Raw genomic sequence first — 57,154 nt, forward strand, 5'->3', positions numbered from 1 at the left:
CATGGGCGCGTGGCGCTTGCCGGGCACGTGCGCGTCCGGGACGGTGCCGGCGCCGCTGTTGCCGACGGGCTTCCACTGGTGCGCGCCGGCCGGGCTCTTCGTCAGCTCCCACTCGTAGCCGAAGAGCGTCTCGAAGTAGCTCATGTCCCACTTCGTCGGCGTGGGCGTCCAGGCGCCCTCCAGGCCGCTGGTGGTGGCGTGCGCGCCGATGCCGGTCTCGTAGGCGTTCCTCCAGCCCAGGCCCAGCTCCTCGATGTTGGCGCCCTCCGGCTCGGAGCCCAGGTGGTGCGCCGGGCCAGCGCCGTGGCACTTGCCGAAGGTGTGGCCCCCCGCGACGAGCGCGACGGTCTCCTCGTCGTTCATCGCCATGCGCGCGAAGGTGTCGCGGATGTCGCGCGCGGAGCCCACCGGATCCGGGCGGCCGTTCGGGCCCTCGGGGTTGACGTAGATGAGGCCCATCTGCACGGCGGCCAGCGGGTGCGCCAGCTCGCGCTCACCGCTGTAGCGCTCGTCGCCCAGCCAGGTGGACTCCGGGCCCCAGTTGATGGGCTGCGGCTCCCATACGTCCTCGCGGCCGCCGCCGAAGCCGAAGGTCTTGAGGCCCATGGACTCCAGCGACACGTTGCCCGCGAGGATCATCAGGTCCGCCCACGACAGCTGGCGGCCGTACTTCTGCTTGATGGGCCACAGCAGGCGCCGCGCCTTGTCCAGGTTGCCGTTGTCGGGCCAGCTGTTGAGCGGCGCGAAGCGCTGTTCTCCGGAGCGAGCGCCGCCCCGGCCGTCGAAGATGCGGTAGGTGCCCGCCGCGTGCCACGCCATGCGGATGAAGAACGGGCCGTAGTGGCCGTAGTCCGCCGGCCACCAGTCCTGCGAGTCGGTCATCAGCGCGTGCAGGTCCTTCACCACCGCGGGGAGGTCCAGCTTCTGGAACTCCGCCGCGTAGTTGAAGTCCTCGACCATCGGGTCCGACAGCGCGTTGTGCTGGTGCAGCATCGCGAGGTTGAGCTGGTCCGGCCACCACTGCGTGTTCGTGCGGGCGCGGCGTGGGCCGTGCGCGACGGGGCACTTCGACTCGTCGTTCATGGGGTTCTCCTGGCGGGCTGCGGGATGCCGGATAGACCGGCACCGCGCGCGCGGGAACCCGGATGCGCGGACGGCCCCGGAGGCCGTTCGTTATCGAACCCCCCTCTCCTCCCGGGGGTTCGCGACAGCACAGCGCGTCAGCGACAGGACGGCTCGGGGCAACTCCGCTGAGTTTGCTATGAAGCCGCCATGTCCTCGGATTCCTCCGATTCCCGCCCTGTGCTGAGGGCGGTCCTCAACGTCCTGGTGGGCTTCCTCGAACTGCTGCGCGCCGTGCACCGGATTGTGTACGACGCGGCCCGCTGGTTGCGGCTGCGCTATGTGTGGCTCAAGCCCAGGCCGGGGGACATCTACATCTCCACGTACCCGAAGTCCGGGACGACGTGGATGCAGCAGATCGTCTACCAGCTCCTCACCCGGGGCCGGGGCGAGTACGAGCACATCCTCCAGGTGGCGCCGTTCCTGGAGGAGCTCATCCTCTCCCCCCGCGCGGAGCAGGTGCTGGATGGCCTGGAGCAGCCGCGCATCCTGAAGACCCACATGAAGTACGGGTTCCTCAGGCCGCCACCGGACAGCCGCATCATCTACGTGACGCGCGCCGCGCCGGACGCGCTCATCTCCCGCTACACGCACAACTGCGTGATGACCGGCCTGCGCCTGGACTTCGACAAGTTCGTCCAGAGGGTGCTGCGCAAGGACGAGTGGGGAGCGCACCTGGCCTCGTGGTGGCCGCACCGCACGGACGCGAACGTGCTGCACGTGCGCTATGCGGACCTCGTCGCGGACCGCGAGGGCTGTCTGCGCCGCATCGGCGCGTTCCTGGGCGTCCCCGTGGCGGACGAGGACCTGCCCCTGCTGATGGAGAAGACGAGCTTCGAGTACATGAAGCAGCACGACGCCCGGTTCGACCCGCGCACGGCGGTGTACGAGCCGAGGGAGCCGGGGACGGGCTTCATCAACAAGGGCGGCGTGGGCCGGGGCAAGCCGGCCCTCAAGCCGGAGCACCGCGCCCGGATGGACGCCCAGTTCCAGGCGGTCCGCCAGAAGCTGGGCATCACCGAGGACGCCATCTAGAAGCGGCGCCGGGTGCGCGGGCTTCAGTGCTTGCGGCGCTGGAGCTTGCGCAGGCCCGCGAGCAGCGCCTCGCCGTCCGGCGTGCCCAGGCCGGTGCACGCGTTCCAGAGCGTCTCGTGGCTCGCGAAGTAGGCGCCGTTGCCGCCCTGGGTGATGCGGCGGACGACGGGGGCGCCCTCGCTGACCAGCTTGTAGAGCTGGGGGTGCAGGAAGCCCACGCGCGCGCCCAGCGCCTCGTTGAGGCGGACGATGAGGCCGGCCCACATCGGCGCGGCGGCGCTCGTGCCCGCGGCGACGCCCTGCTGGCCCTTGAAGACGATTTGATAGCCGGTGTGCAGGTCCGCGTTCGCCGCGACGTCGGGCACGCCCCGGCCGGTGCCCCGGGAGACGGAGAAGGCGCCGTTCTTCCACGACGACGTCACGAGGTCGGGCACGCCGATGCCCTCCTGGTACAGCGGCAGCGCGTTCATGCTGCTGACACCGCCGCTGCTCGCGCCCGCGGCCGTGGAGGTGTTGCCCAGCGCGCCCATGGACATCGCCTCGCCCAGGCGGTTCCACACGCGCTCGTGGTGGAGGACCTCTCCCAGCGCCTCCAGCGTCGTGCCGCCGCAGCCCAGCACCAGCGCGCTCGCGGCCGGGTAGCTCGTCGCGGCCACGGTGATGGCGCCGGTGGGAGAGTGGCCATTCACCGGCACCTGCGAGCCCAGGTCGCCGGACGCCGCGCACACGGTGATGCCCAGGAGCGCGGCTTCGATGAAGAGGCGCTCGAAGGCCACCTCCTCGCCCTGCTGGATGAGCGACCCTTCATAGAAGGACCAGCTGGTGGTCAGCACCGACGGCAGGTTCTCCCGGTCGCTGATGGCCTCCGCCAGGACGCGGTGGTAGTCGCGCAGCGAGTAGTCCTTCGAGCCCGCGTTGTAGACGACGACGCGCGCGCCCGGACACACGGAGGCCACCAGCTCCACGTCCATGGTGACCTCCGCGTTGGAGGCGACATCGAGCCCCGCCTTGTTCGGCCCCACGTTCACCACCGGCGCCGTGCGCTCGACCCCGACCGACTTCAGGTACTGGGCCAGGTCCTCCGGCTTGTAGCCGCCCGCCAGCTCGATGATGCCGACGCACTGGCCCTCGCCCTGGTTGCGCGGGTAGCGGTAGAGGTTCGCCACCTGGGGCGCCGTGTACGAGCGCACGCCGGCCTGCTTCGCCACCTCCCGGGGCACGGGCAGCGCCGCGGCGTTGTGGGTGACGAGCGGCCGGGTGTCCAGCCCGAGCACCCACTCCGCCACGCCGTGCAGCGCGCGCGGCAGGGCCACCGGCTTCGTGTGGGTCAGGTAGGACGAGGGCCCGTGGGTGTAGCGCCGCAGGTCCACGCCGAAGGCCTTGCCCATCGCCGCCGGGGTCCCCTGGAGGACGACATAGCCGCGGGCGCGGTGCTCGGACACGACGCTCAGGCCTTGCTTCTTCGCGAAGGTGCGCACGGTCTTCAGGTGCTTCGGATCCGTGCCGTACTTCGCCTCGAACTCGTCGTGGGTGAGGGGGCGGCGCGGGGGATCCGCGCACAGCTGGGCCACGGTGGGCAGGGGCGACCCGTGGCGCAGCACCAGGGTCACCTCCACGGTGCCGGTGGCGGCGCGGCTCCGCAGAGGGGGATGCACGGACTCCGGGGACACACGCGCGCTCTGCGCCAGGGGGATGCGGACCATGCGCGGCTTTCTACCACGCGGAGTCCGGGCTCCCGGTAGCGGGGCCCCGTCATAGGCACGGGCGCGGGCCCCGGTTAGGCTCGCCCGCCTGCCCATGGACCGAGTCCTCCGCATCAAGCCCCACCTGCGCGCCGAGGTGCTCGACGCACGGCGCGTGTTCCTCGTCGGGGAGCGCGCCCAGTTCCTGCTGGAGGGCGAGCTGCACGCGAGCATCGTCCCCCTGCTGGATGGCCAGCGCACCGTGGCGAACGTCATCGCCGCGCTGGCGGGACGGGCCTCCGCGCCGGAGGTGCTCTACGCGCTGTCGCTCCTGGAGGAGCGCGGGCACGTGGAGGAGGCGCATGACGTCTTCGATGCCAGCGTCGCCGGCTTCTGGGAGTCCCTGGGCGTGGGCGCGGCGGTCGCGGCCGGGCGGCTCTTGGACATGTCCGTCGCGGTGCGGGCCGTCGAGGGCGAGGACGGAGAGCGGCTGGCGGAGGCGCTGCGCGACACCGGCCTGGACGTGCGCGAGGACTCGGACCGGCACGTGCTGCTGGTGGATGACTACCTGTCCTCGGAAGCGCTCGCCCTGGCCTGTGAAGCCCGGAGCGCGGGCGCCGCGTTCCTCCCGCTGAAGGTGTCCGGCACCGCGTGCCATGCGGGCCCGGTGGTGGGCACCGGCGAGCGTGCGTGCTGGACGTGCCTCACGGCGCGGCTGTTGGACAACCGCCCCATCGAGAAGTACCTCGCGCGCAAGAGCATCCCGCCGCAAGCCACGCGCCCGCCGCGCACGGGCCTGCCCACCACCGCGCAGGCGGGGCTGTCCTTCGCCGCGGCGCTCGTGGCCCGCTGGGTGGTGGACGGGCCCACCGGCGGAGGCCAGACGCGGCTGTGGACGCTGGACTTCGCCACCTGGAAGCTGGAGTCGCACGCGGTGACGCGGCGTCCGCAGTGCCCGGACTGCGGCGACCCGCACTGGCTGGAGGCGAGAGCGAAGGCGCCGCTGGAGCTGGCCTCGCGCCCCAAGCGCTTCACCGGCGACGGCGGCCACCGCATCCTCACGCCCGAGGAGACCTGGGAGCGCCACCGCCACCTGATCAGCCCGGTGACGGGCGTGGTGAGCGACCTGCGCGCGGTGCCGGGTGACGCGCCCCTGGGCCACATCCACTCCGCCGTCTTCCGCGTGTGCCCGTGGACGGACGCGCCGGCCTCCGACGACTTCCACCGCGTGGCCAGCGGCAAGGGCCGCACGGAGGCCCAGTCCCGCGCGGGCGCGTTGTGTGAAGCGCTGGAGCGCTACAGCGCGGTGTTCCAGGGCGACGAGCCCCGCGTCCACGCCACCGCGTCGCAACTGGGTGACAGGGCCGTGCCGCCGGACGCGCTCCAGCACTTCAGCGCCGCGCAGTTCCAGGCCCGGCTCGCCGAGCCCGGAGGCCCGGGCCGCCGCGACATGCGCACCGCGGTGCCCCTGCCCTACGCGGATCAACCCATGGACTGGAGCCCCGCGTGGTCGCTCACGCACGGGGTCCACAAGTACGTGCCCACGTCGTTCGCGTACCTCTTCACGCCCACGGCCTCGCGCGGAGACGGTCCGTTCTGCCTCTTCAACTCCAACGGCAACGCGGCGGGCAACTGCGTGGAGGAGGCCATCCTCCAGGGCTTCCTAGAGCTGGTGGAGCGCGATGCGGTGGCGCTCTGGTGGTACAACCGCCTGCGCCGTCCGCGCGTGGACCTGCGCTCCTTCGACGAGCCGTGGTTCGCGTCCGTGGAGGCGCACTACCAATCGCTCGGCGTCCAGCTGTCGGTGCTGGACCTCACGCACGACCTGGGCATCCCGGTGTTCGTCGCGCTCGCGTGGTCCCCGGAGCACGGGCGGGCCTGGGCCGGTTGCGGCTGCCACTTCGACGCGAAGCTCGCCGTGCAGCGCGCGCTCACGGAGGTGGCCCAGTGCTACGACCCGAAGGACACGGCCCCGTCGCCCTGGGACGCCCGCGCGCACGACGACGTCACCTGGCTCTTCCCGGACGACTCGGTCCCGGCGCGCGTCCGCGCCGACTTCCCGCGCGTGGGGCATGACGACCTGCGAGACGACGTGCGCGAGTGCGTGGCGCGGGCCGCGGGCGTGGGGCTGGAGACGCTGGTGGTGGAGCAATCACGGCCGGACGTGGGCGTATCCGCCGTGAAGGTCATCGTCCCGGGGCTGCGGCACTTCTGGCCCCGGCTGGGCCCCGGCCGGCTGTATGACGTCCCCGTGCGGATGGGGTGGCTGAAGGCCCCGAGGACCGAAGCGCAGCTCAACCCCGTGCCCTTCTACTTCTGAGCGATGGCGTCCGCCCTGCCCCCCAAACCCCGCATCCTCCTGGTCCAATGCGGCCCCGACCGGCGCCACGTGGACCGCGAGACCGAGGACTTCGACCCCGAGCGCGGGCTGGTGAAGCGCGCGACGATGACCCCGCTGGCCTGCGCGACGCTCGCGGCGCTCACGCCGGACACCTTCACCGTGGACATCTGGGACGAGGAGCTGCACGGGCAGGTGCGCGCGGACACGGAGCTGGGGGACTACGACGTCGTCGGCGTGTCGGTGATGTACTCCGCCCTCACCTACCAGGCGCGCTTCCTGGGCGGACTCTTCCGCGACCGGGGCGCCACGGTGGTCGCGGGCGGCCCCGCTGTCTCCGCCGCGCCGGAGGACTACCGGGGCTTCTTCGACGCCCTCTTCGTCAACGAGGCGGAGCGCACCTGGCCGCGCTTCCTCGCGGACTGGCTCGGCGGCGAGTACTCGCCGGAGTACCGGCAGCTCGAAAAGCCGTCGCTCAGCGAAAGCCCCCTGCCACGCTGGGACGCGGTCGCGGCGGACCTCCCGCGCTACGCGTGGGGCTCCGTGCAGACCACGCGCGGCTGTCCCTTCGACTGCTCCTTCTGCGACGTTATCTACCTGTACGGCCGCAAGCAGCGGCACAAGCCGGTGGAGCGCGTGCTGGACGAGGTGCGCGCCCACGCGGGTTTGGGGGCGGAAGGTGTCTTCTTCGCGGACGACGAGTTCATCGGCGACGCGGCCTACGCGAAGGAAGTGCTCGCGGGGCTGGTGCCGTTGAACCGCGCCCTGCCCCGCCCGCTGCGCTTCTTCACCCAGGTGACGATGAACCTGAGCCGTGACGCCGCGCTGCTGGAGGGCATGGCGGACGCGAACTTCTACACCGTCGTCCTGGGCATCGAGTCCTTCGACGCGGGCGCGCTCAAGGAGGCACAGAAGCACCAGAACGTGCGCGCGGACCTCGTGGGCGACCTCTTGCGCATCCAGGCGCACGGCATCGGTCCCCGGGGCAGCTTCATCGTCGGGTTCGACCACGACACGCCCACCGTCTTCGACTCGCTGCACGCGAACATCCAGCGCACGCACCTGCCCTGGGTGGTGGTGGCGCCGCTCCAGGCCCCGCGCGGCACGAAGCTGTGGACGCGGCTGCGTGCGGAGGGACGGCTCGCCACGCCACGCAAGGCGCACTCGCAGGACCGGGGCGCCATCGTGCTCAACGTGATGCCGCTGGGCATGACGCGGCCGCAGCTGCTCGAGGGCTTCCGAGACCTGGTGGAGCGGCTGTCCACCTGGGACGCCGCCTGCGAGCGCATCCGGGGCTTCATCGCCGGCATCCTGCGCCCGCCCCAGGTGACGGAGCGCGAGTGGCCGGAGGCCGTCACCGACCGCTTCCTGCGCGAGGCCTCCGCCGCCTGGGCCCTGACGCCCGCGGAGCGCCGGACGCTGGGGGACACGCTCGCGGAGGTGCGCCGCACCGCCCCCGCGATGCTGCCGCGCGCGGTGTTCTTCCTCGCGCGCAACCAGAACGAGCGCCGCCGGCACGAGCGCCTCTTCACGGACTTCGACGCGGTGCTGGCCGCCGAGCGCCAGGGCGACCTCGTCCCGGACACGCAGCCCGTCTACGTCCCGGCCACCTTCGCCACGGCGATGCGCGACGTGTTCCCGGACCTCTTCGTGCGGCTGAGCCGCGACCTGCCGGACCGCCGCGACGTGCCGGAGGCCTCGCGCGACGTGCTGGTGGACTTCGTCGCGCGCTGGGGCGAAGGCTTCCAGACGCTCCAGCCGCAGCACCACGAGTTCCTGCGCGAGCTGTGCGACCGCGCGGTGGAGGCCCGGGGCGGACGCGCGGGCACGCTGGAGGACGCGGAGGAGCAGTCCCTGCGCACCCAGGCCCGCCGCACCGGCCTGCTGGAAGCGCTGCTCAAGGACGTGCGCGACGAGCTCGCGAGCTGGGGACCCTGACGCATGCGCGACGGCCTTCACATCTTCGACGCGGACCGGCACGTCCTGGAGCCGCTGAGCCTCTGGGCGGAGCAGCTGGAGCCCGGCCTGCGCCGCCACGCGCCCCGGCCGGGACGGCTGCCGGACGAAACGCTGGAGGCGCGCGTGGAACGGCTGGGCCCCCAGGGACTGCTGCCCGTGCTGCCCCTGCCAGAGGTCGACGGCAAGCCGCTGTGGAACCACATGCCGGAGCGGGCCTGGGTGGAGTTCTCCGCGCGCTCGTACGCGCAATTGGGCCGTAATGAAATGCTTCAGCGGCCGGACGTGTACCTGGCCCAGATGGACCGGGACGGCGTGGACATGGCGGCCCTCTTCCCCACCTACGCGCTGCTGCTGGAGGGCTTCTCCCCCCTGAAGCCCCAGGTGGCCACCGCGTTCGCGTCCGTCTACAACACCTGGCTGCATGGCTTCTGCGCGCACCAGCCCGAGCGCCTGCGAGGCGTGGGGCTCATCAGCCGCCACGAGCCGGAGGCCATGGTCGCGGAAGCCCGCCGCGTCGCGGGCTTCGGCTGGCGCGCCGTCATGGTGCGCCCCAACCCCATCAACGGCCGGCTCCTGTCGGACGCCGCCTACGCGCCCTTCTGGGCGGAGTGCGAGGCGTTGTCACTCGCGGTGGTGCTGCACGGCAGCGGGCACGTCTATGTGCCCTCCGCCGGCGCGGACCGCTTCGACACCCGCTTCGCCAACCACGTCTGCGCCCACCCCATGGAGCTGATGATGGGACTGCTGGCGCTCCTCCAGGGCGGCGTGCTGGAGCGGCACCCGCGCCTGCGCATTGGCGCCATGGAGGCCGGCTGCGGCTGGTTGCCGTACTGGGCGTGGCGGCTGGACGAGGAATATCGCGCTGTAGGTGCAGAGGTCTCCGCCACCATCCGACAGCTCCCTTCCTCCTACCTGCGCCAGCACTGCTTCGTTTCCCTGGAGCCGGATGAACCGTACCTGTCTGACGTGGTGCGCCACCTCCCGGAGGACCGCGTGGTTTTCGGAACTGACTTCCCCCACCTGGACCACGGCGAGGATGTGCTGGGGTCGCTGCTGTCCTTGCGTGACGTGATGACCGAAAGTCGTCTACGAAAGGTTCTCTGGGAAAACCCGACTCGGTTCTACGGTGTGGAGCCGTGAGGCCGCACGAATGAGATTGTCGCTCGCCGAAGGTGTGGCGCTGCGTTGCCCCGACGCGGAGGACGCGCGCGTGGAGGGCCCTGGCCGCTCGCTGCGGTTGGGCCCGCTGGCCCCCGGTGTGCGCGCGGTGTTCGAGTCGCTCGCGGACGGAGGCATCCACGAAGCGGAGGTGCCGGCCGCCGCGGGCTCGGACGCGACGCTCGCGTGGTACTGGCTGGACCTGGCGGGCGACGGTGGCCTGCTGTCGTGGACGGTGGAGGAGCGGGGCAACCTGCTCCTGACGCTCACGCCCGCGTCCGCGTCCTTCCTGCGCCACCGCGCCACGTTCGACGCGACCCAGCCGCTGCAGCTGTCGCGCTTCGCGCACACGCGCATGGCGGAGGGCCGCGCGGTGCTGGACTGCCCCACGGTGCACGCCACCGCGGCGCTGCATGACCGGCGCGTGGTGTCGCTGCTCTTCGACATGGCCCGCCCCACGCTGCTGGCGCGGCTCAACCAGTTCAACACCGGCATCGAGTCCTTCACGCTGCGGGAGCTGGTGCGCCTGCTGGCGGAGACGGGCATCCTGGTCCCCAACGGCCTGGACGTGCCGGCGTCCGAGGAGACGCAGACGGCGCTGAAGCAGTGGGAGCCGCACGACCTGCTCTTCCACCTGCGCTCGCGCGGCTGGGGCCACCAGACGCGCGCCGGGGCCACCTACCGCTTCCGGGGCGAGCTGCCCAACCCGCCCGCCCTCAAGCCGTCGGTCATCCAGGAGACGGTGGAGCTGTACCGGCCGGACCTGGAGGCGCTGCGCGCGGGCGGCGACCGCTCCTTCACGGAGGTGGTGGAGGCCCGCCGCAGCCTGCGCGGCCGGGGCGCCACACCGCTCACCGTGCGGCAGTTGGGTGAACTGCTCTACCGCGCCGCGCGCGTGCGCGACGTGCGCAGCACCCAGGACGGTGAAATCACCGACCGGCCCTATCCCAGCGCGGGCGCGGTGTACGCGCTGGAGCTCTACCCCATGGTGGGCGAGTGCCAGGGCCTGGCCCCGGGCGCCTACCACTACGACCCGCTGGGCCACCGGCTGGAGAAGCTGAGCGGCCCCACGCCGGAGTTCCACGCGCTGCTGGACGAGGCCCGCGCGCCGGTGGAGCCCTACGAGCGGCCCGAGGTGTTGATGGTGGTGGCCGCGCGCGTGCCCCGGCTCGCGTGGAAGTACGAGACGCTGGCGTACTCGCTGGTGCTGCAGGACACCGGAGCGCTGGTGCAGACGCTCTACCTGGTGTCCACCGCGCTGGGGCTGCGGCCCTACGCGCTGGGCCGGAGCGACCCTGACTTCTTCCAGCGCGTGGCGGGCGTGGACGGCTTTGGCGAGGCCTCCGTCGGGGCCTTCGCGGTGTCGGGGGGCGATCCTCCGGAATCAGCCCCCTGAAAGGGCGACGGACGGCGCGGCGGCCTCAGCAGCAGGGGCTGCCGCAGCAGTGCGAACGGCCGTAGGTGTCGGTGAGGCTGGAGAGGGCCACGGCGTGGTCCGCCACGTCGGCCGGCTTCTTCGGCAGGTGCAGCTCCACCTCCGCGCTGTTCACCTTCCAGGTGCTGTCCGCCGCCGCGTCCTTCGCGGTGGAGGGGACGACCTTCAGGTGGATGCTGGCCGGCAGGTCGAAGTCGAAGCGCTTCTTGAGGGCCTGGCGCGGGTCCTTCTGGAGCGCCGCCTCGAACTCGGGCTCCTTCCACGCCAGCGCGACGGCGCGCATCCACACGGCCTGCCAGTCATTCACCGAGGCGGCCTGGCCCCCCGCGCTCCGCGTGGGCTTGCGAGCGACCGGGCGGGCCCGTGCGGGCGCGGGCGCGGCCTTCGACTCCGGCTTCTTCTTGCTCATGTCAGCGGTCTCCTCCCAGCGCATCCAACAACGCGCGGGCCTCCGAGATGGGCGGCGTTCCCCATCCTTCGGAGAAGGTACTGTAGACCGATTGCAGGCGTTGACGGGCTTCTTCCTGATGTCCGGAGGCCAGGAGCACCCGCGCCAGCGCCGTGACGGCCTGCAGCTCCCGCATCCGGGCCCCCTGGGCGTGCGCCACGTCCGCCGCCTGCCGGAAGCACGCCTCCGCGGAGGCTGCGGTATTTCCATCCCGTTGCAACAGCGCCAGCCCCTTGACGCGCAGCAGCTTGGACTCGTGGTACGCCTCGCCCAGGGCCTGGGCGCGCTGCCGGCCGTGCTCCACCGTGGCGAGCGCCGCGTCCACGTGGCCCAGCTCCAGCTCCAATTCCGCGAGCATGGCGTAGTAGCCCGGCTGGTCCATCTCCGTGCCGAACGCCTCGCGCATGGCCACGCCGCGCCGCATCGCCGCCAGGTCCTTCGCGGCCCACCCGCGCAGGATGCCCACGTAGGCGGACTGCTCCAGCAGGCCGTAGCGGTGGGACAGCTCCGCGTGCTGGGTGATGAGCTGGTGCGCCTCCGCCCGGTCGCCGTGCTCCTGCGCCATCAGCAGCAGGTAGATGAACGACAGGCCGATGCTGGTGCCGTGGTTCAGCTCGCGGCCCCACGCCACCGCTGCCTCGCCGTGGGCCTTCGCCTGGTCCGGGAAGCCCAGCAGCCACAGCCCCCGGCACAGCACGGACTCGCCGCCCACGCGCGTGTCCTGGCCGTAGAGGATGCGGTGGATGCGGTGCGCCTCCGGGTCGAACAGCGCCAGGCAGCGGTCCGCCTTCGCCTTCGCCTCGCCCAGCCGGCCTTCCAAGAGCTCGATGTTGGAGAGGATGGTGAGCGCCACCGCCTCCTGCCCCGCGTCCCCGTTGCGCTGCGCCAGCGCCACCAGCCGGTCCAGCAGCCCGCGTACCCGGCGCTGGTCACCTCCCAGGTGGTAGAAGATGGAGAGGACCCACAGCGTCGGGGCCGCGTAGGGGCTCTCGCCCACCGTGAAGAGCAGCTCCAGCGAGCGCTCCGCCACGGTGCGCAGCTCCTGTGAGCGCCAGCCCTGCGTGGACATCAGCGCCGGCGCGAGCACGCCGTTGAGGCTCAGCTCCAGTTGCGCGCGCTCCACCGGGTCGTCGATGGCGTCCAGCCACGACAGGCCCAGCCGGGCGAAGAGGATGGCCTCCAGGTACGCGGAGCGCACCAGCGCGGCGAACGCGGCCTTCTGCGCGTAGAGGATGGCCTTGCGCTTCAAGTTCGCGGAAGCCCAGTGGTGCGCGAGCAGGTCCGGCCGCGACTCCACCATCTCCGGGAAATGCGCCTCCAGCGCCTCCGCCGTCTTCGCGTGCACCTGCTGCCGGTACCGCTTGAGCATGGAGTCGTAGGCCGCGTCCCGCACCAGCGCGTGCTTGAAGAGGTACACGGGCCCCTTCGGCCGTCGCTTGCGGTGCAGGAGCCCCGAGCCCACCAGCCGCTCCAGGTCCGCCTCCAGCGCCTCCGGCGTCAGCGGGCTCACGTGGCGCAGGAGTTCGTGCGTCAGCTCCCGTCCCAGCACGGAGGCGATCTGCGCCGTCTCCTTGCCGCGGCCCAGCCGGTCCAGGCGCGCGACGAGCAGGTCCCGCAGCGTGCCCGGCACCGCCGCGCCCACCTTGCCTGCTTCCAGCGCGAAGCGGCCCTCTCGCTCCACCAGCGCGCCGGACTCACGCAGCGTGCGCACCAGCTCCTCCACGAACAGCGGGATGCCGTCCGTGCGCGAGAAGATCTCCTCCAGCGCCTCCGCGGACAGCGGGCCTCCCACGGCGGCGGTGGCCAGCCGCTCCACCTCCGCGCGGGCCAGGGCGCCCAGCTGCACCTGCGTCACGGACGAAGCGGCCCAGGGCGGCTCGAACTCCGGCCGCGCGCTGAACACCGCGAGCAGTCGCGACGAGGACACCTCCTCCACCAGCGCCTTGAGCAGCTCCAGCGTGGAGGGGTCCGCCCAGTGCAGGTCCTCCATCGCCAGCACCACGGGCTGGCGCTCCGCCATCGCGGCGAGGAGCGCGAGCAATGCGTTGCGCGTGAGCTCCCGGTGCTTCAGCGGGGAGACATCCAGCGGCGCCCAGCGCTCCGGCGGCAGCGGCAGGGACAGCAGCGACGCGAACAGCGGCAGCGTCTCCGGCAGATCGAAGCTGTAGCCGGAGAGCAGCGCCTCCAGGCCCGTCAGCCGGCCCTCGGGGGGCAGGTCGCGGTTCGGGTCCAGCATCCGCGTGAGCAGGTCCACCACGGGCATGTACGCCTGGCCCGAGCCGTCCTGCGTGCAGCGGGCCTCCAGCCACGTATGGGGTTCCGCGCCCAGCCGGTCCCCCAGCTCGCGCGTGAGGCGCGACTTGCCGATGCCCGGCTCGCCGGAAATCAGCACCGCCTGCCCCTGCCCCGCGCGCACCTGCTCCCAGCGCGACAGCACCAGGTCCAGCTCCCGCGCGCGGCCCACCAGCGTCAGCGCGTCGTCGGCGCCGCTCCACGTCGCGTCCGCGCCCTGGAGCACGAACGTCTCCAGGCCCGGAGGCAGCAGCTCGTTCGGGGACGCGGGCACGCGCTCCAGCGGGAAGTGCTTGCGCACCAGTTGCTGCGTGTCGCCCGTGACGAGGATGGCGCCCGAGGGCGCGGAGGTGGACAGCCGGAAGGCCAGTTTCGGCGTGGTGCCCACCACGAAGCCCAGGCCGGAGAGCGTGGGGTCCCGCTGCTCGCGCGACACCACGAGGCCCGTGTGCAGGCCCACGCGGATCTCCACCCACGTGCCGCGCTCGGCTTCAATCGCGCGGCCGCGCCGCCGGACCTCCGCCACCATGTCCAGCGCCGCCTGCGCCGCGCGCCGCGCGTCGTCCTCCCGCGCCGCCGGATAGCCGAAGTAGAAGAGGACGATGTCGCCCAGCGCGCTGGCGATGTGGCCGTTGTAGCGCCGGGCGATCTCGATGCAGACCTCCTGCTGGGCGCCCAGCACGTGGTCCAGCTCCTCGATGTCCACCGGCCCCGGCGACGTCTGCGTGGCGGACAGCGTGCAGCACACCACCGTCAACTGGCGGCGCTCGCCTTCCGCCCAGCGGCGCGCGCGCGTGGACAGCGCGTTGGGCGTGCGGCTGGACAGCTCCACCGTCGCCGTCTCCGCGTTGGGGGCCGCGGGCTGGATGCGCACGGGCGCGGGCCGGCGCGGCAGGTTGGACACGTCCACCGCCTCCAGCTGGCGCAGCAGCACCTCCGCGGACACGGTGCGCTGGGACGGGTCCTTCGCGGTGACGCGCTGGAGCAGCTTGCCCAGCGGGTGCGCGGCGATGGCCGGGGGGATGGGCACCGGCTCCGTGGAGAGCTGCTGGAAGATGACCTCCGCGACGGTGGCGCCCTCGAAGACGCGCCGGCCGGTGAGGCACTCCAGGAAGACGAGCCCCCACGCGTACAGGTCCGAGCGCGGCGTGGGCGCCTGCCCGCGAAGCTGCTCCGGCGCCGCGTACGACGGCGTGCCCAACGACTCGTTGGTGGACGTGATGCGCGGCTGCGGCTCCGCGCGCGTCAGCTCATCCGTCACGGACCCGATGCCGAAGTCCAGCACCAGCGCGTTGCGCCGGGCGCCGGTGGGCACGACCATGATGTTCGCGGGCTTCAGGTCGCGGTGCACCACGTTCTGCGCGTGCGCGCACGCCAGCGCGTCCAGCAACTGGAGCATCAGGTGGCGCGTCTCCACCGGATCCAGCACGCCCTCCTCCGCGAGCACCTGCGCCAGGTTCTTGCCCGGCACGAACTCGAAGATGGAGTAGACGGCGCCGCCCTGCGCCCTCCCTGAGTCGATGAGCCGCACGATGTTCGGGTGGTGCATCTGCGCGCACAGCTTCATCTCGCGCTCGAAGCGCGCGCTGCGGCGCTCCACGGACTCCGGCGTCGCGCCGTCCGTCAGGCGCAACAGCTTCACCGCCACGTTCTGGCCGGTGGTCACCTGGCGGGCCTTGTAGACGCGGCCGAAGCCGCCCTCGCCCAGTTCGGACAGGAGCTCGTAGCGGCCCTGGAAGGCTTCCAGCAGCTGGGGGTCCATGGGGTTCTTCATCGCGTTCCCGAGCCTCGCTCCATTGATGACCGTCCCCCCCGCCTGGGCAGGGTGATGACGAACTCCGTGAACTCACCCGGCACCGTCTCCATGCGGAAGGTGCCCTGGTGGCCCTGCACGATGATGTCATGGCTGAGCGACAGCCCCAGCCCCGTCCCCTGCCCCGGTGGCTTCGTGGTGAAGAACGGGTCGAAGATTCTCGCCGCGCTCTCCGCGGGGATGCCTGGCCCGTTGTCGCGCAGCCGGACCTCCACCTGCTCCTGACGCGCGAGGGTGCGAACCTTGAGCACCGGCGCGTACGTGGCGCCCTGGGCCTGGCGCTTCTGACGCATGGCGTAGAGCGCGTTGTCCACGACGTTGATGATGACGCGGCCCACTTCCGCGCGGCTGAGTTCCAGCCGGCCCACGGCCGGGTCGTACTCGGCCTCCAGGCGGACGGTCAGGGGCTCGCCGCGCATGCCGCCCTGTCCCAGCGCGACGCTCTCCGCGACCAGGGCGTTGAGCTCCACCGGCTCGCGCGGTCCGGGCGAGCGGCGCGCGTGCTGGAGCATGCCCTGGATGAGCGCGTCCGCGCGGCGGCCGTGCTCGTTGATCTTCTGCACGTTGGTGCGCAGGCACGCGAGCGCCTCGTCCACGTCGCGCACGGAGTCCGGCGTCAGCCGTTCGCGCTGCGGCTCCATCACCGCGGCCAGGTCCTCCGTGAGGCCCACGGAAAGGCCGGCGAAGTTGCTGATGAAGTTGAGCGGGTTGCGCAGCTCGTGCGCCATGCCGCCCACCATGGCCGCGAGCGAGGCCAGCTTCGCGTCCATGATGAGTTGCATGCGCTGCACCGTCTCCTGCTCGATGCGGCGGTAGAGCCGGGCGTTCTCCAGCGCGAGCGCCGCCTGCCCCGCGAACGCGACGAGGAAGTCCAGGTCGTCCTCGGAGAAGCTCTGGGGCGTGGAGACGTTGTCCACGTACAGCACGCCCAGCACCTCGTCGCGGGGCTTGAGCGGCACGCACATGGAGGCGCGGATGGAGCTGAAGATGACGGACTCCGAGGCGCCCAGGCGCGGGTCGTTCACCGCGTCGGAGAAGAGCGCCGCCACGCTCCTGCGCAGCACGAAGTCCACGATGTTCTGGCTGTAGATGGGTCCGCGCACGGCCGTGCCCTCGGCCGTCTTGGTCACGCGCGGCTCCAGCTTCCCGGTGGCGTCGTCCAGCAGCAGGATGACGCCCCGGTCCACGCGGAGGATTTGAAACGCCAGGTCCAGCACCTTGCCGGGCAGCGCCTCCAGGTCGTCCGTGACGGACAGCAGCTTCGCCACCTCCTGGAGGATGCGCATGCGCTCCCGGGCGCGAGTGGCCGTGCTGGCCGCCTCCGCCGCGGACCGCTCCGGGTCGGACACCGCCTGCACCAGCGTCTTCAGCGGCACGCGGGTGAGCGCGCGCGTGAGCTGGGGACGGGGCTCGTCGGACGCGCCGGCCGAAGCGCCGGCCTGGCCCGGGGCCGTGGAGGGCGGGGGTTCGTGGGTGAGCAGGAACACGAGCTCGCCCAGCGTCAGCGTGTCACCGGGGCGCAGCTCCTTGCGGCGGATCTGCACGCCGTTGACGAAGGTGCCGTTCTTGCTCTGCAGGTCGGTGACGAAGAAGCGCCCGTCGGCCGGCTCGATGCGGGCGTGCTGGCGCGACAGGCTGCGGTGGGGGATGCAGATGCCCTGGTCGTCCGCGCGGCCAATGGTGACGGGCGCGTCCCCCAGCGGGAAGGACAGCTCATCCGGCTGCCCTGGGTTGTAGACGAGCATCGGCACGGCCTGGGACCCCCTCCGGGGTGGCAGCCTAGCCGAAAAGCCCGGGCGCGGACGGCCCCGGCCGACTCAGAAGGTCCTGCGCCGCAGCACCGACGCGTCCAGCGACGCGAGCGAAGGCCGGCCCGAGAGCGCCAGGGCCAGCGCCAGCTCCTCACGCAGGAGCGACAGCAGGTGGCCCACGCCCTCCTCCCCACCCGCCGCCAGCCCCCAGTACACCGGGCGGCCCACGAGCACCGCCTTCGCGCCCAGCGCCAGGGCCTTGAGCACGTCCGTGCCCCGCCGGATGCCGCCGTCCACCAGCACCTCGCAGCGGCCCTTCGCGGTGGCCACCACCTCCGGCAGCGCCTCCAGCGGAGGGATGGCGCCGTCCAACTGCCGGCCGCCGTGGTTGGACACGATGACGCCGTCCACGCCCGCCGCCACCGCGCGCGCCGTGTCCTCCGCCGTCAGCACGCCCTTGAGGAGCACCGGCAGCTTCGACACCGAGCGCACCCACTCCACCGCCTCCCACGTGAGCGAGGGGTCGAAGTCCCGCGACGCATGCGACGCGATGCCGGACTCACCGGAGACGCGGGCCGCCAGCGCCGCGGTCACGCCCGCGTCGAAGTTGGCCGCGCGCACGTGGGCCGGCAGCCCGAAGCCGCTGCGCATGTCCCGCATCCGGCGGCCCAGCCGGGGCGTGTCCACCGTGAGCACCAGCGCCTTGTAGCCAGCGGCCTCCGCGCGGCGGATCAGCGCCGTCGTCACCGCGCGCTCGCGGAAGCAGTACACCTGGAACCAGAGCGGCCCCGTCGCGGCGGCGGCCACGTCCTCCAGCGTGCGGCTGGCCATGGTGCTCACCACCATGAGCCCGCCCAGCGCGCCGGCCGCCCTCGCGGTGGCCACCTCGCCGTCCGGATGCGCCAGGGCCTGGTACGCCATGGGCGCGACGCCCAGCGGGTGCGACAGGCGCGTGCCCAGCAGCTCCACGGTGGTGTCGCAGCGGGCCACGTCCACCAGCACGCTGGGGCGCAGCCACCACGCGTCGAAGGCCTTCCGGCTGTCACGCAGGGAGCACTCGTCGTCGCTCCCGCCGAACACGTAGTCGAAGACGTCCGCGGGCAGCCGCGCGCGGGCCTGGTGTTCGTACTCGTCCAGGCAGAGGGGGCGCGCGGCGGGGCCGGTCACGCCTGCGCCCGGGCGTAGTCGCGCTCCACCGCCTCGAAGAGGGCGCGGATGTTGGCGCCGCCGAAGCCGCGGGCCTGCTGGCGCTGGATGACCTCGAAGAACAGCGTCTGCTTCGGGTGCTCCGAGCGGGTGAACGTCTGCAGCAGCGTGCCCCACGCGTCGCGGTCCACCAGGATGCCCAGCTCCCGCAGGGGCTCCAGGTCAAAGTCCAGCGCGCCCAGCCGCGCCTCCAACCGCTCGTAGTACGGCGCCGGAATCTCCAGGAACTGCGTGTGCCGCCGCAGCTCGCGCACCGCCACCACGATGTCCGTCGTGAGCAGCGCGATGTGCTGCACGCCCGGGCCGCCGTTGCGGCGCAGGAACTCGCCAATCTGCCCGGGGTTCTCCGCGGACAGCGGCTCCTGGAGCGGCAGGATGATGCGCGTGGACGGGCTCTGCACCACCTTGGAGTTCATCCCGCTCTTGCGCGTGTGGACGATCTCCTCGTGGGACTGATGGAAGCCGAAGACGTGCTGGTAGAAGCGCACCGTCGCGTCCAGCGTGCCCGGCTCCAGGCAGATGGCCAGGTGATCCAACCCGGCGAACGGCTCCGGCGTCACCGACACCACGGACTCGCACGGCACCAGGCCCGGCGGCACGAACGCACCCACCGCCGCGTCGGACTGGAGGAACGAGTGCACCAGGTCCCCCACCGTCGCCACGGTGGCCTGGAGCATGGACCGCCCCTCGCCGTCCAACCCCTTCACCGGCTCGCGCAGCGGCCGGGCACCGCGCTGGGTGACGTGCCCGAAGGCGCCCACCGCGTCACGCGTGCGCAGCGCGATGTCCCGCACGCCGTCGCCGTGCCGCTCCACGAAGCCCGAGGCCGGGTGGTCCGGGGTCAGCCCCTGCGTGAGCAGCAGCCGCAGCGTGCCCTGCTGCAACAGCACGGAGCGCCTGTCCACGAGCCCCGTCTCCGGGCCCCCTTCCGCGACGCGGCGGAAGCCCATGCGGTCCGAATAGAAGCCCGCTGCGCTCGAGACGTCGGCGACGCACAGCTCGACGTACTCGATATCCTCGAAAAACATGACTTGGGCCCGTTCCGGTAAAGTCGAAATTCGTTGGATGATAAATGATTCAGGGGACGACGGGATCCCCCTTTCTTCACCCCCCGTGGACTTTCCGGAGCTGCGTCCGGGGACGGCCGGACGGCGAGCTAGGCGGCGCTCGCGGCGGGAGCCAGGAGGCCCCGGTCCCTCAGCGTGTCGAGGATGCGCTCCAGCCCCGCCTCCACCGTCTCCGCGTCGGAGCGGACGGTGATTTCCGGGGACTCGGGCGGCTCGTACGGGTCCGACACGCCGGTGAAGTGCGGGATCTCCCCGGCCAGGGCCTTCTTGTAGAGGCCCTTCACGTCACGGGCGATGAGCGCGTCCAGGCTGGCCTGGACGTAGACCTCCAGGAACGGGATGCCGGCCTGGGTGGCCAGGGCGCGCACCTCGTCCCGGGAGCTCTTGTACGGCGAGATGGCCGCGGTGATGACGCCCACCTCGTGCTTGGCCAGCACACGCGCCACGTAGCCGATGCGCCGGACGTTCTCCTCGCGGTCCGCGCGGCTGAAGCCCAGGCCGCGGGAGAGGTACGTGCGCACCTCGTCCCCGTCGAGCAGCTCCACGCGCTGCACGGGCGACAGCTGCCTGGCCACCGCGGTGGACAGCGTGCTCTTGCCCGCGCCGGACATGCCGGTGAACCAGAGGATGAAGCCCGGACGCTGTTGCATCGCCATTCCCTATCTGTCCACGGCGGGGCCGTTGATCATCCCCGCGCCCACGGTGGCGTTGGTGCCTTCGTCGATGAGGATGAAGCTGCCGGTGCTGCGGTTGCGCCGGTACTCGTCGAAGAAGAGCGGCACCGTCGTGCGCAGCGTCACCCGGCCCACCTCGTTGAGCTTCAGGCCCGGGCTCTGCTCGTCGCGGTGCAGCGTGTTGACGTCCAGCCGGTAGTGCAGCTCCTTCACCATGGCGCGCGCCATGCGCGTGGTGTGCTTGATGGCCAGCCGCGACCCGCTGTTGAGCTGTGTCGAGTCCGACAGCCAGCACACCATCGCGTCGATGTCCTGGCTCGCGGTGGGCGGGTTGCCCGGGCGGCACAGCATGTCGCCGCGGCTGATGTCCAGCTCCTCCTCCAGCGACACGTTCACCGACATGGGCGGGAACGCTTCCTTCAGCGGCTTGCCGGCCAGCTCCAGCGACTTGATGCGCGTGGTGAAGCCGGAGGGCATCACCATCACCTCGTCGCCCGGGCGCATCACGCCGCCCAGGAGCTGCCCGGAGTACGCGCGGTAGTCGTGGAACTTCTTCGCGGACGCGGGCCGGATGACTCCCTGCACGGGGAAGCGCAGGTGGATGAGGTCGCGGTCGGACGCGATGTGCACGTTCTCCAGGTGGTGCAGGAGCGTGGGGCCCTGGTACCAGGGCATCTTCTCCGAGCGCGTCACCACGTTGTCCCCGCCCAGCGCGGAGATGGGGATGAACGACAGGTCGGACACGTCCAGCTTCATGGAGAACTGGCGGAACTCCTCCCGGATGCGGTCGAAGACGCCCTGGTCGTAGTCCACCAGGTCCATCTTGTTCACGCACAGCACCAGGTGCGGCACGCGCAAGAGCGACGCGATGAACGCGTGGCGGCGCGTCTGCTCCAGCACGCCCTTGCGCGCGTCCACCAGGATGAGCGCCAGGTCCGCCGTGGACGCGCCCGTCACCATGTTGCGCGTGTACTGCAGGTGTCCGGGCGTGTCCGCGATGATGAACTTGCGCTTCGCCGTGGAGAAGTAGCGGTACGCCACGTCGATGGTGATGCCCTGCTCGCGCTCGGCCTTCAGGCCGTCCAGCAGCAGCGCCAGGTTGACGTACTCGTCGCCCCGGGCGTGGCTCGTGCGCTCCACCGCGGCGAGCTGGTCCTCGAGGATGGACTTCGTGTCGTACAACAGCCGCCCGATGAGGGTGCTCTTGCCGTCATCCACGGAGCCCGCGGTCGCGAATCTCAGCAGTTCCACTAGAAGTATCCCTCGCGCTTGCGGTCTTCCATCGCCGTCTCAGAGAACTTGTCGTCCGCGCGGCTGGCGCCACGCTCCGTCACGCGGGAGGCCGTCACCTCCGCGATGACCTCCTCCACGGTGGACGCGGTGGACGGCACGCACGCGGTGCACGTCATGTCGCCCACCGTGCGGAAGCGCACCGTCTCCGTCGTCACCGTCTCACCGGGGATCATGGCCATGAAGGGCGACCAGGCCATCAGCATCCCGTCCCGGCGGAACACCTCACGCTTGTGCGTGTAGTAGATGGACGGCAGCGCCACGTTCTCCCGGCCGATGTACTGCCAGATGTCCAGCTCGGTCCAGTTGGACAGGGGGAACACGCGCAGGTGCTCACCCCGGCGGTGGCGGCCGTTGTAGAGCGCCCACAGCTCCGGCCGCTGGTTCTTCGGGTCCCACTGGCCGAACTCGTCGCGGAAGGAATACACGCGCTCCTTCGCGCGGGCCTTCTCCTCGTCGCGCCGGGCGCCGCCGAAGACGGCGTTGAAGCCGTTCTTCTCGATGGCCTCCAGCAGCGGCTGCGTCTGCAGGCGGTTGCGGGACGCGCGAGGACCCTTCTCCTCCGTCACCTTGCCCGCGTCGATGGCCTCCTGCACGGACGCGACGATGAGCCGCGCGCCCAGCTCCGCCACCCGCTCATCGCGATACTGGATGACCTCCGGGAAGTTGTGCCCCGTGTCCACGTGCATCAGCGGAAAGGGCAGCGGCGCCGGCCAGAAGGCCTTCACCGCCAGGTGCAACATCACCGCGGAGTCCTTGCCACCGGAGAAGAGCAGCACCGGCCGGTCCAGCTCCGCCGCCACTTCCCGGATGATGAAGATGGACTCGGCTTCCAGCGCCTCAAGATGTGAAAGCTCGTAGCTCACGGCCAGGCAAGCTACCACAACCCTCCCCGCGCCCAACCGTGGCCGTGAAAGTTTCCGGGTCTCCCGCCGTGACACATGCGGGATGCGACATGCGGGAGGGGGCGGTGAAACATGGCCGTCCGACCTGACAGGAAGGATGTTTCACGGATCCACTGCCGGTGTGAGTCGCGAGGCCTCACGCGGCGTGCGGGAGGACGTTCCACGCGGGGGGCGCATGGTATAGACGGCCGCGCCATGGCAAGCGCCTCCTCTCCCGTCCTCGATCGCTGGTTCCCCTCCCGCAAGCCGCTTCCGGAGCCGCGCCTGCGCCTGTTCTGCCTGCCCTTCGCCGGCGGCAGCGCGGCCATCTACACGCCGTGGAGCATGGCGCTGCCCACGGGGGTGGAGCTGTGCGCGGTGCAGTTGCCCGGCCGCGAGCGGCGCCTGATGGAGCCCGCCATCAAGTCGCTGCCGGAGCTGCTGGACGTGCTGATGCCGGCGCTGACGCCGCTGATGGACCGGCCCTTCGCGCTGTTCGGTTACAGCATGGGGGCGCGCATCGGCCTGGAGGTGGCCCGCACGCTGAAGCGCCAGGGCGGCCCGAAGCCGCTGGGCTTCATTGCCGCTGCGGCGCCTCCGCCGTCGCACAACGAGCGGGAGCCCATCCACACGCTGGATGATGCGGGCTTCATCGCGAAGCTGCGCGAGTACGACGGCACGCCGGAGGAGGTCCTCCAGCACAAGGAGCTGCTGGAGCTCATCCTCCCCACGCTGCGCGCGGACTTCGGGCTGGCCTGGACGGAGAACGGCCAGCACACGGCCCCGCTGGACCTCCCGCTGTCCGTGTACGCGGGCAAGGGGGACAAGCACGTGGGCCTGGACCTGATGGAGCACTGGCGCGCGGAGTCCACCGCCGACGTGCGCATCCGGCACTTCGACGGCGGCCACTTCTTCATCCGCTCGCACGGGCCGCAGGTGCTGGCGGCGGTGCGTGAGGACCTGACGCGCTGGATGACGGCCGCGACCTAGTCCGCCCCCACCCCGCGGTCAGAGTGGCACCTGGCGGTCGCGGGCGACGTGCTTCATCACCAAGGTGGAACGCATTCGTTGGACGCCAGGTAGGGCGCCAAGGCGCTCGTCGTACAGCTTCTGGAATGCGGGCAGATCGGCCGTCACGATGCGCAGGAGGTAGTCGGGGTCGCCGAAGAGCCGCTCGGCCTGAAGCACGTGCGGAATGCTCGCGATGGCCCGCTCGAAGCGGGCCACTGTATCGGCGTCACCCCGCTGCATGGTCACGAAGACGAGCGTCTCGAATGTCAGGCCGACCGCAGCGGGGTCGACCAGGGCAAGGTAGCCGCGGATCGCGCCACTCCGCTCCAGCGCCCGCACCCGGCGATGACACGGGGAGACACTCAGGTGCACCCGAGCGGCCAGCTCCGTGATGCTCAGGCGACCGTCCTTCTGGAGCTGAGCAAGAATCTTCCGATCCATGGCGTCCATGAGGTGGAATCTACCTCGGCACCGGACTTCTACGGGTCAACATTGGAAGAATCTTCGGCCCCCTCCAGCGCATTCTTCCTTCAAGAAACGATCTTCAAGGAGATGCTGCGTTGCCTGCGAGTTTGATCGTCGCATTCTGGGGTGTGTCGCTCCTGTTCGTCATCACCCCGGGGGCGGACTGGGCCTTCGCGATCACCGCCGGCCTCCGTGACCGCTCGGTCGCGCCAGCGGTGGGAGGGCTCATGCTCGGCCACTTCGGAATGACACTCATCGTGGCTGCGGGCGTGGGGACGGTCGTGTCGGAGTACCCCGTCGTCCTCACCGTCCTGACAATGGTCGGTGCCGCGTACCTTGTGCGGTTGGGGCTCGCGGCACTGAAGAGCCCGGGCATCCCCGAGGAGTCCAAGGACGCTCCGCCGAGTGCTCCCTGGTGGGCTCGATTGCTCAAAGGCGCCGGCGTCAGTGGCACCAACCCCAAGGTGTTCCTTCTGTTTCTTGCACTGCTTCCGCAGTTCACGATCCCAGACGGGAACTGGTCCCTCTCGCGCCAGATGGCCGTGCTGGGACTGGTGCACACGCTCAGTTGCGGAGCGGTCTACCTCTGTGTGGGTGTTGCCGCGCGCGCCGTCCTGAAAGCGAGACCTGTCGTTGCGCGCGCCGTCACCCGCACCTCAGGGGTTGCCATGACCGTCATCGGCACGCTCATGCTCATTGAGCGTTTGGCGCAGCGCTGACCAGGATGCGCGATAGTCCAGCGCATGGCTCAACACCGCATCCACGCGGGGACGGACATCGCCTGCGTGGGGCTCTGGGACGCCGGACTCCCCTCCGCGGAGCGTTCCATCGAGGGAAAGGCGTTGGAAGCGAGCGCCGCGCGCGGTGAGGTGCTCGCCATCGACACCAGCGCGGATGGCGGCTACATCCTCCAGATCCACGTCGATGAGCCGTTCGTCCCAGCGCCCGGGCAGCGGTTCGACACGGTCGGGAACGAACTGGGACTCCACCTTGGCTCGGGAACCGCGATGGCCGGTGGGTGCGAGGACTTTCGCAATCCGCGCCCGCAGATCACGTCCGCCGGGGACCGGTTCCAGGTCGAGCCCTCCTGGTATCGCGTCCGTGTCCACCTCAACCGGATGGAGGGCCCCGAAGAGGAGCAGCGCGCCCATGAGGAGGCAGCGCGGGCCCTCTCTTCCGAAGAACTGGCGAGGTACCACCGGCTGGGGAAGTCGCTCCGCACGGGCTGGTTGATCGCCGTGCTGTCGGTGGCCGCCCTCATGGCCTCCGTGTTCTTCCAGGCCGCGCGCGCCCTGGGCGTGCTCGGCGCGTTGGTAGCCGCCGCGGCGGGTTGGAGCCTCCTGCGCATCAAGCGGAGCGACTATGTCTCGCTCCACCTGCGCTACCAGCGCGCGCTTGATGCGGCCTACGCACCGGACATCGTCCTGGAGCTGCACCAAACGACAGGCCCCCTTTCGGGGGGCACCGTGGCGCTGGACGACCCTCCCGGCGCCTGACGTCAGCCGTCGGCTCAGGCCGTCTTGATGAGCGGGGCCATGTCTCCGGCGAGCGGCACGGTGTGCTGCCAGCGCACGGAGAGCGCCCCGCCCCGGGGCCTGCGGAAGGCAATCGCCGCCTGGTGCCGCGCGGACGGCTTGTGCTGCATGAACTGCCACACGTCCGGCAGGTCGTTCATCCGAGGGTCGAAGGCGATGCCGGGCATCTGGCCCGGCACCAGGTCGAAGGCGAACTGATCCAACGGCAGGGACAGGCCCGCGCCGCGCGCCTTGATGTAGGCCTCCTTCAGGGTCCAGTACTCGAAGAAGCGCGCGCGCTGGAGCTCCTTCGGCAATGCGCGCAGGGCCTGCACCTCCGTCTTCGCGAAGTAGTGGTCGGCGATCTCCACCGTCTCGCCGGGCCGCTCCGCGTCCTCGATGTCCGCGCCCAGGTCCACGTCCCGGCCCACCGCGACCAGGGCCATGCCGTCGGTGTGGCTCAGGTTGAAGCGCAGCCACTGGCCCACCGGCCCGACGATTGCGGGACGGCCGTACTCGTTGGGGACGAAGCGCCAGGCCTCCGGCGCGACGGGCGCGTAGCGCGACAGCGTCAGGCGCACCAGCGCGTGCGACACGAGGTACTGCCGCTGGTGCCGCTCGAAGTGGAAGCGCCGCTGCCGCTCGCGCTCGCCGGGGTCCAGCAGGGCCTTGTAGGCCTCCAGGAGACGCGGGTCTTCAATGCGCTCGGGTTCGACGAGCCAGACGTGGACCTCATCGGGGCGCAGGTCGAGGGGCATGGAGGGCGGGGGCGACGTCATGTCCTGAAGGGAATCAGGAACCGCCGCGCCTGTCACGGGGGCTGGTCCGGCCTGATGCCGGACGCATAGGCTGCCCGTCCCAACGGCAAGGGGGAGGAACGCATGGACCTGTCCACCGCGACGACGAAGCTCCAGGCGCTGCGCCGGGACATGACCGGCCACACGGACCGGAACGACGAGCGCCGCATCCTGGATCTGCTGGAGGGCGCCACCAGCGAGGAGCTGAACTTCCTCCTGTCCAACGTGGACCTGGTGCGGCTCCTGTCGGACCTGGACGACCGGCTCGTGGGCCCGGACCATCACACGGCGCTGCTGGACCTCCTGTGCAAGCGCCGCGCGGCGGAGCTGTCCCTGCCGGTGCGCGCGTCGCTGGCCACCGCGCTCCAGAAGGGCGCCACGCGCGGACAGGCGGAAGCAAGGCTGCGCGACCTGTTCCTCGGGTTGAAGGGCCGGGAGCTGACCGGGTTCAAGAACCTGCTGGAAGCAGGCGGCGAGTACCACGACCTGCACAAGCTGGTGTTCGACGACGTGGACGACGTCGCGGTGCGCACGGAATTGCTCGCCCACTTCCAGCGCGAGGCCCAGGCCTTCCCCAGCGGGGAGAACAAGGTCCTGAGCGACATCGACGACACGTTCTTCGCCAACTGGGTGGACCCGCGCTACCCGAAGAAGACGGTGTACCCGGGCGTGCTCGCGTTCTACCAGGAGCTGGACCGGGGGCCGGGCATCATCCCGGGCCGCGCGGGCGACCTCGTCTTCGTGAGCGCCCGACCGCAGGATCCGCTGGGCCTCATCGAGAACGCCACGCTGGACTCGCTGAGCAAGCGCGGCGTGCCGCTGGCGGTGATGCTGTCCGGCAGCTTCTTCTACCTCCTGGGCAACACGCGCATCGCGCAGAAGAAGTTCGAGAACTTCGAGCAGTACGCGCGCCTCTTCCCCGAGTACGGCTTCGTCTTCGTGGGCGACAGCGGCCAGGGCGACGTGGAGTTCGGCGCGAGGATGCGCGCGGCCCTGCCCCAGGCTGTGCGCGCCGTGTTCATCCACGACGTGGTGGCGACGCCGCAGTCGAAGCGTGACGAGTGGCGGGCGCAGCACGTCTTCTTCTTCGACACGTACGTGGGCGCGGCGGTGGACGCGTTCCACGCGGGCGTCATCTCCCGTGACGGCGTGGACCGCATCGCCGCCGCCGCGACGGAGTCCCTCGCGGCCATCGCCTTCACCACCCCCGCCCAGAGGCAGGAGCGCGAGGCGGAGCTGACGCGGGACCTGGCGCTGGCGAATTCCCTGCCCCGACCGCGGACCGTTTGAATATCGGGCAGGCGACCACGTCTCCAGGCGGCCCTCGCGCATTTCCCTCCCGAAAAAGGCCACCCCATGCGCCGCATTTTCGCCCTGACGTCCGCAGCCGCCCTTTCTCTCTTCTGCGCCGCGTGTGGTCCGGAGGGCCAGGACGACGACGCGCCGCTCCAGGACGCACGCTCCAGCGTCACGGGCACCCACCGCGTCATGATGACGGTGTCCGCTCCTGGCGTCCCCATCAACCCGGATCCGGCTCCGACCAACCTCACCCTGACGGAGGACCCGAACAGCCCCGACCGCATGAACCTGGAGATCATGTTCTGGGACTGCGACCTCTCCGCGACCATGTCGGGCGGCTCCACCTTCACGGTGAACCCGGGCACGTGTGGCCACCCCCTTCCCGAGGAGCTGAGGGACGAGACGTCGGGGTGCTACTTCATGATGGAGTTCACCGGGGGCACGGGCGGGAAGGCCTCCGCGGACGGCAAGTTCGGGACGACCCTCGAAGGCTCCTACGTCATGGACTGCGTCGAGGAGAGCGGTCCCCCGGTCAAATTCCCGCTCACCATCTCGCTGGTCGGCATCTGAGCCGCCACCGCGGTGTCAGGGCGCGATGAAGCATCCCTGACAGCCCCCGGCCCACCGGTCCCGGACAGTTGGCGGGACGTGCGAGACACCCCAACCTTCCGTGCGCTTCACAGGGGTGGAGCGGCCGTCAGGGGACGGAAGGAAGGGCTCCGGGAGGTTCCCGGGGCCCTTCCGGGGCGTGAAGGGGCGCGCGGGGCCGATGGAACTGTTTCCCATTCATTTGCTGTTCATCGTCGTGTTGATGAACCGCTATCTCCTCGGCCCCTTCTTGCGGCGGCTGAAGGGGCGGCGGTTCGAACGGGTGGATGACACCTACCGGCCGAAGGTCGCCATCGTCATTCCGCTGTTCAACGAAGGCCAGGGCATCTACCACACCGTCCGGGCGCTGCTGGAGCAGGACTATCCCCGCGAGCTGACGGAGATCATCGTCGTGGATGACTGCTCGCGCGACGACAGCGTCGCGTGGGCCACCAAGGCCGCGGAAGGCCACCCCAACGTCCGGGTGATGCGCAACCCGGAGAACATGGGCAAGCGCAAGGGCATCAACCGGGGCGTCCGCGCCGCGGAGGACGCGGAGATCATCGTCTCCGTGGACTCCGACGTGGTGGTGGAGAAGAGCGCCGTGCGGCAGCTCATCCGCCGCTTCGTGCACCCGAACGTCGCCGCGGTGGGCGGACGCACCTTCGTCATCAACCGTCACCAGAACTGGCTGACGCGGATGATTGAAATCAAGTTCCACTTCGCCCAGAAGTGGCTGAAGGACCTGGAGCGCTCGTTCCGCCAGGTGATGTGCCTGTCCGGCTGCCTGACGGCATACCGCCGCTCGGTGCTGCTGGAGCTGGAGCCCATCCTGGAGGCGCGCGCCATCGCGGGCATCCCCATCAAGTACGGCGAGGACCGCTTCCTCACGCGGCAGATCGTCAAGCACGACTACGAGACGGTCTACACGCTGGACGCGTACTGCTTCACCGCCGCGCCCTCCACGCTCGCGGGCTACTTCAGCCAGCAGCTGCGGTGGCGGCGCTCCAACCTGGTGGACCTCATCTGCGGCCTGTCACACGCGTGGCGGCTGCACCCGGTCATCACCGTGCACTACGTGTCGCAGCTGGCGCTGCTGCTCGCGTACCCGGTGGTCATCGTCCACAACATGCTCAACGGCGAGTTCTGGGACATCCTCGCGTTCCACTTCCTGGTGATTGGCCTCCTGGGCTTCATCTACCGGATGGAGACGCGCTACCTGCCCGAGGACCGGCGCGTGCCCGCGGTGAGCTTCCTGCCCATGGCGCTGCTCATGCCGGTGACGTACGCGCTCTTCACGCCGCTGGCCCTCCTGACGCTCGACTCCGGGAGCTGGGAGACGCGCGGCAGCCCGACGCCCGCCCAGGCGCCCTCCCCCGCCCCGCTCACCTCCAACTCCGCAGGCGAGGGAACCCCGTCATGAACCAACAGGTCGCCAACCGGCTGAACTCCGTCGCGGTGTCCGCCTACAAGTTCATGGGCTCGGTGCTGCTGGCGCTGATCCTCCTGGGCCTGATGTCGTTCCTCGCGGTGCAGGGCTTCTTCCTGGCGAACAGCAGCTGGGTGACGCCCACCATCCTGTCGCCCACCGACCCCAACGTGCTGGCGCTCAACGCGCAGGCGGCGCAGCAGGAGTCGGAGCGCGACGGGCTGCTGGCGAAGCGGCGCGAGGCCTCCGACCGCCTGCGCGAGGCCGAGCGCACCGTGGCCACGGAGCGGTCCTTCCAGCAGCGCTTCGTCGTGGCGCTGAAGGGCGAGAAGCGCTCCCGCGACCGGCTGGCGAAGCGGCTGTCCGCGCTGCGCCAGGAGTACCTGCGCGCGGGCGGGGAGATCGCCGAGTCCAACCGCGCCTTCAGCGGCCTCGCGCGCACGCGCACGAACGCGCTCTACGGCGCGAAGCTGATGGAGCGCGAGGACGTGCTCACCACCAACCACCACCTGGCGCAGATGGCGCAGAGCAACCTGTCCCTGGCGCAGGAGACGGTGGACCTGGACATGCGCCTGGACACGCTCCGGCGCGAGAGCGAGGGCCTTACCGCCGCGGAGAACGGCCTGGGCCGCGACGACGCCGCCGAGGGCCTGACCACGGACACGCTGCTGCTGGAGCGTGAGTACACGCAGTCGGTGCTCGCGATGGCTCGCGCGGAGGAGCAGCGCAAGAGCCTGGAGGCGGACGTGCACGCGCTGGACGACCGCATCCGCCGCTTCAACCAGCTGCTCCTCGTGGTGCACGGCTCGCCGTACCTGAAGGCGCTGGAGCAGAACCTCACGGTGGCCTTCGTGCCCTACGAGAACCTGGCCAACGCCCGGACCGGCACCCCGCTCTACACCTGCGCGCTGAAGATCCTGTGGTGCCGCGCGGTGGGCGTGGTGGGGCCGGTGCTGGAGGGAGAGGTCTCCCAGCAGCACCCCATCCGCCAGTACCACTTGCGGGGCGTGATGGTGGAGATCCAGCTTCGGGACGCGCCCAGCGCGCGCGAGCCGCTGCTTCACCTGGGCCGGCCCCCGCTGATGCTGTGAGCCCCGTCATGGAAAGGGAAAGGGAGCGGAGGATGCGGACGAGCCTCGCGAGAGGAGCCCTGCTGGGGCTCGGGTTGTGGGCGGGCGTGGCCCCGGCGGCGGAAGAAGCGGGGGCGGTGCGAGCCCAGGCAGACCTCGCGAAGGGCTACTGCGAGCGCGTGCGCGGAACCTCGCGCGCGGAGGCCGCGCTGGAGCTGGCGCCGGAGGTGTTCGGCAGCGTGGGCGCGGTGAACGCGGGCGACGCCATGGGAGGCTCGGACGACACGCCGCTGGGCTCGCCCAAGCTGCGCGTCACCGCGGGGCTGGGCTACGACTTCGTGGGCCTCTACCGGGGCCGCACGCTGCGCTCGCGCGCGGAGGCCGAGTGCCGGCGCTACCAGGCGCTCGCCGCGCTCCAGAGCGCCGTGGAGCACGGCTCCCGGTTGGGGGAAGCCGCGGCGCTGGACGCACGCGCCCGGGCGCTGGCCACCTCCCTGCCCCGCGCGGAGGAGCTGGTGGCCCAGCTGCGCGACGACCTGCGCGACGGCGGCGCGACGCTGGAGGAGCTCAACGCGGTGCAGGTGCGGTTGGATCACCTGCGCTCGCTGGCGCGCGACACCGCCCAGGCCCGCGAGCAGCTGGCGCTCGAACCCGCTCCGCCGGAAGGACAGCCCCTGAGCACGCTGCTCAGCGCCTTCGAGGCCGCGGATGATCAGGTGGAGGTCCTGTCCGGCGGCCTGCGCACGGCGGGCGCGTGGCGGCTGAGCGTGCGCGGCGGCTACGACGAGGTCTTCGACGTCCAGCAGGACACGCCCCTCTTCGGGCAGCTCACGCTGGGCTACAACCTGGGCCACCTCTGGCAGGGCCGGGCCAACGCCCAGTCCCGCGAGGGCCGCCGCCAGGAGACGCGCGACGCGGTGGACGGTGCGCCGCGCAAGGTGCGCCAGTTGCTGGGCGAGCTGCGCATCACCGAGCGGAGCGAACAGCAGCGGCTGGGCGAGGTGTCCGCGCTGGTGTCGGACCTGCAAGGACAGCTGCGCGAGGTGGAGCAATTGCAGACGCGCCAGGTGCGCCGCTTCCGTGACTACCTGCTGCTGGAGCTGGCGCGGCTCCAGGCGGAGCAGGCCTACCTGGGCGCGCACCTGGAGACGCTCCGCTCGATGCTGGGAGGCACGGGGCCATGAGCGACGTGTGGGAACGGCGGTGGGTGGCGTTCGGGACGTCGGTCATCTTGATGCTGTGGGCAGGCGGACTGCTCCTGAGCCACGGCGCCTGCAACGGCCCGAGGAAGCCCATGGAAACTCCCGCATCCTCCAGCACGCGCGCGCTCCGCGAGGATCCGCCGTCGTCAAAGGAAGGACTGGCCCCCGTCACGCGGCGGCAGCTGAACGTCACGGAGGGCCAGCTCGTGGCCCTCGCGGAGGACGGAACGCGGTTCGCCATCGACGGGCCCCGCCAGCGCGCGGTCGTCCCGGAGTCGACGGGCGACGAAGCGGAGCTGCGCTTCACCTGGCTGGGCGTCACCGACCCGGTGGTTCCGCTGGCGTCCGGTCAGCAGCGCGAACAGGTGGGCCTCAAGCTGCGCGCCCGGGATGGCTGCAACGTCATCTACGCCATGTGGCGCATCGCTCCGTCCGCGGGCATCGTGGTCAACTACAAGCGCAACCCGGACGACCACGAGAGCGCCGAGTGCGGCAACACCGGCTACACCACCGTGCGGCCGCGCTTCATGGAGCCATTGGACCGGCTCGTTCCAGGGGAGCCGCACGTGCTGCGCGCCCGCATCGACGCGGACGTGCTGACCGTGTACGCGGACGGCCAGCGCGTCTGGGAGGGCGTGCTGCCCGCGGACGCGCTCACGCTGGAAGGCCCCGCCGGGATGCGCACGGACAACGCCCGCGTGCGCTTCGAGCTGCGCGTGCCCCAGGCGGCCGGCCCCACCTCCCGCCGCTGACGCCGCCGTCCGGAACCCGCCCCTGCCGCCGGGGCCCCCCTTGCATGAGGAATCCGGGCGTGGGTTGCTTCGGGTCGATGCCCGACCGCGATCCGCTGGCCTCGCCATACCGTCCCCCGCAGGGCCTGGAGGCGCTGGAAGACGCCCTCCGGCGCGACCTGGACATCCTGTCCTACCCGGCCCGGAGCTGGGTGCCCCCGCGCTCGACGCCGGACGGCCGCTCCATCCTGGACGTGCTCATCATCGGCGGAGGCCAGAGCGGGCTGGGCGCCGCGTTCGGGCTGATGCGCGAGCGGGTGACGAACGTGCTCGTGCTGGATGACGGCAGGGACGGCTTCCACGGGCCCTGGAAGACGTTCGCGCGGATGATCACCCTGCGCACGCCCAAGTACCTCACCGGTCCGGACTACAACATCCCCAACCTCTCCTTCCGCGCCTGGTACGAGGCGCAGCACGGCGCGGAGGGCTTCCAGCAGGTGGCCCTCATCCCGAAGGAGCTGTGGGCGGACTACCTCCTCTGGTACCGGCGCGTGCTGGCCATCCCCGTGCGGTGCGCCACCAAGGCGGGCGCGCTGCGCTGGCGCGCGGACCTGGACTGCTTCGAGGTCCCCGCCGCGCACAACGGCGAGACGGAGTTCCTGCTCGCCCGGAAGGTCGTGCTGGCCACCGGCATCGACGGCTCGGGACGCTGGGACGCGCCGCCGGAGGTGCAGCCGCTGCCGCGCGCGCTGTGGGCGCACACGCACGACCCCATCGACTTCGCCGCGCTGAAGGGCAAGCGCATTGGCGTGCTGGGCGCGGGGGCCTCCGCGTTCGACAACGCCTCCGTAGCGCTGGAGGCCGGCGCGGGCCAGGTGGACCTGTTCTACCGCCGCAAGAAGCTGCCCAACGTGAACCCCTACCGCTGGGCGGAGTTCGCGGGCTTCCTGCGCCACCACGGCGACCTGCCGGACGCGCAGCGCTGGCGCTTCATCCGGCAGATCATCGAGATGGGCCAACTGCCGCCGCGCGACACCTTCGAGCGCGCCCGCCGCCACCCGCACTTCCACCTGCACGCGGAGAGCCCCTGGGTGGAGGTGAAGCAGGAGGACGGCCAGGCCGTGGTGCGCACGCCGCACGCGACGCACACGTTCGACTTCCTCATCATCGCGTCCGGCTTCACCACGGACCTGTCGCTGCGGCCGGAGCTGGCGGAGCTGCACCCGCACATCGCGCTGTGGAAGGACCGCTTCACGCCGCCGGAGAACGAGCGCCACGCGGACCTCCTGCGCCACCCGTACCTGGGCCCCTCCTTCGAGTTCCAGGAGAAGCAGCCCGGCAGCGCGCCGTGGCTCCACGGCGTGTTCAACTACACCTTCGGGTGCCTGCTCTCACTGGGCTTCGGCGGCGCCAGCATCTCCGGCATGAAGTACAGCCTGCCCCGGCTGGTGGGCGGCATCACCCAACAGCTCTACCTGGACGACAGCGAGCGCCACTTCCGCGCGCTCGCGGACTACGCGACGACGGAGTTCGAGACGTGAGTGCATCTGTAACCGTGTTTCGCAGTGAGCGCGTGGTGACGCCCGAGGGCACGCGCGCCGCGGCGGTGGTCGTGCGCGAGGGGCGCATCGAAGGCATCCACGCGACGGTGGACGTGCCCCAGGGCGCGAACGTGGTGGACCTGGGCCGCGACGCGCTGCTGCCCGGCATCGTGGACAGCCACGCGCACATCAACGAGCCCGGCCGCACGGATTGGGAGGGCTTCGCCACCGCGACGGCCGCGGCGGCGGCGGGCGGCATCACCACCGTGGTGGACATGCCGCTCAACTCCATCCCGGCCACCACGTCCCTGGCCGCGCTGCGCACCAAGGCGGAGGCCGCGTCGGGCCAGTGCGCCATCGACTACGGCCTGTGGGGCGGCGTCATCCCCGGCAACGCGGACGAGCTCCAGGCGATGGTCGACGCGGGCGCGCCGGGCTTCAAGTGCTTCCTCGTGCACTCGGGCGTGGACGAGTTCCCCGCCGCCACGCGCGAGGTGCTGGACCGGGCCATGCCCATCCTCGCGAAGGCGGGCGTGCCGCTGCTGGTCCACGCGGAGCTGACGGACCACGAGCCGCCCTTCGCGGGCGACGTGCGCGCGTACGCCAGCTACCTGGCGTCCCGTCCGGCCGCGTGGGAGGTGGACGCCATCCGGATGATGATCGACCTGTGCCGCAAGCACCGCGGCCCCGTGCACATCGTCCACCTGTCCGCGGCGGACGCGCTGGACGACATCGCGAAGGCGAAGGCGGAGGGGCTGCCCTTCACGGTGGAGACCTGTCCGCACTACCTCACCTTCACCGCGGAGGAGATTGAAGCCGGCGCGACGCACTTCAAGTGCGCCCCGCCCATCCGCGAGGCGGCGAATCGGGAACTGCTGTGGGCCGCGGTGAAGAGCGGCCTCATCGACCTGGTGGTGTCGGACCACTCGCCCTGCACGCCCGCGCTCAAGAAGCTGGAGGCCGGGGACTTCTCCGGTGCGTGGGGCGGCATCGCCGGCCTGCAGCTCAGCGTGTCCGCGGTGTGGACGGGCATGCGCGCCCACGGCCTGGGCCTGGACGCGCTGGTGGACCGCATGGCGCACCGCACCGCGAAGCTGGCTGGGCTGTCGGGACGCAAAGGGGCCATCCGGCCTGGGCTGGACGCGGACTTCGTCGTCTTCGCCCCGGAGGCGCGCTTCAAGGTGGCCCCGGAGGACATCCGCCACCGGCACCGGCTGACGCCCTACGCGGGACGCGAGCTGGAAGGCCGGGTGTTGAGGACATACCTGCGCGGCCAGCGTATCTTCGACGCCACCGAGGGACTGACGGGCCCGCGCATCGGCCAGTGGCTGCCGCGCGGCTGAACCCCGGCGGTCCGGGAGAGGACAACCGATGCAAGCCGAAGCACCCGGGACGATGCACGTCGCCTTCGCTGACCTGATTGACCTGGCCGCACGCAAGGTGGGCGGCAAGGCCCTGCTGGCCAACGACGAGTTCTTCGCGCCCAAGGAAGCGATGCTGGAGCCCGGGCGCGGCGTCTTCATCGCGGACAAGTACACGGAGCGCGGCAAGTGGATGGACGGCTGGGAGACGCGCCGCAAGCGCGTGCCCGGCTATGACTGGTGCATCGTGAAGCTGGGCCTGCCCGGCGCCATCCACGGCATCGACGTGGACACCAACCACTTCATCGGCAACTTCCCCGAGTACGCCTCCCTGGACGCGTGCGAGGTGGACGGAGACCCGTCGCCGGAGTCGCTGGCGGAGGACGTGTCGCGCTGGACGGAGCTGGTCCCCAAGCAGCGCCTGCGCGGCGGCTCGCGCAACCTCTTCGCCGTGGCGAACGAGCGGCGCTTCACCCACGTGCGCCTCAACATCTATCCGGACGGCGGCGTCGCGCGCCTGCGCGTGCACGGGCAGGTGCTGCCGGACTGGCACGCCCTCAAGCAGGCGGGGCTCGTGGACCTGGCCGCGGCGGCCAACGGCGGCTCCGTCGTCACGTGCAATGATCAGTTCTTCGGCACGAAGGACAACCTCATCTTCCCGGGCCGAGCGGCGAACATGGGCGAGGGCTGGGAGACGCGCCGCAAGCGCGTGCCGGGCTTCGACTGGATCGTCGTGAAGCTGGCCACGGCGGGCACGCTGCGCCGCGCGGAGGTGGACACCCACTTCTTCAAGGGCAACTTCCCGGACCGCTGCTCGCTGGAGGGCATCTTCCTGGAGGAGCCGCTGCTGGACTTCGCCAACGCGACGCACCTGAAGTGGAAGGAGCTGCTGCCGCAGTCGAAGCTCCAGGCGGACCACTGCCACGTCTTCGAGAAGGAGCTGAAGGACGTGGGCCCCATCACCCACGTGCGCCTCAACATCTTCCCGGATGGCGGCGTCAGCCGGCTGCGCCTCTTCGGAGAGCCGGCGTGACCACGCCGCTGGAGCGCCTGAACACGGCCACGACGGAGGAGGCCACCCAGGCCTTCACCCGCTGCTGCGGCAGCACGAAGTGGGTCCAGCGGATGCTGGCCGTCCGCCCGTTCCGCGACGCGGAGCACCTGTACGCGGAGGCCGCGGACGCCTGGGCGCGCACGGGGCCGGAGGACTGGCTGGAGGCCTTCACGCACCACCCGCGCATCGGCGACGTGTCCAAGCTGCGGGAGAAGTTCGCCTCCACCGCGCAGTGGTCGTCACAGGAGCAGAAGGGCGTGGCCGGCGCGGATGAGAGCGTGTTGCAGGCGCTGGCCCAGGGCAACCGGGACTATGAGGCCCGCTACGGCTTCATCTTCCTCGTCTGCGCCACCGGAAAGACGGCGGCGGAGATGAACGAACTGCTCCAGGACCGCATGCACCACACCCCGGAGGAGGAGCTGAAGATCGCCGCCGGGGAGCAGGCGAAAATCACCCGCATCCGACTGGAGAAGCTCCTCGCGTCATGAGCACCCTCAGCACGCATGTCCTGGACACGAGCACGGGCCGTCCCGCGGAAGGGCTGTCCCTCACGCTGGAGGCCCGCGCCGGTGAAGACTTCCGGGAGCTGGCCCGGGGCGTCACCAACGCGGATGGGCGGGTGAAGGACCTGTCGGGCGCGAACACGAAGCTTGCGCCCGGCGTGTACCGCCTCACCTTCGACACCGGGGCCTGGTTCCAGGCCCGGGGGCAGCGGGGCTTCTACCCGTCCGTGCAGGTGCTCTTCGAAATCACCGCCACGGACGAGCACTACCACGTCCCGCTGCTGCTCAGCCCCTTCGGCTTCTCCACCTACCGGGGTAGCTGAAGTCAGACGCGCGGCGGTTCGACGGGCGCCTTGTCGCCGCCGCGCTCCACCTTGCCGCCCTCCGGCTTGTCCGCGACGGGCTCCGCGCAGAGCGTGGAGTTGTTCGTCTTGCACGCGCCGCCGTTCTGCAGGTCGAACTGCCACCGGTGGCGCGGGCACACGACGTAGCGCCCCTCCTCCACCCACCCTTCCGCCAGGTCCGCGCCCTGGTGCGGGCAGAAGCGCTGGATGGTGAAGCGCTTGCCGCCGGCATCCACCGTGGTGCGCTCCTTCTGGGACTCCGTGGCGCGGATGCCGTCGCAGAACTCGCGGATGTCCTCCACCTCCACGCCCAGGAAGCCATGCAGCACGGGCTCGTAGACGTCCGGGTTGCGGGACAGGCGCAGGCGGAAGGACAGCAGGAAGTCCTCCCAGTTCAGCTTGCGGTCCAGCACGCGCACGATGTCGCTCGCGTTCACCTTCATCGCGTAGCGGCTCTTGTCGCGCATCTCCGTCACTTCATCCACGCGGCGCTGCTTGAAGTCCACGCGCAACAGCCGCGTGGGGGCCTCCGTCAGCTCCACGTAGAGCGGCATGCCCACGCGGTCGTGCAGGTCCAGCAGGTCCAGCTTGCGCTGCAGCTCCACGCGCAGGCGGCCGTGGATCTCGTCCACCTCCTCGCGCATCAGGTTGCGGCGGCGCTCGCGGAAGACGTAGGCCATGTCCTTCGCGTACGTCTGGAGGTAGTCCTTGAAGTTCTCCGTCGTCACGCGCTCCGGCACCTGGGACACGAACTCCAGCGAGCCCGCGTCCAGCACGTCCCCGGGCATCGGCTCCAGGTAGCGCGTGGGCAGCGTGGGCAGGCGCTTCTCCAGGTAGGAGAAGAGGGCCGGCGCGCGCGGGAAGATGTTCACGTCCTCGAAGTTCAGGCTGAAGAGGGCCGGGTCCAGGAAGGCCGCCGGGCCCGCCGCGGCGATGTACGCGCGGGGCTGCACCACGTCCAGCGCGCGCGCCACCGCCTCGAACTTGCTGTCGCGCTTCTTCAGGCTGATGGCCGAGTACGTCTCCTTCGGGTACTCGTAGCAGGTGGGGTGCCAGATGGCGCCGGAGAACTGGGCGGAGAAGACGTCGATGGGCCCCTCCTCCGCGATGACGCGCACCAGCCGGTCGTGCATCTTGCAGTCGTTGATGTTGAGGAAGCACTGCCCGTCCCCGCGCACCATCACGCTGGAGTCGCGGTTGGTGCCCTGCTCGGACACGAAGAGCTTGATGTAGCCGCCCTTGATGGGAATCTCGCGCGAGTCCTCGCACGCGATGACGCGCTTGCAGCCGTACTTCTCGAAGATGTCCCGCAGCTCCGAGCGGCGGAACTTGGGCACCAGCACGGTGAAGTCCCGCCTGGCGATGGTGGCCAGGAACTCCGGGTCGAAGTGGTCCTTGTGCTCGTGGCTGATGTAGAGGAAGCGCTCCTTGCCCGGCGTCTCCAGCAGCTCCTTCACGCGCGGCGCCAGGTGGTGGTTGCGCGGCAGCTGCATCCACGCGGAGTCGAAGGCCCCCTGGGGCGTCAGCCACGGGTCCATGACGACGAGCGCTCCGGCGGTCTCCACCGCGAAGCCCGCATGACCCAGGAAGGTGATCCGCATGAACGTCGTCCCTCGAGTAAGGGGGCCCGTGGCCCCGGCGTCAGCAAGGCTGCGAAGCTAGGGAGTCCTTCGCCAGCGGCACCCCGGAGCGCCCCTCCTGTCGGAAAGCGCACGCGCCTCCCGTCCAGCCGCGAACACAAAAAAGGGAGGAGGACCGTGCGGGTCCCCCTCCCCTGATGCCTTCAGGACATGAAGCGTGCGGCCCGACTAGGGCTGGATCTCCCGGACGCTCAGCCACTTGAAGTCCACGTCCGTGGCGTTGTCCCAGCGGAACGTGGCGATGGGCCCGCCCCACGTAATGGGCATGGCCGCCACGGAGCCGCCGCAGTGCTGGGCGTCGCCGCCCCAGGCCCCGTCGTCGGTCATGTCATAGACCTGGGTCCAGCTGACCTTGTCGGCGTTGTCGTTGAGGTACAGCTCCAGCTTCACGGCCTCCGGGTTCTTCGTGCCCGGCACGTTGCGCATGACGGCCTTGAAGCCCACCCAGCGGCCCTTCAGCGCGGAGGTGGCCGGCTTGTACGGCGCCTGGTCGTAGGACACGTGCCAGGTCTCCTTCTCCCAGCGCACGCGGCCGTCGTAGTGCAGGCCGCCCTTGTAGCTGCTGCCCTCGCAGCCGGCGTTGGTGTCGTTGTGCTTCCCGCCGCGCGCGTACCAGGCGAAGTTGTCCTGGGTGTTGTTCACCGCGTTGACCTTCACGAAGCCGGTCATCTCGATGTTCTTCCAGTCGTTCGCGGCCTGCATGTAGCCGCGGCCCGCCAGCACGTCGCGGTCGTACGTGGGGATCTGCTTCGCGTCGTAGCCCGAGGCCGGGTAGGCGCTCATGCGGACCTTCGTGCTCTTCATCTTCCAGGAGCCGTCCGCGTTGCGCGTGATGGTGCCCTGCGGATCAAACCGCTTGTCCGCCGTGGCGTCGTCCGCGAGCGCCCACGCCTCACCGCCCGCCTTGGACGGGTACAGCATCGTCACGCCGAAGCCGTCCACGCCCGAAGGCGCGGGAGCGGGGCTCGCCTCCGGAGGCGCGGTGGGCGCGGGCGTGGAGGGATCCGCCGGGGCCTCCGTCTCCGAAGGGACGGGCTCCAGGGTCCCTTCGGTTTCGGGCGTCGCCGGGACGCCGGGGGCGGGGCTGGGCGCGGGGGTGCTCACCTCGCCGGTCGGGCTCGTCGTGTCGCCCTCGGGGCTCGCGCCACAACCAAAGGCATGGAGCGCCAGCAGCAGCGCGCTGGACGTGAAGACAAATCGGTTCCGCATCGGGCAGGGGGTATCCGTGCACGGGGGCCACGCGACGGGCAGCGGCCGCGACGCCTTCGCCGGCGGCCCTCATCACCCACGCCAACGCCTCCGGGCTCACGTGCTACGGAAGGTTCGGGCGCTCGGCTGGTCTCGGTGGCCCGGTGAAAGCGTTCTCAGCCGGGGCCTTTGCAAACCCCGGCCGCCGTGAACACTTCCCATCGCGACAAGGGGCCCCAGAGCCCCTGTCCGTCCGGCCCCCCCCGGGCGATACTTCCGTTTTCCCGAAGCGTCGCGCACGGATTCTCTATTTGCCGAAGAGTGCCGGCGCTCCTATTTGAGAGGGGTTGGCTCCCCGTGCCTTCCCCAGGTGAACGCCTTGGACTCCTTCCAAACCATCGGCAGCCCCGTCATGTGGGGCGGCTTCATCGCTTTCGTCTTCGCGATGCTCGCGCTGGACCTCGGTGTGTTCCACCGCAAGGCCCACACGGTGAGCTTCAAGGAGGCCGGGGCCTGGAGCGCGGTGTGGGTGAGCCTGTCGCTCGCCTTCAACGCCTTCCTGTGGTGGCGCTACGGCTCCGGGCCGGGCATGGAGTTCCTCACCGGCTACCTCATCGAGAAGTCGCTCTCCGTCGACAACATCTTCGTCTTCGTCGTCATCTTCTCCACGATGAAGGTGCCGGCGCTCTACCAGCACCGGGTGCTCTTCTGGGGCATCCTGAGCGCGCTGGTGCTGCGCGCGGTGATGATCTTCGCGGGCGTGGCGATGCTGGAGCGCTTCCACTGGCTCATCTACGTCTTCGGCGCCTTCCTCATCATCACGGGCGTGAAGCTCTTCATCCAGCGCAACCATGAGGAGCACCCGGAGGACGGCTGGCTGATGCGCACCGCCCGCCGCGTGATTCCCTCCACGCCGCACTTCCACGGGCAGCACTTCATCACGGTGGAGAACGGCCGGCGGCTGGCGACCCCGCTGCTCATGGCGCTGATGCTGGTGGAGGCATCCGACGTGCTCTTCGCGCTGGACTCCATCCCCGCCATCTTCGCGGTGACGCGCGATCCGTTCATCGTCTTCACGTCGAACATCTTCGCCATCCTGGGCCTGCGCTCGCTGTTCTTCCTGATGGCCGGCGCGATGGAGAAGTTCACCTACCTGAAGGTCGGCCTGTCCGGCGTGCTCGTCTTCGTGGGCGCGAAGATGGCGCTGGTGGACGTGGTGCACCTGTCCCCGGCCATCTCCCTGAGCGTCATCGCGCTGGTGCTGGGCGCCAGCATCGTGGCCTCGCTGGTGAAGGCGAAGAACACGCCGCCGCACGCGCCCAAGGGCGACTCGTCGCCCGACGCGCCGGGCACGGCGGCTCCCGCGAAGAGCTGACGCCTTCCGCGGCACACACACTTTTTCCGGCTGTGGGTCCCATGGGGTGTGGGGCTCCGGGCCCGGGCCCTCGAAGCGCATGAGGGCTCGGGCCTCTTTTTTCAAAGGGCCCGCGACAGCTCCATGAACTCCGCCCACGAGCGGATGGCGTCCTCGAACTCCTCCAGGGGCAGGTCCTGGGAGCGTCCGGGGATGGCCACCTCGCTGTGGATGGAGGCCCGGGCCCGGTTGAGCTCCAGGCTCCAGGTGTCGCCGGTGACGTCCCAGCGGTCGCGCCGTCCCTGGCGGAGGGCCGCCAGCACGCGCAACATCCCCTGCGCCCGGTTCAAGTCCGGCCGCAGCTCCTGGGCGAGGTAGTCCGCCAGCACGTCGTCGGGCGGCAGGCCACTCACGACCGCCCGTCCCTGCTGATCCCACGTGAATCGCAATGTCCTGGGCACGGCCGTGAAGGTCGCACAGTCCGTGGATCGCGAGCCACGCCCCGCCCCCGCCGATTCCACCGGAACCCGACACTGCGGCCCCGCCGCGTGCGGCACCGAACGGGCATCTCCGTCCGGGGGGAACAGCGGTCTGTTGGGAGGTGGAAAAGCAAAAGGCCGTGAGCCCCTGGGGACTCACGGCCTCTTGTTTGAAGTGGGCGCGGCAGGTTTCGAACCTGCGACCCCTGCCGTGTGAAGGCAGTGCTCTACCGCTGAGCTACGCGCCCTGCTGTCTGCCGCCCGCCGCGCCACCGCTGCGCAACGAACGCGGCGATAAGTGCCATTCGCCTGCGCGAGTGTCAACGCATTTTCGAGGAGGATTCTTCCGACAGCGCCTCCAGCTTTTCATCCAGCTCGCGCAGGCGGCGCTTGAGGCCCGCGAGCTGCTTCCCCACGGCCTTGAAGTCCCCCTTCGGCGCGAAGTGCAGGGCCTTCATGACCTCTTCCTGGCCGCGGTCCAGGGCCTGCTTGCCGCGCTGGACCCGGCCAATGGCCCCGGCCACGGCCAGGGCGCGCTTCTCGTCGGCCATGAGCTTCTCCATGGCCATGCTGGAGAGCCCCAGCGCCTGCTTCTTCAAGTCGTCCCGGATGCCCATGGTGGCGGTCCTCTGGCCCCTCAGGGGCCGTCGGGGAACTCGGTCTTCAGCGCGGCGAAGACGCGGTCCGCGATGCCCTTGTAGCGCATGCGTTCAATGAGCGGCTGCAGGTCCCCCCGCATGGAGATGCGGCGCTTGAGCACGGCCTCCACGGGGTCCAGCGTGCCCAGCAGGAGCTGCTTCCAGACGGAATACGGCGCGCGGGCCAGGTACACCGGCTCCAGCTCTTCCAGGTCGTCGGGATCCGCCAGCACCCGGGCGCGCTTGATGTCGCACTCGCCGGGCTCCACGTGGATGACGAAGGGCTTGTCCAGCTTGCCCTTCTCCGCGTCGATGATGGCCCCGAAGTCGCCCTTCCACCCCTTGCCGGCGACGGCGCACTCCGGGTCTGCATTGGTGAGCCGGACGGCCTCGTCCAGCCACTCCTTCGACGGAAACTTCGGCATCGCGCCTCCCTACCCCCTACGGAAGATGCTCTTGATGCTGGAGAAGAGCCCCCGGTCGTCGTTGCTCGCCCCGCTGCTGCTCGACGGGGCGGCCTGCGCGTTGCGCGAGGCGACTTCCTGCAGGGCCTTCTTCAACTGCTCGGGCGTGTCGCGGGTGGCCAGGTCCACCTTGCGCGACATGCCGCTCGCGTCCTCCACCTGCACCTGGAGGAGACACTCCTCGGTGAGGCGGAAGTCGATTTTCCGGCCCGCGGCGGCCGCCGGCACCCGGACGGTGCCCAGGTACTCGTTGTCCACCATCAGGTCGCTGTCGCCCTGGTAGATGTCCAGCTCGATGAAGGGCGCGCCCGGCTGCTGCGGCGGCGGCAGGCGGAAGCTCTTCACCATCGGGATGAGCGAGTTCTTCTCGATGATGCGCTTCACGCGGCCGTTGGGCATCGCGTAGCCGATGGGCATGGACAGCGCGTCCAGGAGCGTCACCGCGTCGATGCTGCCCAGCGAGTCACCCAGCAGCGCGGCGCCCAGGGCCACGCACTCGTCCGGGTGCACGCCCTTGCGCGGGGCCTTGCCGAAGTGGGCCTGGATCTTCTGCTGCACCAGCGGCATGCGGCTCTGGCCGCCCACCAGGATGATCTCGTCGATCTCCGAGCGGCTGATGCCCTTCTCCGCGAGCACGCGGTCGCAGATGTCGAAGGTGCGGTCCACCAGGTCGCCGGTGAGGTTGTTCAGGTAGTCGCGGGTCAGCGGGATGCGCAGGTCCAGCGGCTTGCCCTTGCGCTCCTCGATGTACGGCAGGTCGATGACGACGTTGGGGATCAGCGTCAGGTCGATCTTCGCGGCTTCCGCGGCGTTCTTGATGCGCTGGAGGGCGATGGGGCTTTCCGTGAGGTCGACCTTGGTCTCGTCGCGGAAGCGCTCCAGCACGTACTCCATGATGCGGTTGTCGAAGTCCGCGCCGCCCAGGAACGAGTCGCCGCCCGTGGCCAGCACCTCGAAGACGTTGCCGGCCAGGTGCAGCACGCTGACGTCGAAGGTGCCGCCGCCCAGGTCATAGACGAGGACCTTCTGGTCCAGGCCCCGGTTGAAGCCGTAGGCCAGCGCCGCGGCGGTGGGCTCGTTGACGATGCGCTTGACGTCGAAGCCGGCCAGCCGCCCCGCTTCCTTCACCGCGTTGCGCTGGTTGTCGTTGTAGTAGGCCGGGACGGAGATGACGGCCGCGTCGATGGGGCCGCCCAGGAACTGCTCCGCGATCGTCTTCAGCTGCGACAGCACGAAGCTGGAGATCTGCGGCAGCGTGTAGAGCTTGCCGCCCATCGTCACGGCGGCATCCCCGTTGGGGTCCTCGACGATGTCGTAGGGGAAGTACCCCTTGAGGTCCTCCACCGCCTTCGAGTGGTACTTGCGGCCGATCAGCCGCTTGGTCCCCCAGAGCGTGTTCTTGGGGTTGGTGACCATCTGGTCCTTGGCCACGCCGCCGACCAGCAGGTCGTTCTTGGCGGACAGCGCGACCACGGAGGGCAGGATGAGGTTGCCGCGGTCCGTGGGGACGATCTTCGGGATGCGGTTGCGCACGGACGCCACCAGGGTGTTGGTGGTGCCCAGGTCAATCCCGACGATGCGAGGTCTGTCCGCCATGAAGGTCAACGTGCGCAGCTCAGGGGGAGGCCGCGCCCGTCCTCACTCTCTAGCACGTCGAGCCGTCGCGTGCGCGTTTCTAGGCGGACGCTTCCTCCCTGACTGTAGTTCTGGCCCGGCTGCCGAGCCGGGGAGCGGATTCCAGCCAGGGCGCTACAGCTCGCGGTCGGGATCCGGCCCCAGGTCGCGCAGGCGGATGGGCCCGTCGGGCTCCGGGGGCGGGTGGGTTTCGCACACCGCGTCAGGACCGGACGGCAGCTCGGCCAGGAAGCGCGACGGGGTGAGCAGCAGCCGTCCGTCCTCCCGGGGCAGCGAGGTGTGGGGGTACACGAGCCACAGCGCCTCCCGGGCCCGGGTGACGGCGACGTAGAAGAGGCGGCGCTCCTCCTCCTCGTCCTCCGGGTCGCGCGTGGCCTGGGACAGGGGGAATCGCCCGTCCACGAGCCCCAGCACGAAGACGGTCCCCCACTCCAGCCCCTTGGCCTGATGGACCGTGGTGAGGGTGAGCACGTCGTCGGGCGGCTCGCCGTCCATGGCGGCCTTCGCGGAGAACTCGGCCACCAGGGCGATGGCGGACAGGAAACGGGGCACGTCCTCGAAGCGGCCGGCGAACTCCTGGAGCTGGCGCAGGTCCTCCGCGCGGGGGTCCTCCCCGTCCGGGGTGGCCGGGGGCACGCGCGCCGCCAGCACATCCGCGAGCAGCGCGCCGGGGCCTCGGGAGCCATTGGCGGACAGCGTGGTCATCAGCGCCTGGAAGCGCTGGAAGCCCGTGCGCGCCTTGCCCGGGACCTGGGCCTGGACGTCCGGGTGGGCCAGCGCGTCGGCGAGGGACAGCTCCGGGGGCAGCGCGGCCAGGGCGGTCCACAGGTGCTCGGTGCTGGCGGTGCCCACGCCGGGCAGCTTCCGCGCGAGCCGCTTGAAGGCCATCTCGTCCGCGCGGTTGTGCGCCCATCTCAGGTGGGCGAGCGCGTCCTTGACGTGGGGCTGCTCGAAGAAGCGCACGCCGGAGCGCACGCGGAACGGCAGTCCGTGGCGGGCCAGCTCCAGTTGGAGCTCCAGCGAGTGCAGGTGCGCGCGGTACAGCACCGCCATGGACTCCAGCCGGTGCCCCCGGGCGCGCAGCTCCAGGACGCGCTCGGCGACGAAGGCGGCCTGGGCCTTCACGTCGCGGGTGGGCACCACCTGGGGCACGGGGCCGGGCGCGCCGTCGGACACGAGCGCCTTGGGGAACTGGCGCGTGTTGTGCGCGATGACGGCGTTGGCCAGCCGCAGCACCTGGGGCGTGGAGCGGTAGTTGCGCGTGAGCGGGTAGATGCCGCAGCCGGGGTAGCGCTGGGGGAAGTCGATGATGTTGGTGAACTCCGCGCCCCGGAAGCTGTAGATGGACTGGCAGTCGTCGCCCACGACGGTGAGGTTCCTGCGCTCGCCCACGAGCAGGTCCACGAGGTCGCCCTGGAGGCGGTTGGTGTCCTGGTACTCGTCCACGAGCACGCCCTGGAAGCGCCCGGTGAGCTCCGCGCGGATGGACGGGTGGTCCTCCAGCAGCCGCTTCAGGTGCGCGAGCAGGTCGTCGTAGTCCATCAGGTGCAGCTGGGCCTTGCGCTGCTGGAAGCGGCGCGCGGTGGCGAAGATTTCGGGGGCCACGGGCAAGAGCTCCCGGCGCCGGTCCACCAGCACCTGCGACACGGGCTGCTGGAGGTTGGTGGCCAGTGACACGAGGTCCAGGAGCGCGTCCGGGCGCGGGAAGCGCTTGTCGCTGCGCAGCTTCCGCTCCGCCAGGCACGTGGCCATCAGGTCGCGCGCGTCCTCGCGGTCCAGCACCGTGAAGCCGGTGGAGAAGCCCAGCGCCACCGCGTGCTGGCGCAACAGCACGTGCGCCGCGTGGTGGAAGGTGCCGCCCAGCAGGCTGCCCACGTCCGCGAAGCCGCCGGCCAGCTCCTCCACGCGGCGGATCATCTCGCGCGCGGCCTTGTTGGTGAACGTGAGCAGCAGCAGCGAGGACGGCGGGACGCCCCGCTCCAGCATGCGCGCCACGCGGTACGTGAGCGTGCGCGTCTTGCCGGAGCCCGCCCCGGCGATGACGAGCACGGGCCCCTCCCCTGCTTCCACCGCCGCGCGCTGCTCGTCGTTGAGCGCGCCGTCCAGGTCCAGGCGCCGCGAGGGCGCTCCGGAGGGGACGGCGTGGATCAGCGGCAGGGGGGCGGCCATGGGGGGGCTGGGACTCTAACCGCCGCGGCCGGGTCCGCCAGTCCGTCTCAGGGAGGGGTGGATCCAGCCAACCGGGAGGCCGCCGCGGCGCGGACCTCCGGGGAGGGATCGCGCTCGCGGGCCAGCTCCAGGAGCAGCGTGCCCACGGGCTTGGGCAGCTTCGCGCTGGAGGCCTGCTGGAGCGCCTGGGTGCGCTCCTTCACGCCCTGAGACAGGCGCTCGGCGACCTGCTGATCCGCGCAGGTGCGGACGCCAGGATGCTGCTGGCGCAGGAGCAGCTCCGCGTCCGCGAGCTTCGCCTCCGCGAGCCGCACCGCGTCCTGGGCGGTCCGCTCGAAGGTGTCCAGGTCCTCGGGGAACTCCGTCTTCTGGCTGTGCACCCGGGCGATGGCCTGGGCCGCGAAGCGCGCGTCCACCACCGCCGCGCAGAGCTGCCGGGCCGATGCCAGGGGCACCCCACCCTCCGCCGACACGGTCTCCTCGCGCGCGGTCGTCTGCGCCCACACCGCGAGCTGCCGCGCGGCCACCGCGGAGGAGAACGCCTGATGGCGCTGCTCGCGCAACTGCACCCAGCGCCAGAGCACCAGCGGATCCGTGCCGCCGGATTCATAGACGCGCTGGTACTGGCTCGCGGCCTGCTCCAGTTGGCCGCTCAGGTCCAGGAGCGCCGCGACGGTGATGTACAGCTCCGGGCTGCTGGCGCGCTCGCGCAGGGATTCCAGCCGCACCGCGACCTCGTAGGCGGCCACGGGGGCGGGCAGCGCGGAGAGCACCGAGCGCAGCGACGACAGCGCGTTCTGCCGGATCAGCGGATTGCGCGCCGTGCGCAGCGCCTCCAGCAGCGGATCCATCGCGCGCACGGAGACGTGCTGGCCCAGCTCCTCCGCGGCCTGCCAGCGGTCCAGCGGATCCGGCGCCACCAGCGCGCGCTTCAGGTCCTCCAGGTCGCGCAGGTAGTGGCCCGCCTGCATCGCGCGGGCGGCGGGCTCGGTGCGGGACAGGGCGCCCTGCTCGGCGCGGGCGCGGGCCAGGCGCGCGGGGAAGCCCGTCAGCTTGGGCCCCAGCGGGTGGGTCTTCACCTTCGCCTCGGCCTCGTCCACCAGGCCGGAGACGAGCAGTCCCTCCACCTCCAGCTCCAGCAGCTTGACGCGGACCTCCTCGCGGTGCGCGCCCGCGGGGAACTCGCGCAGGTAGGCGAAGAGCTTCCCGGCGTCGCTCGCCTGGGCGAAGGACTCGTCGTCCAGCTTGCGCTCCAGCTCCTCGCGGCGGGCGCCCGCGACCTCGCCTTGGAGGAGCTGCGTCACGCGCTTCAGGTCGGTGGTCGTCTGGACGTCGCGCTCCTGGGCAGCCTGCATCCGGGCGCGCGCCTCGTCGCGGTGGGCGCCGTCGGGGTGCTCGGCGAGGAACTGCCGCCACCCGGCCTCCGTGTCCGCCTCCTTCGCCGCGTTGAAGCGCAGGCCCTCCAGCAGCGACTGCGCCCGCTGCCGCTGCGGCGCGTCCGGGTACGTCTCCAGGAAGCGCTTGTAGGCGAGGACCGAGTGCAGCCGCTTCGCCTCGTCGAACTCCAGTCCCTCGATGCGCCCCTGGGCCGTCAGGGCCTCGGGGTCATCCGGGTGCTCGCGCAGGAAGTCCTGGTAGGCCTGCACGGTGTCCTGCTCGCTGGCCCGTTCGAAGGACGTGTGCGAGCAACCGGTGGCCAGGAGCACGAGGGCGAGGGCGCGGCGGAAGGTGGGCATTCCCCTCCAGCAATACCCCACCCGTCCCCTGTCGAAAACCGGAGCCGCCCCGCCCGGCTGCCTGGGTGGTTTTCTTGCCTACACGCACCAGCGGAGGGAGCCTTCCGTCCCAGGACGCTACAGGACGAGGTGGCCATGAAGCTGGGCGCATGGATGGCGATGCTGGCGATGACGACGGGCTGTGCGACCGGATCCCCCGTGGGTGCCTGGGTGGCGTCGGATGCCGTGCGCTACCGCTCCGCCTCCCCGCCTGCCTTCCCGCGCGCCGCGCTGTCCTCGGAAGTGGCGGTCCGCGAGAGCCCCCGCGCTCCCGTGAAGGCCTCCACCCCTCGCAAGACTCCAGCGGTGGCGAAGGCCCCGGGCAAGGCCCCCGCGAAGCCGCGCCCCACCGTCACGCCCGCGAAGCAGACGCCCGTCAGCCCCGCCCCCACGGGCAACCCGCGCGAGCGCGTGCTGGCCACGGCGCGCGCCCTGGTGGGCCAGTCCTCGGTGCAGGTGAACGGCAAGCGCTACCCGGCGGACTGCACGGCGCTCATCGAGGCCACGTACGCGCAGGCGGGCGTGAAGTTCCGGGGCACGCTGAAGGCCGGGGACAACGGCGTCACCGCGATGTACCGCTACGCCCGGGCGAACGGCCGCGTGTACACGGACGGGCGTCCCGTGCCGGGCGACCTGGTGTTCTTCCGCGAGACGTATGATCAGAACCGCGACGGCCGGCGCAACGACGGCCTCACCCATGTGGGGCTGGTGGACGGCGTGGACGCGGACGGCACCGTCACCGTCATCCACCGCGTGAAGCGGGGCGTGGTGCGCTACCGGATGAACCTGGCGCGCCCCCACATGGCCCGTGACCCCAAGACGGGCGAGCTGCTCAACGACATGCTGCGAAGCCCCGCTCCCGGCCAGCCGCACGTGCTCACCGGCCAGCTCTTCGCCGCGTTCGGCAGCGTGCTGCCCTCGGGCCCCGCGAAGCCCATGGCGGTCGCGGCCCGGTAGGGCTCAAGCCGTCGAGCCCAAAAGGAAAGCCCGTCGATTCCAGCCGTGCGCTTCCGGAACCAGCCGGAGCGCCGCGGGGAACCGACGGGCTTGCACTGCCAAAGGGTTGAAGGTCAGGTCGACGTGGTGGAGGTCGGCACGCGGGCGGTGCGGTCCCACGCGGCGCGCTGCGAGTTGCGCAGGAAGCGCCAGAAGCCCACGGCGATGGCCATGTTCATGGTCACGAAGTAGTACGCGATGGACGTGGCCTTCTTCGCGGCGCCGCTCTTGAAGATGCCGGAGCGGCCCAGGTACGCCAGGGCGTAGAAGCCCAGCTGCGCGCCCAGCGTGACGCGGTAGAACAGGCTGTCGAGCAGGAACAGGTTGGCCAGGAGCGCCGCCGCCATCAGCGCGGGAGCGCACCAGCGCAAGAGCTTGTGCGACCAGAAGGCGAACGCGGGGAAGCCCGCGGTGGGCAGAAGCAGCCCGGGCACGAGGCGCAGGCTCTGGAAGTTGCCCGCCGCGATGCGAGCGCGCCGGCCGAACTCCTTGCCGTAGTCCTCCGTCGTCTCCTCGTGGGCGACGGCGCCCGCCTCGTAGACGACCTTGTAGCCGCTCTCCAGGATGCGCAGCGGAATCACGAAGTCATCCACGATGGTGGACGGCGGCAGCTGCGTGAACAGCGAGCGCCGGATGGCGTAGAGGCCGCCGTTGGCCCCCACCACCGCGCCGCGCTTGCCCTCGTACAGCTTGATGAGGGACTCGTAGTTCCAGTACGCGCTCTCCTCGTAGTCCTGCTTCGTGGGGTTGAAGAGGCGCAGCTTGCCGCAGACCGCGCCGACCTCCGGGTCCTCGAAGTGACGGACGATCTTCCGGACCGCGTCCGCGTCGATCATCGTGTTCGCGTCCGACAGGAGCACGATGTCGCCGTGCGCGGACGGGATGCAGCGGTTGAGCACCGTCGTCTTGCCGGCGCGGGGCGCGGGCGACAGCCGCACGCGGGGGTCGGTGCACTTCTGCACCAGCCCGTCCGTGCCGTCCGTGGAGCCGTCCGACCCGATGACGACCTCGAAGCGGTCCGCGGGGTAGTCCAGCGCCAGGCTGTTCTGCAGCTTGGACTCGATGCAGCTCGCCTCGTTGTAGGCGGCCACCACCAGGCTCACCGAAGGCAGCGGCCCGGCCCTGGCGCCCGTCCGGACGGCCTCACCCGAGCGCACCTTGCGCATGTTCTGGAAGACCTGGGCCGCGCCCTCCAGGGCGAACAGGCTCAAGGGATAGAGAAAATACGTGTGCACGAGCGCCAGCGCCGCGCACCAGAAGAAGACCTCCGCCATCGACCACCCTCCCAACCCCGAGTCCTCGACGCCCGGGGACAAAGCAAGGCGCGTGCCTGGACGTTCAGAGGGACTTCAGGGCGAGAGAGCCGGCAAGCCCCTGGGGAGGACTGGAGTTTCTCCAGGGTGATCCGGAGGTGATCCTGTCAACGCTTCAGGGCGAGGCGGCGGTGGGGAGCTGGGCGAGCATGCGCTTCGCCAGCTCGTGCTTGGGATTGAGCGCCAGCAGCTCGTTCAGCAGGTTCCGGGCCGCGTCCGGGTCGTTCTGGCGGAGGGCCAGCCGGGCGCCCAGGAAGTAGGGGCGCAGGAAGGTCCGGTCCTGGCTGCGCAGCGTGGCCAGTTCCTCGGAGACGGCACGGAGGGTGGTGTCGGGAGAGCCGGAGCTGAGGGCGAACTCCGCGCGGGCCACGACGCTCCAGGACGGAGTGAGCTCCGCCTGACGCAGGCGTTCCGCGAGGCCCAGGGCGCTGGAGGCGCCCGTCACCGAGGCGTAGAGGGCCTGGGCCTTGAGGCGCGCGGCGACGGTGGCGGCGGGCTCCACGTCCGGGGCGACCCGGAGGTTCTCCACCAGCGCGTTGAGCACCTTGCGCCGCTCGGCGATGTCCGTGCGCAGCGGATTCATGGCGCGCTCGGCCTCGCTCATCTCCGCGCGGATCGCGTTCGCCTGGGCCTGCCAACCGGGCGACGACCTGTCGCTGTTCACCTCGTCGAGCTGCCGCTTGAGCTGATCCGCGTGGAAGCGCAGCTGATCGAACTGCGCGTGCAGGTCGCTCAGCTGGAGGGTGGAGGCCACGGCCAGCTCGGCCTGGACTTCGGCGTACTTCGGATGGGCGGTGGCCAGGGCCTTGAGGTCCTGGATGGCCTGTTCGCGCGAGGCCGCGTCATCGCGACGCAGGGACTTCACGGCGGCATCCTTCTTGTCCACCGCCTCCGCTGGCATGGCCGAATTGCGGTCACGGAAGGCGGGATACGCCAGGTACCCGGCCAGGACGATGCCCGCGAGCACCACGAGCACGAGCAGCACCCGGCTCAACGTGGAGGAGCGCCTGTCGCCGTCCTCGATCACGATGGAGCCGCCGGTGCGGGACGCGGCCCCGAGCAGTTCCGGAGGAAGGTCGCTGGAGGGCTTCCGAGAAGGAAGGGGCCGGTCCAGGCCACCGCCGAGCAGCGATGCACCGCTGGAAGACGGCGCGGGCCTGGAAGGCTCGGTGCGAGCGAAGGGCGCGTCGTCGTCGGGCAGGGAGACGGTCGCGGTCGGAGCGGCCGTCGCCCAGGGCGCGTCGCCGTGGCCTTCCGGAACGAGCTTGGAGCGCGAGGCGCCAGCCGCGGACCAGGGCGGCTCTCCGGGCGCACCCGAGGGCGAGATGTCCTCGAAGGACCGGGACGTCGAGCCAACCGGTTCACCCCCACCCGTGGATCCGGGAACCGCGCCAAACGCCCGGGTGGAACCGCCCACCTCTGCCGCCGGTGAGCCCGAAGGCCCCTGCACCGCGCCGAACGCACGGGTGGAACCGCCCACCTCGGCTGCATGTGAACCCGAAGGCCCCTGCACCGCACCGAACGCACGCGTCGAAGCGCCCGCCTCGCCCCCCTGTACCCCTGAAGGGCCCGGCACCGCGCCGAACGCACGGGTCGAAACACCAGCCTCGGTGGCCTGCGGGCCTGAAGGCCCCGGCACCGCGCCGAACGCACGGGTCGAGTTCCCCGCCGCCGAAGCCCCCGGCTCCGCGAGACGGAACGAACCCGAGGACGACGCGGAGGCAGCGCCGAACGCGCGCGGGGCCGCGCCCTGCCCCGCTTCCGGCCCCGCCGGCACTCCAGGCCCCATCGCCCCGAAGACACGCTTGGGACCCGTCGCCGGAGGCTGCGTGCCGGACACCGCGGGCGCCACCGGAGGCCGGGGATGTGGCGCGACTGGAGCCACGGACGGCGGCGGAGGAACCACGCCCGACGAAGACAACGGCCCCGACGGCGGCGTCGGCTGCGGGACGAAGGAACCGGACGCCGTGGTGGAACCCGCGAACAGGTTCGTGGACTTCAAGCCCACGCCGCTGTCACCGCCAAAGATCTGCGTGGACGACGGCGCACCGGCCCGGTCTCCCCCACCCGCGGGAGGAATCTTCGGCGCGGGAGCCATGACACCAGCGGGTGAAGCCTTGAACACATGGCCACACCGCGTGCACTGCACCGACGCGCCGCCGGGCGGCAGGAGTCGGGCATCCAGCACGTACTGCATCGAGCATTGCGGGCAGGCGATCTGCACCGGCCGTCCTTACCACACGCTCCCATTGGCCGCCGCCGAGTCCAGCACGGTGGCTGCCCGGAGGGTCTCCAACTTGGCAGCACCCACGCCCGGCACCGCGTCCACGTCCTCCCAGCTCGCGAACCGGCCCAGCTCCTCGCGGGCGGTCACCAGCCGTCGGGCCAGGTCACGGCCTACACCGGGCAACAAGGCCAGCTCGGACTCGGAGGCCGCGTTCAGGTCCAGCTTGAGCCCCAGCGCGAGCGCCTGGCTCCCCGTGGGCACCGTCCCCGGGCCACACGTGGCAAGCCCCGCCGAATCCAGCCGCACGGCCTCCGGCGGGCAGTCGAGCGAGGGCCGCGAATCCGGCCACCGCGCCCGGGCCGTGAAGCCCAGGACGAGCAACCCCAAGGACAGCGCCGCGAGCGCGGACGTGCGCCCGAACGGCCTCAGGCCTTCTGCCCCTTGAGCGCGTCCACTTCCGACACGGTCGGGTTGGCCGTCACGGGAGGCGGCGCGTCCAGCCCGAAGGCCGTGTGCAGCGCGCGCACCGCCAGCTCCGTGTACTTCGTGTGGATCACACAGGAGGTCTTGATCTCCGACGTGGAGATGAGCTGGATGTTGATGCCCTCCTGCGAGAGCGTCTGGAACATCTTCGCCGCCACGCCCGAGTGGTTGCGCATGCCCACGCCGACGATGGACACCTTGGCGATGGCGTCATCGACCTCCAGGCCCGTGGCGCCCACTTCCTGCGCCGCCTGCTTCACGACCTCGTGGGCCTTGGTGAAGTCGGACTTGGCGACGGTGAAGGTGACGTCGGTGCGCCCGTCGCGGGACGGGTTCTGCACGATGAGGTCCACCACGATGTGCTTCGCGTCGAGCGCTCCGAAGAGCTTCGCCGCCATGCCCGGCTGATCCGGCACGCCGACCACGGTGATCTTCGCCTCGTTCCGGTCGTAGGCGACCCCTCGAACCAGCACGTCCTCCATGGATGCGTCCTCCTCGCAGACGAGCGTGCCCGGATCCTCGGTGAAGGAAGACTTCACCCACAGGGGCACCTTGTACTTCATGGCGAATTCGACCGAGCGGATCTGCAGCACCTTGGCGCCCAGGCTGGCCAGCTCCAGCATCTCCTCGTAGGTGATGCGGTCCAGCTTCTTCGCGGCCGGGCACACGTTGGGGTCGGTGGTGTAGACGCCGTCGACGTCCGTATAGATTTCACACGCGTCGGCCTTGAGCGCCGCCGCCAGCGCGACACCCGTCGTGTCGGAGCCGCCGCGGCCGAGCGTGGTGACGCTGCCCGCCTCGTCCACGCCCTGGAAGCCGGCGACGACGACGATCTTCCCCTGCTTCAGCGCGGCGCGGATGGGCTCCGCGTCGATGCTCTTGATGCGCGCCTTGGAGAAGGTGCTGTCGGTGACGATGCGTACCTGGTGGCCGAGGAAGCTCACGGCCTTCCCGCCCTGCGCCTGGATGGCCAGCGCGACCAGGCCGATGGACACCTGCTCGCCGGTGGCGACGACGACGTCCTGTTCACGCTCGTCGGGCCGGTCGGTGATCTGCGCCACGAGTTTGAGCAGGCGGTTCGTCTCGCCGGACATGGCGGACACGACGACGACGACGTCATGGCCGGCCTTCTGGGCGGCGAGGCAGCGGCGAGCGACGTTCTTCATGCGCTCGGTGTCACCCACCGAGGTACCGCCGTACTTCTGGACGATGAGGGCCACGGGGCTTGCGACCTCCCTGCACGGACGGGCGCACGCTATATGGGCGCCAGGCCCCGGGTGTAAAGGGCCTCCACCCACCGCGCCACGAATCCGCTAGCGTTCGTGGCCCAACGACTTCAGCCCGCATTTCCGGAGTAGCCAGAACATGTCCCGCCCCCGCCTCCTCATCGATGGTGACACCCTGAAGCTGGAGGAGATCCTCCAGGTCTCCCGCCACGAAGTCACGGTGGAGCTCGCCCCTGAAGCCGCGCAGCGGGTGCAGGCCTCCCGGACGTTGGTGGACCGGGTGGCGGCGGGTGACACGCCGTCGTACGGCATCAACACGGGCTTCGGCACGCTGGCGGAGGTGCGCATCGACCGGAAGGACCTGCGCGACCTGCAGCGGAACCTCATCCTGTCGCACGCCTGTGGCGTGGGAAATCCGCTGCCCCTGCCGGAAGCGCGGGTGCTCCTGCTGCTGAGGGCCAACGTGCTGGCGAAGGGCTTCAGCGGCATCCGGATGGAGACGCTGAGCCTGGCCATCGACATGCTGAACCGGGACGTGGTGCCGGTGGTCCCCGAGCGGGGAAGCGTGGGCGCGTCCGGAGACCTGGCCCCGCTGGCGCACCTGGCGCTGGTGTTGATTGGCGAGGGCGAGGCGTTCTTCGAGGGCGTGCGGATGCCGTCGAAGCAGGCGCTGGAGAAGGCGGGCCTGAAGCCGGTGGTGCTGGAGGCGAAGGAAGGCCTGACGCTGATCAACGGCACGCAGGCGATGTGCGCGGTGGGCACGCTGACGCAGCTGCGAGCGGAGCTGCTGGCGGACGTGGCGGACATCGCGGGAGCGATGACGGTGGAGGGCCTGCTGGGAAGCCACAAGCCGTTCCTGCCGGAGATCCACGCGGTGCGTCCGCACGCGGGCCAGAAGGCGGTCGCCGAGCACCTGCGGCGCATCCTGAAGGGCAGCGAGCTGGTGGAGACGCACGTCAACTGCAGCAAGGTGCAGGACCCCTACAGCCTCCGGTGCATCCCGCAGGTGCACGGCTCCGCGCGAGAGGGTCTGGCCTTCGCAAGGCGCATCCTGGAGGTGGAGGTGAACAGCGGGACGGACAACCCGCTGGTGTTCCCGGACACGGGAAACATCATCTCCGGAGGCAACTTCCACGGTCAGCCCATCTCGCTGGCGATGGACGTGGTGGCCATGTCCCTGACGCAGCTGTCGAGCATCAGCGAGCGCCGCGTGGAGCAGATGGTGAACCCGAGCCTCTCAGGCCTGCCCGCGTTCCTGGCGAAGAACAGCGGGTTGAACAGCGGCTTCATGATCGCCCAGGTGACCGCGGCCGCCCTGGTGGCCGAGTCGCGAATCCTGAGCCACCCGGCGTCGGTGGACAGCATCCCCTCCTCCGCGGGCCGAGAGGACCACGTGTCCATGGGCATGACAGCAGCGCTCAAGGGCCGTCAGGTGTCTGAGTTCACGCGTTCGTGCCTGGCGATTGAGCTGCTGGTGGCGGCGCAGGCCCTGGACTTCCGCCAGCCGGTGAAGCCCGGCAAGGGCGTCCTGGCGGCGTACGAACTGGTCCGCAGCAAGGTTCCGCACATGGACCGGGACCGCGAGCTGCACCACGACATCACGGCGGTCACGGCCCTGGTGGAATCCGGGGCGATCCGTGAGGCTGTGAAGTCCGCCACGGCGTGACGACATTTGTAGACACCCTCCGCAATGGAGGGTGATCCTCGACGTATCCGGGAGGCTGGCCCGCCTTGGGCCGGCCCCAACGTCGAGGCACCCCATGTTCGTGAGTCCCCTGAAGCGAATCTGCCTGGGGCTTTTGGCCGGCCTTTGCTGCGCGCTTCCAGCTCAAGCGGGTGAGCCAGGGACTCAGGAGCAGGTTCGGAAGTTCGCCGCGGATGCGCACTTCAACGGTGTCGTCCTGGTCGGCAAGGGTTCTCGCGCGGAGTACGTGGAGGCGTTCGGGGTCAAGAACGCCGAAGCGAAGGAGCTTCTCGCTCGGAACAGCCGGTTCTTCGTGGGCTCCGTAGGCAAGTGGCTCACGTCCATCGTGGTCCTGCGGCTGGTGGACGAGGGGAAGTTGGCGCTCGACGAGCCCATTCTCACCTACCTCCCGGAGTACCGCGCGGATACGGGGAAGCAGATCACCCTGCGCCACCTGATCAGCCACGGCAGCGGCCTGCCCAATGGGCTCATGGACGCGTTCAAGAAGGACCCGAGCATCGAGAGTGAGACGCGTCCCCAGGCTGAAGCCGTGACGCGGTATGCGCGCGGCGACCTCGTGTTCACGCCGGGGACTCGCTTTGACTACAACATCTCCAATTGGATTCTCGTGCAGGCCATCCTGGAGCGTGTCTCCGGGCAGTCCTACGCACAGCTCGCCCAGCGACTTGTGTTCAAGCCCCTGCGCATGGCGGACAGCGGCATCGCGGCGGGCGAAGCCGGAAACGTTCCGAACCTCGCTCTGGGCTACCGCTCGCTGGAGCCGAAGGTGGAGCGGCGCATCTACAACCTCCCGAACTAT

Annotated in this window: 47 protein-coding genes and 1 tRNA gene (2 of these 48 running past the window's edge); 23 read left to right on the forward strand and 25 right to left on the reverse strand. The window is 70.7% G+C overall.

What is annotated here, in order from left to right; genetic code table 11:
* Nucleotides 1-1,083: the 5' portion of a catalase/peroxidase HPI gene (gene katG / locus JYK02_RS10945; RefSeq protein ID WP_207050867.1), read on the reverse strand. Its footprint begins 1,110 nt before the window's first position; 1,083 of the gene's 2,193 nt are visible here — the first part of the coding sequence; the start codon lies at nt 1,081-1,083; its stop codon lies off the left edge, out of view.
* A 189-nt stretch (nt 1,084-1,272) separates the two neighbouring features.
* On the opposite strand from katG, the gene JYK02_RS10950 reads away from it, so the two are divergent.
* On the forward strand, nt 1,273-2,157 hold the full coding sequence (locus tag JYK02_RS10950) for a sulfotransferase domain-containing protein (protein ID WP_207050868.1): 885 nt from the start codon (nt 1,273-1,275) through the stop codon (nt 2,155-2,157).
* 23 nt (nt 2,158-2,180) lie between these two features.
* Here JYK02_RS10950 and JYK02_RS10955 read toward each other — a convergent pair whose 3' ends face one another.
* Nucleotides 2,181-3,860: a S53 family peptidase gene (locus JYK02_RS10955; protein WP_207050869.1), complete on the reverse strand. Its 1,680-nt coding sequence runs from the start codon at nt 3,858-3,860 to the stop codon at nt 2,181-2,183.
* A 94-nt stretch (nt 3,861-3,954) separates the two neighbouring features.
* Here JYK02_RS10955 and JYK02_RS10960 point away from each other — a divergent pair, with 94 nt between their 5' ends.
* The 4 genes from JYK02_RS10960 to JYK02_RS10975 are packed head-to-tail and all read left to right on the forward strand — an operon-like array spanning nt 3,955 to nt 10,690.
* Entirely contained in the window at nt 3,955-6,159 is a 2,205-nt protein-coding gene (locus JYK02_RS10960; RefSeq protein WP_207050870.1) for a TOMM precursor leader peptide-binding protein, read from the forward strand.
* 3 nt (nt 6,160-6,162) lie between these two features.
* Nucleotides 6,163-8,115 carry a radical SAM protein gene (locus JYK02_RS10965; protein ID WP_207050871.1) on the forward strand — a complete coding sequence of 651 codons (1,953 nt, stop codon included), beginning with the start codon at nt 6,163-6,165 and terminating at the stop codon, nt 8,113-8,115.
* A 3-nt stretch (nt 8,116-8,118) separates the two neighbouring features.
* Nucleotides 8,119-9,276: an amidohydrolase family protein gene (locus JYK02_RS10970; RefSeq protein ID WP_207050872.1), complete on the forward strand. Its 1,158-nt coding sequence runs from the start codon at nt 8,119-8,121 to the stop codon at nt 9,274-9,276.
* Nucleotides 9,277-9,286: 10 nt separating this feature from the next.
* On the forward strand, nt 9,287-10,690 hold the full coding sequence (locus JYK02_RS10975; RefSeq protein WP_207050873.1) for a SagB family peptide dehydrogenase: 1,404 nt from the start codon (nt 9,287-9,289) through the stop codon (nt 10,688-10,690).
* Between the two features lie 25 nt (nt 10,691-10,715).
* On the opposite strand, the gene JYK02_RS10980 is transcribed toward JYK02_RS10975, so the two are convergent.
* From JYK02_RS10980 to cysD, 8 genes are all read right to left on the reverse strand, one after another.
* Entirely contained in the window at nt 10,716-11,138 is a 423-nt protein-coding gene (locus tag JYK02_RS10980) for a BMA_0021/BMA_0022 family TOMM bacteriocin (RefSeq protein ID WP_207050874.1), read from the reverse strand.
* A 1-nt stretch (nt 11,139) separates the two neighbouring features.
* A complete protein-coding gene (locus JYK02_RS10985; RefSeq protein ID WP_242588647.1) occupies nt 11,140-15,231 on the reverse strand; it encodes a TOMM system kinase/cyclase fusion protein in 4,092 nt (1,363 codons plus the stop codon).
* 8 nt (nt 15,232-15,239) lie between these two features.
* Nucleotides 15,240-17,027, reverse strand: coding sequence for an ATP-binding protein (locus tag JYK02_RS10990; RefSeq protein ID WP_207051095.1), 1,788 nt, complete (start codon nt 17,025-17,027; stop codon nt 15,240-15,242).
* 72 nt (nt 17,028-17,099) lie between these two features.
* Nucleotides 17,100-18,200, reverse strand: a complete 1,101-nt coding sequence (locus JYK02_RS10995) for an alpha-hydroxy-acid oxidizing protein (protein ID WP_207050876.1) — start codon at nt 18,198-18,200, stop codon at nt 17,100-17,102.
* On the reverse strand, nt 18,197-19,267 hold the full coding sequence (hppD, locus tag JYK02_RS11000) for a 4-hydroxyphenylpyruvate dioxygenase (protein ID WP_207050877.1): 1,071 nt from the start codon (nt 19,265-19,267) through the stop codon (nt 18,197-18,199). Before hppD ends, JYK02_RS10995 begins: the two co-directional genes overlap by 4 nt.
* Nucleotides 19,268-19,395: 128 nt before the next feature.
* Nucleotides 19,396-19,956 carry an adenylyl-sulfate kinase gene (gene cysC / locus JYK02_RS11005; protein ID WP_207050878.1) on the reverse strand — a complete coding sequence of 187 codons (561 nt, stop codon included), beginning with the start codon at nt 19,954-19,956 and terminating at the stop codon, nt 19,396-19,398.
* Between the two features lie 9 nt (nt 19,957-19,965).
* A complete protein-coding gene (locus JYK02_RS11010; RefSeq protein ID WP_207050879.1) occupies nt 19,966-21,231 on the reverse strand; it encodes a GTP-binding protein in 1,266 nt (421 codons plus the stop codon).
* A complete protein-coding gene (cysD, locus tag JYK02_RS11015; protein WP_207050880.1) occupies nt 21,231-22,136 on the reverse strand; it encodes a sulfate adenylyltransferase subunit CysD in 906 nt (301 codons plus the stop codon). Before cysD ends, JYK02_RS11010 begins: the two co-directional genes overlap by 1 nt.
* 234 nt (nt 22,137-22,370) lie before the next feature.
* Between cysD and JYK02_RS11020 the strand changes: the two genes are divergently transcribed.
* Nucleotides 22,371-23,144: a thioesterase II family protein gene (locus JYK02_RS11020; RefSeq protein ID WP_207050881.1), complete on the forward strand. Its 774-nt coding sequence runs from the start codon at nt 22,371-22,373 to the stop codon at nt 23,142-23,144.
* A gap of 18 nt (nt 23,145-23,162) precedes the next feature.
* On the opposite strand, the gene JYK02_RS11025 is transcribed toward JYK02_RS11020, so the two are convergent.
* On the reverse strand, nt 23,163-23,615 hold the full coding sequence (locus tag JYK02_RS11025) for an Lrp/AsnC family transcriptional regulator (RefSeq protein ID WP_207050882.1): 453 nt from the start codon (nt 23,613-23,615) through the stop codon (nt 23,163-23,165).
* A gap of 122 nt (nt 23,616-23,737) precedes the next feature.
* Between JYK02_RS11025 and JYK02_RS11030 the strand changes: the two genes are divergently transcribed.
* Nucleotides 23,738-24,349, forward strand: a complete 612-nt coding sequence (locus JYK02_RS11030; RefSeq protein WP_207050883.1) for a LysE family translocator — start codon at nt 23,738-23,740, stop codon at nt 24,347-24,349.
* Nucleotides 24,350-24,373: 24 nt separating this feature from the next.
* Complete coding sequence (locus tag JYK02_RS11035) at nt 24,374-25,126, forward strand: hypothetical protein (protein ID WP_207050884.1); 753 nt, start codon at nt 24,374-24,376, stop codon at nt 25,124-25,126.
* Nucleotides 25,127-25,140: 14 nt separating this feature from the next.
* Here the strand turns inward: JYK02_RS11035 and JYK02_RS11040 are convergent, their stop codons facing one another.
* Nucleotides 25,141-25,923 carry a 4'-phosphopantetheinyl transferase family protein gene (locus JYK02_RS11040; RefSeq protein ID WP_207050885.1) on the reverse strand — a complete coding sequence of 261 codons (783 nt, stop codon included), beginning with the start codon at nt 25,921-25,923 and terminating at the stop codon, nt 25,141-25,143.
* A 102-nt stretch (nt 25,924-26,025) separates the two neighbouring features.
* Between JYK02_RS11040 and JYK02_RS11045 the strand changes: the two genes are divergently transcribed.
* The 11 genes from JYK02_RS11045 (at nt 26,026) to uraH (ending at nt 37,042) form a co-directional block, all read left to right on the forward strand.
* The gene (locus JYK02_RS11045) at nt 26,026-27,231 is read left to right on the forward strand and encodes a phosphatase domain-containing protein (RefSeq protein WP_207050886.1); all 1,206 of its coding nucleotides are present in this window, start codon (nt 26,026-26,028) and stop codon (nt 27,229-27,231) included.
* Nucleotides 27,232-27,297: 66 nt separating this feature from the next.
* Complete coding sequence (locus tag JYK02_RS11050; RefSeq protein ID WP_207050887.1) at nt 27,298-27,810, forward strand: hypothetical protein; 513 nt, start codon at nt 27,298-27,300, stop codon at nt 27,808-27,810.
* A 199-nt stretch (nt 27,811-28,009) separates the two neighbouring features.
* On the forward strand, nt 28,010-29,251 hold the full coding sequence (locus JYK02_RS11055) for a glycosyltransferase (RefSeq protein WP_207050888.1): 1,242 nt from the start codon (nt 28,010-28,012) through the stop codon (nt 29,249-29,251).
* Entirely contained in the window at nt 29,248-30,348 is a 1,101-nt protein-coding gene (locus JYK02_RS11060; protein WP_207050889.1) for a hypothetical protein, read from the forward strand. Before JYK02_RS11055 ends, JYK02_RS11060 begins: the two co-directional genes overlap by 4 nt.
* 32 nt (nt 30,349-30,380) lie before the next feature.
* The gene (locus tag JYK02_RS11065) at nt 30,381-31,511 is read left to right on the forward strand and encodes a hypothetical protein (RefSeq protein ID WP_207050890.1); all 1,131 of its coding nucleotides are present in this window, start codon (nt 30,381-30,383) and stop codon (nt 31,509-31,511) included.
* Nucleotides 31,508-32,281 carry a hypothetical protein gene (locus tag JYK02_RS11070; protein WP_242588648.1) on the forward strand — a complete coding sequence of 258 codons (774 nt, stop codon included), beginning with the start codon at nt 31,508-31,510 and terminating at the stop codon, nt 32,279-32,281. The genes JYK02_RS11065 and JYK02_RS11070 overlap by 4 nt, the downstream gene beginning before the upstream one ends.
* Nucleotides 32,282-32,358: 77 nt before the next feature.
* Nucleotides 32,359-33,801 carry an NAD(P)-binding domain-containing protein gene (locus JYK02_RS11075; RefSeq protein ID WP_207050891.1) on the forward strand — a complete coding sequence of 481 codons (1,443 nt, stop codon included), beginning with the start codon at nt 32,359-32,361 and terminating at the stop codon, nt 33,799-33,801.
* A complete protein-coding gene (allB, locus tag JYK02_RS11080) occupies nt 33,798-35,144 on the forward strand; it encodes an allantoinase AllB (protein WP_207050892.1) in 1,347 nt (448 codons plus the stop codon). The genes JYK02_RS11075 and allB overlap by 4 nt, the downstream gene beginning before the upstream one ends.
* A 28-nt stretch (nt 35,145-35,172) precedes the next feature.
* Nucleotides 35,173-36,195: an allantoicase gene (gene alc, locus JYK02_RS11085; RefSeq protein WP_207050893.1), complete on the forward strand. Its 1,023-nt coding sequence runs from the start codon at nt 35,173-35,175 to the stop codon at nt 36,193-36,195.
* Complete coding sequence (gene uraD, locus JYK02_RS11090) at nt 36,192-36,704, forward strand: 2-oxo-4-hydroxy-4-carboxy-5-ureidoimidazoline decarboxylase (RefSeq protein ID WP_207050894.1); 513 nt, start codon at nt 36,192-36,194, stop codon at nt 36,702-36,704. Before alc ends, uraD begins: the two co-directional genes overlap by 4 nt.
* The gene (gene uraH, locus JYK02_RS11095; RefSeq protein ID WP_207050895.1) at nt 36,701-37,042 is read left to right on the forward strand and encodes a hydroxyisourate hydrolase; all 342 of its coding nucleotides are present in this window, start codon (nt 36,701-36,703) and stop codon (nt 37,040-37,042) included. Before uraD ends, uraH begins: the two co-directional genes overlap by 4 nt.
* A gap of 2 nt (nt 37,043-37,044) precedes the next feature.
* Here uraH and JYK02_RS11100 read toward each other — a convergent pair whose 3' ends face one another.
* Entirely contained in the window at nt 37,045-38,664 is a 1,620-nt protein-coding gene (locus tag JYK02_RS11100; RefSeq protein WP_207050896.1) for a Rieske 2Fe-2S domain-containing protein, read from the reverse strand.
* 207 nt (nt 38,665-38,871) lie between these two features.
* Entirely contained in the window at nt 38,872-39,912 is a 1,041-nt protein-coding gene (locus JYK02_RS11105; protein ID WP_207050897.1) for a carbohydrate-binding protein, read from the reverse strand.
* Nucleotides 39,913-40,270: 358 nt separating this feature from the next.
* Between JYK02_RS11105 and JYK02_RS11110 the strand changes: the two genes are divergently transcribed.
* Nucleotides 40,271-41,266, forward strand: coding sequence for a TerC family protein (locus JYK02_RS11110; RefSeq protein ID WP_207050898.1), 996 nt, complete (start codon nt 40,271-40,273; stop codon nt 41,264-41,266).
* A 101-nt stretch (nt 41,267-41,367) separates the two neighbouring features.
* Here the strand turns inward: JYK02_RS11110 and JYK02_RS11115 are convergent, their stop codons facing one another.
* From JYK02_RS11115 to JYK02_RS11145, 7 genes are all read right to left on the reverse strand, one after another.
* Nucleotides 41,368-41,658: a hypothetical protein gene (locus JYK02_RS11115; protein ID WP_207050899.1), complete on the reverse strand. Its 291-nt coding sequence runs from the start codon at nt 41,656-41,658 to the stop codon at nt 41,368-41,370.
* A 242-nt stretch (nt 41,659-41,900) separates the two neighbouring features.
* Nucleotides 41,901-41,972 (reverse strand) — tRNA-Val (locus JYK02_RS11120).
* 72 nt (nt 41,973-42,044) lie between these two features.
* Nucleotides 42,045-42,341, reverse strand: a complete 297-nt coding sequence (locus JYK02_RS11125) for a hypothetical protein (protein ID WP_207050900.1) — start codon at nt 42,339-42,341, stop codon at nt 42,045-42,047.
* 20 nt (nt 42,342-42,361) lie between these two features.
* Nucleotides 42,362-42,787, reverse strand: coding sequence for an SCP2 sterol-binding domain-containing protein (locus JYK02_RS11130; protein WP_207050901.1), 426 nt, complete (start codon nt 42,785-42,787; stop codon nt 42,362-42,364).
* Nucleotides 42,788-42,796: 9 nt separating this feature from the next.
* Nucleotides 42,797-44,422 carry an Hsp70 family protein gene (locus JYK02_RS11135; RefSeq protein ID WP_207050902.1) on the reverse strand — a complete coding sequence of 542 codons (1,626 nt, stop codon included), beginning with the start codon at nt 44,420-44,422 and terminating at the stop codon, nt 42,797-42,799.
* 153 nt (nt 44,423-44,575) lie between these two features.
* Nucleotides 44,576-46,630, reverse strand: coding sequence for an ATP-dependent helicase (locus JYK02_RS11140; protein ID WP_207050903.1), 2,055 nt, complete (start codon nt 46,628-46,630; stop codon nt 44,576-44,578).
* Nucleotides 46,631-46,677: 47 nt separating this feature from the next.
* Complete coding sequence (locus JYK02_RS11145) at nt 46,678-48,366, reverse strand: HEAT repeat domain-containing protein (RefSeq protein WP_207050904.1); 1,689 nt, start codon at nt 48,364-48,366, stop codon at nt 46,678-46,680.
* A gap of 135 nt (nt 48,367-48,501) precedes the next feature.
* Here JYK02_RS11145 and JYK02_RS11150 point away from each other — a divergent pair, with 135 nt between their 5' ends.
* The gene (locus tag JYK02_RS11150) at nt 48,502-49,362 is read left to right on the forward strand and encodes a CHAP domain-containing protein (RefSeq protein ID WP_207050905.1); all 861 of its coding nucleotides are present in this window, start codon (nt 48,502-48,504) and stop codon (nt 49,360-49,362) included.
* 113 nt (nt 49,363-49,475) lie between these two features.
* On the opposite strand, the gene JYK02_RS11155 is transcribed toward JYK02_RS11150, so the two are convergent.
* The 4 genes from JYK02_RS11155 to JYK02_RS11170 form a co-directional block, all read right to left on the reverse strand.
* A complete protein-coding gene (locus JYK02_RS11155) occupies nt 49,476-50,675 on the reverse strand; it encodes a glycosyltransferase family 2 protein (RefSeq protein WP_207050906.1) in 1,200 nt (399 codons plus the stop codon).
* 154 nt (nt 50,676-50,829) lie between these two features.
* The gene (locus JYK02_RS40745) at nt 50,830-52,938 is read right to left on the reverse strand and encodes a zinc-ribbon domain-containing protein (protein ID WP_207050907.1); all 2,109 of its coding nucleotides are present in this window, start codon (nt 52,936-52,938) and stop codon (nt 50,830-50,832) included.
* A gap of 9 nt (nt 52,939-52,947) precedes the next feature.
* Nucleotides 52,948-53,328, reverse strand: coding sequence for a ComEA family DNA-binding protein (locus JYK02_RS11165; RefSeq protein ID WP_242588649.1), 381 nt, complete (start codon nt 53,326-53,328; stop codon nt 52,948-52,950).
* Between the two features lie 38 nt (nt 53,329-53,366).
* Nucleotides 53,367-54,644 (reverse strand): aspartate kinase, encoded by a 1,278-nt coding sequence (locus JYK02_RS11170; RefSeq protein ID WP_207050908.1) that lies wholly within the window; start codon nt 54,642-54,644, stop codon nt 53,367-53,369.
* Nucleotides 54,645-54,789: 145 nt separating this feature from the next.
* Here JYK02_RS11170 and hutH point away from each other — a divergent pair, with 145 nt between their 5' ends.
* Both hutH and JYK02_RS11180 read left to right on the forward strand, forming a co-directional pair.
* Entirely contained in the window at nt 54,790-56,316 is a 1,527-nt protein-coding gene (hutH, locus tag JYK02_RS11175) for a histidine ammonia-lyase (RefSeq protein ID WP_207050909.1), read from the forward strand.
* A 94-nt stretch (nt 56,317-56,410) separates the two neighbouring features.
* Nucleotides 56,411-57,154 carry the 5' portion of a serine hydrolase domain-containing protein gene (locus JYK02_RS11180; RefSeq protein ID WP_207050910.1) on the forward strand. Its footprint extends 357 nt past the window's final position, so the window shows 744 of its 1,101 coding nt (coding positions 1-744); it begins with the start codon at nt 56,411-56,413; the stop codon falls past the right edge of the window.

Source organism: Corallococcus macrosporus, assembly GCF_017302985.1.
GTDB classification, from domain to species: domain Bacteria; phylum Myxococcota; class Myxococcia; order Myxococcales; family Myxococcaceae; genus Corallococcus; species Corallococcus macrosporus_A.

Excerpts from the sequence above, each read along its gene's own strand:
- JYK02_RS10950 (WP_207050868.1), top strand. The coding sequence starts at position 1,273 with ATGTCCTCGGATTCCTCCGATTCCCGCCCTGTGCTGAGGGCGGTCCTC.
- JYK02_RS10955 (WP_207050869.1), bottom strand. The coding sequence starts at position 3,860 with ATGGTCCGCATCCCCCTGGCGCAGAGCGCGCGTGTGTCCCCGGAGTCC.
- JYK02_RS10960 (WP_207050870.1), top strand. The coding sequence starts at position 3,955 with ATGGACCGAGTCCTCCGCATCAAGCCCCACCTGCGCGCCGAGGTGCTC.
- JYK02_RS10965 (WP_207050871.1), top strand. The coding sequence starts at position 6,163 with ATGGCGTCCGCCCTGCCCCCCAAACCCCGCATCCTCCTGGTCCAATGC.
- JYK02_RS10970 (WP_207050872.1), top strand. The coding sequence starts at position 8,119 with ATGCGCGACGGCCTTCACATCTTCGACGCGGACCGGCACGTCCTGGAG.
- JYK02_RS10975 (WP_207050873.1), top strand. The coding sequence starts at position 9,287 with ATGAGATTGTCGCTCGCCGAAGGTGTGGCGCTGCGTTGCCCCGACGCG.
- JYK02_RS10980 (WP_207050874.1), bottom strand. The coding sequence starts at position 11,138 with ATGAGCAAGAAGAAGCCGGAGTCGAAGGCCGCGCCCGCGCCCGCACGG.
- JYK02_RS10985 (WP_242588647.1), bottom strand. The coding sequence starts at position 15,231 with ATGGACCCCCAGCTGCTGGAAGCCTTCCAGGGCCGCTACGAGCTCCTG.
- JYK02_RS10990 (WP_207051095.1), bottom strand. The coding sequence starts at position 17,027 with ATGCTCGTCTACAACCCAGGGCAGCCGGATGAGCTGTCCTTCCCGCTG.
- hppD (WP_207050877.1), bottom strand. The coding sequence starts at position 19,267 with ATGTTTTTCGAGGATATCGAGTACGTCGAGCTGTGCGTCGCCGACGTC.
- cysC (WP_207050878.1), bottom strand. The coding sequence starts at position 19,956 with ATGCAACAGCGTCCGGGCTTCATCCTCTGGTTCACCGGCATGTCCGGC.
- JYK02_RS11020 (WP_207050881.1), top strand. The coding sequence starts at position 22,371 with ATGGCAAGCGCCTCCTCTCCCGTCCTCGATCGCTGGTTCCCCTCCCGC.
- JYK02_RS11025 (WP_207050882.1), bottom strand. The coding sequence starts at position 23,615 with ATGGACGCCATGGATCGGAAGATTCTTGCTCAGCTCCAGAAGGACGGT.
- JYK02_RS11035 (WP_207050884.1), top strand. The coding sequence starts at position 24,374 with ATGGCTCAACACCGCATCCACGCGGGGACGGACATCGCCTGCGTGGGG.
- JYK02_RS11040 (WP_207050885.1), bottom strand. The coding sequence starts at position 25,923 with ATGACGTCGCCCCCGCCCTCCATGCCCCTCGACCTGCGCCCCGATGAG.
- JYK02_RS11045 (WP_207050886.1), top strand. The coding sequence starts at position 26,026 with ATGGACCTGTCCACCGCGACGACGAAGCTCCAGGCGCTGCGCCGGGAC.
- JYK02_RS11050 (WP_207050887.1), top strand. The coding sequence starts at position 27,298 with ATGCGCCGCATTTTCGCCCTGACGTCCGCAGCCGCCCTTTCTCTCTTC.
- JYK02_RS11055 (WP_207050888.1), top strand. The coding sequence starts at position 28,010 with ATGGAACTGTTTCCCATTCATTTGCTGTTCATCGTCGTGTTGATGAAC.
- JYK02_RS11060 (WP_207050889.1), top strand. The coding sequence starts at position 29,248 with ATGAACCAACAGGTCGCCAACCGGCTGAACTCCGTCGCGGTGTCCGCC.
- JYK02_RS11065 (WP_207050890.1), top strand. The coding sequence starts at position 30,381 with ATGCGGACGAGCCTCGCGAGAGGAGCCCTGCTGGGGCTCGGGTTGTGG.
- JYK02_RS11070 (WP_242588648.1), top strand. The coding sequence starts at position 31,508 with ATGAGCGACGTGTGGGAACGGCGGTGGGTGGCGTTCGGGACGTCGGTC.
- JYK02_RS11075 (WP_207050891.1), top strand. The coding sequence starts at position 32,359 with ATGCCCGACCGCGATCCGCTGGCCTCGCCATACCGTCCCCCGCAGGGC.
- alc (WP_207050893.1), top strand. The coding sequence starts at position 35,173 with ATGCAAGCCGAAGCACCCGGGACGATGCACGTCGCCTTCGCTGACCTG.
- uraH (WP_207050895.1), top strand. The coding sequence starts at position 36,701 with ATGAGCACCCTCAGCACGCATGTCCTGGACACGAGCACGGGCCGTCCC.
- JYK02_RS11100 (WP_207050896.1), bottom strand. The coding sequence starts at position 38,664 with ATGCGGATCACCTTCCTGGGTCATGCGGGCTTCGCGGTGGAGACCGCC.
- JYK02_RS11105 (WP_207050897.1), bottom strand. The coding sequence starts at position 39,912 with ATGCGGAACCGATTTGTCTTCACGTCCAGCGCGCTGCTGCTGGCGCTC.
- JYK02_RS11125 (WP_207050900.1), bottom strand. The coding sequence starts at position 42,341 with ATGGGCATCCGGGACGACTTGAAGAAGCAGGCGCTGGGGCTCTCCAGC.
- JYK02_RS11130 (WP_207050901.1), bottom strand. The coding sequence starts at position 42,787 with ATGCCGAAGTTTCCGTCGAAGGAGTGGCTGGACGAGGCCGTCCGGCTC.
- JYK02_RS11135 (WP_207050902.1), bottom strand. The coding sequence starts at position 44,422 with ATGGCGGACAGACCTCGCATCGTCGGGATTGACCTGGGCACCACCAAC.
- JYK02_RS11140 (WP_207050903.1), bottom strand. The coding sequence starts at position 46,630 with ATGGCCGCCCCCCTGCCGCTGATCCACGCCGTCCCCTCCGGAGCGCCC.
- JYK02_RS11145 (WP_207050904.1), bottom strand. The coding sequence starts at position 48,366 with ATGCCCACCTTCCGCCGCGCCCTCGCCCTCGTGCTCCTGGCCACCGGT.
- JYK02_RS11150 (WP_207050905.1), top strand. The coding sequence starts at position 48,502 with ATGAAGCTGGGCGCATGGATGGCGATGCTGGCGATGACGACGGGCTGT.
- JYK02_RS11155 (WP_207050906.1), bottom strand. The coding sequence starts at position 50,675 with ATGGCGGAGGTCTTCTTCTGGTGCGCGGCGCTGGCGCTCGTGCACACG.
- hutH (WP_207050909.1), top strand. The coding sequence starts at position 54,790 with ATGTCCCGCCCCCGCCTCCTCATCGATGGTGACACCCTGAAGCTGGAG.